This window comes from Streptomyces sp. NPDC002671, from assembly GCF_053592475.1.
On sequence record NZ_JBSFVU010000001.1, the window covers coordinates 284,378 to 342,048 of the forward strand.

A 57,671-nucleotide genomic window follows, 5' to 3' on the forward strand; every position below is an offset into this window, starting at 1 on the left:
GGTCTGCCGCAGTCCGTTCCGGGCTACTCGATCGACCGCATGTGCGCCGGCGCCCTGACCGCCGTGACGACCACCGCCGGTTCGATCGCCTTCGGCGCCTACGACGCCGTCATCGCCGGTGGCGTCGAGCACATGGGCCGCCACCCGATGGGCGAGGGCGTGGACCCGAACCCGCGCTTCGTCAGCGAGAAGCTGGTCGACGAGTCGGCCCTGTTCATGGGCATGACCGCGGAGAACCTGCACGACAGGTACCCGACGATCACCAAGCAGCGCGCGGACGAGTACGCGGTGCGCTCGCAGGAGAAGGCCGCCAAGGCGTACGCCGACGGCAAGATCCAGCAGGACCTGGTGCCGATCTCGGTGCGCCGCACCAACCCCGAGGCCGGCGAGACCGGCTGGGGCCTGGTCACCGCCGACGAGCCGATGCGCCCGGGTACGACCCTGGAGAACCTGCAGGGCCTGAAGACGCCGTTCCGCGTCCACGGCCGCGTCACCGCCGGTAACGCCGCCGGTCTCAACGACGGCGCCACCGCCTCGATCATCGCGAGCGAGGACTTCGCCCGCGAGAACAACCTGCCGGTCAAGATGCGCCTCGTCTCGTACGCCTTCGCGGGCGTCGAGCCCGAGGTCATGGGCTACGGCCCGATCCCGGCCACGGAGAAGGCGCTCGCCCAGGCGGGCCTGTCCATCTCCGACATCGGTCTCTTCGAGATCAACGAGGCCTTCGCCGTCCAGGTCCTGGCCTTCCTGGAGCACTACGGCATCGCCGACGACGACGCGCGCGTCAACCAGTACGGCGGCGCCATCGCCTACGGCCACCCGCTGGCCTCCTCCGGTGTCCGTCTGATGACGCAGCTGGCCCGCCAGTTCGAGGAGCAGCCGCACGTCCGCTACGGCCTGAACACCATGTGCGTCGGCTTCGGCATGGGCGCGACGGTCATCTGGGAGAACCCGCACTTCGAGGGGGACAAGTGAGCACCACCGCTGAGCTTCTGAAGGGTGCGGCCGAGCTGTTCCCCGACGAGGTCGTGACGTCCGCGCACGTACGCCACCTCGACCTGCCGTTCGGCGCCGGGCGCTTCGCGCTCATCACGCTGGACAACGGCTTCGACCACACCAAGCCGACCACCTTCGGCCCCGCCTCGCTCGCGAACCTCAACACCGCGATCGACCAGGTGGAGAAGGAGGCGGCCGAGGGCGCGATCGTCGGCGCCGGCATCACCGGCAAGCCGTTCATCTTCGCGGTCGGCGCCGACCTCAAGGGCGTCGAGCTGCTGAAGAAGCACGAGGACGCGCTTGCCATCGGCAAGGGCGGCCACGAGGTCTTCAAGCGCCTCGCGGGCCTCGCCGTCCCGACCTTCGCCTACTACAACGGCGCGGCCATGGGCGGCGGCGTCGAGGTCGGCCTGCACTGCACCTACCGCACGGTGTCGAAGGCGCTGCCCGCCTTCTCGCTCCCCGAGGTCTTCCTGGGCCTGGTCCCGGGCTGGGGCGGCTGCACGATCCTGCCGAACCTGATCGGCGCGGAGAAGGCCGTCTCGGTGATCATCGAGAACAGCCTCAACCAGAACAAGCAGCTCAAGGGCAAGCAGGTCTTCGAACTCGGCATCGCCGACGCGCTGTTCGAGGGTGCCGACTTCCTGGAGCAGTCGCTGATCTGGACGGCGAACGTCCTCAAGGGCGACATCGAGGTCGAGCGTCCGGAGATCGACCGCGGCGAGGCCTGGGACCAGGCCGTCGCCAAGGGCCGGTTCATCGCCGACTCCAAGGTGCACGGCGCGGCCCCGGCCGCCTACCGCGCCCTCGACATCATCGCCGCCGCCAAGAACGGCGACCTCCAGCAGGGTTACGACGCCGAGGACCAGGCCCTCGCCGACCTGATCATGGGCGGTGAACTGCGCTCCGGCATCTACGCCTTCAACCTGGTGCAGAAGCGCGGCAAGCGCCCGGCCGGTGCGCCGGACAAGAACCTGGCGCGCCCGGTCACCAAGGTCGGCGTGGTCGGCGCGGGCCTGATGGCCTCGCAGCTGGCGCTGCTCTTCCTGCGCCGCCTGGAGGTCCCGGTCGTCCTCACGGACATCGACCAGGCGCGCGTCGACAAGGGTGTGGGCTACGTCCACGCCGAGATCGACAAGCTGCTCGGCAAGGGCCGGATCAACCAGGACAAGGCCAACCGCCTCAAGGCGCTGGTGACGGGTGTCCTGGACAAGGCCGAGGGCTTCGCGGACGCGGACTTCATCATCGAGGCCGTCTTCGAGGAGATCGGCGTCAAGCAGCAGGTGTTCGCGGAGGTCGAGGCGGTCGCCCCGGCGCACGCGATCCTGGCGACCAACACCTCCTCCCTCTCGGTGACGGAGATGGCGTCGAAGCTGAAGCACCCCGAGCGGGTCGTCGGCTTCCACTTCTTCAACCCGGTCGCGATCCTCCCGCTGCTGGAGATCGTCCGCGGCGAGAAGACGGACGACGCCTCGCTGGCCACGGCGTTCGCCGTCGCCAAGAAGCTGAAGAAGACCGCGGTCCTCACCAAGGACGCCCCGGCGTTCGTCGTGAACCGCATCCTGACCCGCTTCATGGGCGAGATCCAGAACGTCATCGACGAGGGCACCCCGGTCGAGGTCGCCGAGAAGTCGATCGAGCCGCTCGGCCTGCCGATGTCCCCGCTCGTCCTGCTGGAGCTGGTCGGTCCCGCGATCGGCCTGCACGTCTCGGAGACCCTCAACCGGGCCTTCCCGGACCGCTTCAAGGTCTCCCCGAACCTCAAGGCGGTCGTGGAGGCGGGCAAGCGCGGCTTCTACGTCTACGACAGCGGCAAGCCGGAGCTGGACCCGGAGGTCGCCGCGCTGCTGAAGCAGGGCGACACCGTCCTCACCGAGGAGCAGGTCCGTGCCCGCGTCCTGGACGCGGTGGCCCAGGAGATCGGCCTGATGCTCGACGAGGGCGTCGTCGCCGAGGCCCAGGACATCGACCTCTGCCTGATCACGGGCGCCGGCTGGCCCTTCCACCTGGGCGGCATCACGCCGTACCTGGACCGCGAGGGCGTCTCGGAGCGCGCGAACGGCAAGAAGTTCCTGGCCCAGGGCGTGGCCAGCGTTCCCGCGTAACACCCGGTGACAGCACGAAGGGCCCCCGCTTCGGCGGGGGCCCTTCCGCGTGCTCAGACGGGCCGCCAGGCCTCCAGTGCCAGCCCCGGTTCATCCTTCCGCCGGGTCAGCAGCAGCTGTCCCGTCGACGCGGACAGCGTTGCCGCCACCACGCGCTCGTCCTCGTCCGTGGCCAGGGACACCCTTGCGTCCACCGGGAGTTGGGGGCCCGACTCGGTCCACCAGGCGCCCGCCTGCTCCTGTTCCGTGGGGTACGCGGCGAAGGCCACCCGGCCGCTGGTGCCGCGCTGGGCCAGCAGGGTGCAGTCGTGGCCGTCCAGTTCGCAGCGGACCGCGGCGGCCGGGCCGGAGCCCGCCGAGGCGAGGAGGGTGACCGGGGCGGTGCCGGGGCGCCAGGTGCACAGGTTGCCCTCGGTGTCGGTGTAGAAGACCGTCGTGCGCTCGGGGGAGGTCGCCAGGGCGTGCAGGGTGCCCGGGCGGACCGGGGTCTCCAGGGCCTCTTGGAGGACCGGCCGGCCGCCGGGCTCCTCCTGGTGCCAGTACACGAGGCCGGCCGGGGTGGCCGCGTACAGGCCGACCGTGCCGGACTCCCCCGTCACCGCGGCCAGACCGTCCTGGACCTCCCGGCCCAACAGGTCCCGCCAGGGCTCCCAGCCGCCCTTCTCCTTCTGGGCGAGCAGGCTCACCCCGCCGCCCTTGTTGCGGACGAAGACATGGGCGCGGCCCTGGGCGTCGACGGCCACGGCGGGCGTGCCCGTGCGGTCGCCCTTCTTGTCCGGGTGGCCGATCGAGGACCAGTCCAGGGCCGCGAGGCGGGGCCGGAAGTGCGTGGAGTGCACCAGCCCCGACTCCCCCTTGCCCGTGGGCCGCCAGGAGACCAGGTGGGCGTAGCCGTCCGCGCCCTGGCCGACCGCGAGCACGGGGTGCAGCTTCTGGTCGCCGCCCACCGTGCGGGGTTCGGTCCAGGCACCGCCGGGGGCACGCTCCGCCCGGCACCGGACGGCGTCACCGGACAGCTGGTAGACACTGAGCCGGCCGTCTCGGCCGCGCAGGAGCCAGTTGCCGTTCACCGGTTCACTCTATGCTGCGCCCGGTGCCCGCCGTGGCCCGGCCCCCGCCCCTCCACCGGAGTTCCAGCCGGTCACAGCCGCTTGGCGCTGCGGAACAGTTCGGCGTAGAAGCCGTCGCCGTCGATGCGGGAGACCCCGCCGTTGTCGCCGATCGTGGGGCCGTTCTGCTCCTTGCGGCTGGAGATGAAGACCTTGTGGCCCTCGCTGTCCGGGCCCAGGTAGATGGCGGAGTGGTCGATGTGGTCGCCGGTGCGGTGGTCCATCTTGAAGAACAGCAGGTCGCCCGGCTGCAGCATGTCGGTGTTCTTCGGGCGGGTGTACCAGGGGGAAGGGCCCTGGAGCTTGATGATGTCGACACCGACCTTGGAGCGGGCCATGCCGTTGGCGGTGCGCGGCAGGCCGTCGCCGGACTCGTTGGTGGCCATCAGCGGGTAGCGGGAGCGGTAACCCCACACCATCCGCAGGAAGCCGGAGCAGTCCAGCGCACGGTAGCGGTCCTTGCGCGGGTACATCGTGACGCCGTTGCGGAAGGTGTACGGGATGCCGAGGTAGTCGTAGAAGTCGTTCTGCTCCAGGCGGTCCACGCCGTCCGGCTTGAACGGGCCGAACACCGCGTCGCCCGCGTACGGCACACCAGTGGAGTCCTTCTTGACCGGGGCGCCCTGCACGTACTGGAAGGCGATCGCGAAGATGTCGTCCTCCTGGCTGCCGTAGTACTGCTTGAACCAGTCCTTGAACCACTGCTGGTTCTCGGCACCCTTGGTCCAGGGCTCCGGCATGAGGCGGACCCAGTCGTCCGAGATGACCTTGGTGCTGGTGTTGGCGGGCTCGCTGAAGGTGCGGGACGGTCCCTTGAGGACGGCGCTGCGGGCGCCGTCGGTGAAGGTGGCGATGACGGCGCCCTTGCCGTCGCGCAGCACCGAGCGCGCCGGGTCGTTCAGCCGCTCCCAGGTCTGCTTGCCGGTCGCCTTGCCCGCGTTCTGCAGGGGGTGATCGGTGACCGACTGGCCGGCCGGGGTCTTCGCCGGCTCGTCCCGCAGTTCGTAGGTGAAGAACGCGCTGCCCGCGAGCAGCGCCACAACCGTCGCCACTTGGACGGCGGGGCGGCCTTTGCGCTTCGGCATGGTGTGGGCTCCAGGAATGCGTCGGGAAGAGGCGGGCTCAGGCGGAGGGCAGGGCGCCCAGCAGGATGCCGGCGGTCAGGACCACGTAGGTGGCGAGGGTCACGGATCCGACGGACAGCAGGGTGGCGCCCTTGGGCTGGCGGACCAGCTGGTAGCCGATCAGGCCGGGGACGATGAAACCGAGCGTCTGGTTGGCGTACAGCAGCGGGAACTCCATCTGCAGCACGATGATCACGGCGGCCTGGATGAGCACGCCGCTGAGCACGACGGCCGCGAACAGCCGCTTGCCGTACAGGATCACGAACTTCTGCATGAGCAGGGTGGCGAGGTACGTCAGCACGGTCACGCCGACCACCAGGGCGGCCCGCTGGAGGTCCTCGATGAGAGTGAGCGCGAGCCAGCCCGGCGTGATCATGCCGCCCGGCGACAGGTTGGTCGTCAGGTAGCACATCAACGAGAACATCAGACCCAGACCGATGCCGATCGCGGCGATCTCGGGGGTGAGGACGGAGGGGATCAACGCTGTTCTCCTGGGCTGTGCCACTGCTGGCTGTCGTCGGCGGAAGGCTGGGGATGGACGCGGGGCTCGAACAGCCCGCGCTGAGCGGGCGGTTCGCCCTGGTGGTGCTGCGGCCAGTCGTCCTGGTGCTGGTACTCGTGCTGCTGCTGCGGCCAGTCGTCGTCCGGCTGCTGCTGCGGCCAGTCGTCGTTCGGGTACGGGTGGGCGGCGTCGCGCTGCACCGGGATCTGCGGGACGTACGGCTGCTGCTCGACGTACGAGGGCTGGACGTACGGCTGCTGGCCGTAGCGCGACTCGTACGCCTCCGAGTAGCCCTGGTAGGGGTCGATGCGGGGTGCGTACAGCTGTACGGTCTCGACGTGCTCGACCACGGCGGGTGCCGTTTCCGCGCGGCCGGCCGGGGCCGTGGCGACGGGCTCGTCGGCGCTCTCGTCCGGCGGGAGTTCGGCGAGGTGCTCCAGCAGGATCTCGCCCTGGCCGTGGATGTTGCCGATCGCGACCATCGAGGAGTCCGCGCCGAGCATGTCCAGCATCTTGTGCATGAACTCCTCGGGGTCGCGCTTGTCGCCGCCGAGGTCGACGGCGCGCGAGCGGAACTCGGCGGGGATGGCGTCGATGGCGGACTTGGCCGGGTGGCCGATGACGAAGACGCGCTCGGGGTCGAGGTCGGGGATGATCTCGCCCATCTGCCCGTTGCGTTCGACACGGTCGGGTCGGCAGTTGATGACCACGTTGAGCGGGCGGTGGATGGCGCCGAGGTCGAGCAGCTGGTTGATGTTCATCAGCGTCGACTCGGGGTCGTTGGCCGCGAAGACGTTGGCGAAGCGCAGCTTCTTGCCCTCGGGCGTCTGGTAGCGCTCGACGGAGAGGACACCGGGGTCCGGCGGGGCGTCGTACATGCCCTGCAGGGCCGTCTCCCGGTCGACGCCGAGGAGTTCGGCGACGGCCAGCGCGATGGCCACGTTCTCCTTGAAGGTGAACCAGCTGAAGCCGCGCAGCTCCTCGTCGCTGACCGTCTCCGGGTCGGCGTAGATGAGCTGGCAGTTCCGGGCGTCCGCCTCCTCCTGGAGGATGTGGAAGCGGTCCTTCTCGGCGGTGACGCAGATGCCGTCCTCCGGCATCGAGCGGCACAGCGAGCGGGCCACGTCGTCCAGGGTGGGGCCCATCTCGGCGAGGTGGTCCTCACGGACGTTGCACAGCACGCCGATCGTGGAGCGGATCAGCTTGGACTGGTTGATCTCCTGCAGGGCCGGCATGACCGCCATGCACTCGATGACGAGCGCGTCCGGCTTGTAGGCGGCGGCGCGCCGCACGATGCCGATCTGCTCGACCACGTTGGCGATGCCGAACTTGCGGTAGACCGGTTCCTCGGTGGCGTCCGGGTGGATGAACCGGGCCGCGGTGCCGGTGGTCTTGGCCACGGTGACCAGGTTGCCGCCGCGCAGGGCGCCCGCGCACAGCCGGGTGATGGACGACTTGCCGCGGATGCCGTTGACCAGGACCCGGGTGGGTATGTGGTCGAGGTTGTCGAAGTGCCGCCGCTGCTCCACGATGCCTGCGCCAAGCAGGATCGCGCAGCACACCAGCAGCACGGTGTAGAGGAAGAGCACGGGTGATCAGTTCCTTGTGTACTGCTCGGGCGAGTACTGCTGCGGGGCGGACGCCTGGGGCGGGGTGCGGCGCGGCTGCTGCCGGCGCTGGTCCTGCAGTTGCTGACGGATGAGTTCCAGGGAGCGCGTGACCGCGCCGACCTCGTCGTGGTGCTGCGGGAACAGCACGGTCTTGCGGTCGCCGCCGGCCAGCGCCTCGGCGTGGTCGGCCAGCGAGCGCAGCGGCCGGCCCACCACGATGTACAGCCAGCCCAGGCAGGCGACGGCCGCGGCGGCGCCGAGCAGACCGGCGAGCACGGTGCGGTTCTGGGCGTCGTACTCGGGGATGGCGAGCCGGTTGGCGGGCTGCCAGCTGACCACGGTCCAGCCGAGGGACGCGGCGGCACCCTTGCCGTTGAACGGGGCGGCGGCGGCGATGCGCACCCCGCCGTCGCGGTAGAGCACGCCGTTGGCGCGCGCCCGCTTGCCGAGCTTCTGGGAGCTCGCCGAGGCCAGGTCCTTCAGGTGGCTGTCGGGCAGCGAGTGGAAGGCGAGGAAGCCGGTGTTGCCGGCGATGATCCCGCCCTGCTTGTCGACGAGGCGGACCACACCCATGCCGGGCCGGGTCAGCAGCGCGTTGAAGAACTCGACGCGGAACTCGGCCACGAGCTGGGCACCGCTGCGGCCGGGGATCTCGGCGTTGCCGATGACGACGGGCTCCTTGCCGCCGCGGCCGAGCAGCCGGACCGGATCGCTGGAGACACGGTGGGACTTGATCACATTGGGATCCTTGCCCACCCGGGTCTGGATCTCGCCGGAGGAGTCGACGACGTAGAGCGAGCGGTAGCGGTGGTTCTCGTCGAGGGTGCGCTTCAGCACCTCGTCCATGGCGCCGTCATCGGACTTGTCGCCGATCAGGGACGCCACCGACTGCAGGTCGACGCTGCCCTCGTTGAGCCCGCGGCGCACCCGGTCGCTGATCGTGTCGGTGCGTTCACGCTGGTCGCTGACGAGCTGCTGCGGGACGACGGCCGTGCCGTCGGCGCGGTTGACCAGCAGCATCAGCGGCGCGGACCAGGCCAGCAGCAGGACGGCGCAGGCGACCAGCAGAGCCCGGGTGCCCACCCGGCGCAGCCCGCCCGGACGCGCCGCGGGGCCCGTCTGCTCGGGGGTCTCGCCGAGCAGCTGTCGCCGCAGCTGTTCCAGGGAGTGGCCGACGCGGTGCGCCTCGCCGTAGCCGGGGACGGTGACGGGCCGGTGGAGGTCGCCCCGGGTGAGCCGGCGGGACTCCAGGAACAGCCGGATCAGCGGGCGCTGCACGGTGCCCAGCAGCACGGCCACGGCGATGCCGCCGACGATGAGGAGTGCGGCGGCGGCGAGCAGGCCGAACGCCGGGGAGCTGGGATGATCGGAGTCCTCGGCCACCTTGACCATGGCCACGACGGACAGGCCGAGCCCGGAGGCGGTGGTGGTCTCGCCGGGGTCCGGGGCGGCGAGCGTGGCGTATCCGGCGACGGAGCGGTCGCTGAGCACGTGCCCGCCGAGCAGGCTGCCGCTGACGCCCTGATAGCCGCCCAGATTGCCGAGTTCCTTGCTGCTGCGCGGATCCTGCTTGGCCTTGCGGGCCGCGATCTCGGCGAAGGCCTTCAGCTGCTTGCGGGAGGCCTTGGCGTCGGCGCGGTCGGTACTGGTGCGCGCCTGCTCGGGCTCGATGATGCCGTCGCTGCTGAGGATCGTGCCGTCGGGGTGGACCACGGCGATGGAGCGGAACTGGCCGAGGCTGATGCCGGGGGCCTTCAGGGTGTTGGAGGCGACCAGCAGCAGCTGCGGCTTGCCCGGCCAGGTCAGCAGCGCGAAGGACAGCAGCCGGGTCTCGCCGTTCTTCAGCTCGACCAGGCGCGGCGTGAGCCCGCCCTCGTCGCCGACGGAGGCGGTGTTCACCTGGGTGAGCGGCACGGTCTCGCCGCGGGCCGCGACCAGCTTGCCGCTGCGGATCTCGACGACCGCGGTGCCCATCCACTTCTGGTAGCTGCTGCCGAGCTTGTCGAGGACCTCGTCACCGGAGACCGGCTGGCCGGCGCTGAACAGCGCGGCGGAGCGGGTGAGGTCGGTGACGGACTCGTCGATGGAGGCGCGCAGCGCGATGGCGCCGTCCTCGGCGAAGTGCTGCTGGGAGGTCAGCACCGCTTTCGGCACACCGGCGTTGTCGACGCGGCCCAGCACCAGTGCCGTGATGCCGGCCAGCGTCAGCAGAAGCACCGACAGCACCGCGATCGGCGGGCGTATGCCTCCGATCAGCGACATGTCGGCTCGTCGGCGGGCTCGGTGCTGCCGCGCCGTGGGCGGTGACGCCAAGGGAGGGTCCTCTCAGGGTGTGCGGCTGGTCAAGTCCACACAGGGATTCACGGGGACGTTCTTCAGATGTTTCAGAAATACACGCGCTCTGTGTGCACCTGTGGCGCAGGTGCACTCGCAGCACTCAGACAGGTAAGCACCTCATAAAGTTGCTTACCTGCCTGTGTGATCTGCATAACATTCACGTTTAGAGGTTCAGGGTAGGGCAAAACGCGCACGTCATCAGGGCAGCGGGGTCAGCGGCTTGAGTCCGTCCTTGGCCGCGCCGCGGTTGAGCAGCGTGCCCTCGGTGCGCTCGAACGCGAGGCGCAGCCGCGCGCGTTGACGGTCCGTGAGGTGGTGGTCGTCGCGGAGCGCGGCCGGCACGTCCAGCAGACGGTAGTCCCGTGCGTCGTCGTCGGTGTACGAGGCCTTGTTGCCGTCCACGGCGTTCACGGCGTCCGGCGGGATCTGGAGCAGAGTCGGCTCGAAGCGCGGCTGGACGTCCCAGTGGCCCTTGCCGTGCTCGGTGAACGTGAACCAGCCGATCACGCCCTCCTCGGTCAGCCCCGTCGGCACCTCGTGCCGGGCGATCTGGTTGCCGAGGCCGTAGCAGATCCAGGTGCCCTCGACCTTCTCCATCGGCTCCACGACGTGCGCGTGGTGGCCGATGACCAGGTTGATGCCGGTCTTCTCGGCGATCTGCCGGGCGAAGGAGAGCTGGTCGACGGTGGGGTTCGGCTGGTGCTCCTTGCCCCAGTGCAGGGAGAGGATGACCACCTCGGCGCCCGCGTCGCGGGCCCGCTTCTCGGCGGCCTGGATCGCGCTCAGGTTCTGCTCGTTGGCGAGCCACGGCTTGTCCTTCGGCAGCGTGTGCGGCTCGTTGAAGCCGAACGCGAAGGATATCTGCGCGACCTTGACGCCCTTGACGTCCAGGATCAGCGGGGTGAGCGCCTCCTTCTGGGTGCGGAAGGAGCCGGTGTGCTTCACCCCGGCGGCGTCCAGCGCGTCCAGGGTGCGCTTCACGCCCTCGTAGCCGTGGTCGAGGCTGTGGTTGGAGGCGGTGGAGCAGGTGTCGTAGCCGAGGTCCTTGATGGTCTTCGCGGTCTGCGGCGGCACCGCGAAGTTCGGGAAGCCCTCGAACGGGCCGTTGGGGGCGCCCATCACGGGCTCCTGGTGACAGATCGCCAGGTCGGCCTTGCTGATGACCGGCTTGATGCCGGCCATCATCGGCCCGAAGTCCAGCCCGTTCACGCCCTGGCCGGTGCGCTTGGCGTCCTTGCGGGCCTGGTCGACGAGCTCGGGATGCATCAGGATGTCTCCGGCCGCCGCGACGGTGAAGGTACGCCCGCCGCCCTGGTCACCTCCGTCGCCGGGAAGAAGGCCGCAGCCGGCGACGGCGGCGACGAGGGAGAGCGGAGGCAGCAGGGTCAGCACTGTGCGGCTACGTCTGGTCACCGGGATATCTTGATACAGCCATGAGAGCCACTCGCTCACGCATCATAACGATCGCAACAATTCTGCTGGTCATCGCGGGCCTAGCCGCCGGGCTGACCGCGCTGCTGCGCGCTGCCCGGAACACGGGCGCGGACGGCGCGGACCACCGGGGCGGCCAGGGCGCCGCGCAGGTCGACCTGGCCCGCGAGGTGTCGGACTACACCAGCCGGTTCGGCCCGGACCACGGCTACCGGCCGCCCGACGAGGCCGACCGCACGGCCGTCGCCGAGGGGATCGGGCTGCTCGTCGACGGCCGCCGCAAACAAGCGGAACAGTTGCTTTCCCAACGCGACTTCACCGTGCGCACCATCGTCGACCGGGTCTCCGGGCACCGCTACACCGAGGTGGCCGACCGCACCGACGACGCCGTGTCGCCGCGCGGCTGGGGCCGGGTCTACATGGATCTGGAGCACCGTCCGCGCTGGTCGGTCCAGGTCCCGCATCCGATCTTCGACGAGGGCACCGAGCTGCTGGGCGTACGGGTCCTGCGCGACTCCCCCGGCGGCGTCCTGGTGATTGCGGGAGCACACCGCAAAGCCGGCGTCGGGAACGCCGCGGACGTGGCGCACCGCCGGGACACCGTGTTCCACGCCATCTGCGCCGAGCTGATCCGCCGCAGAATGCCCGGGATCCAGTTGCACGGCTTCGCCTTCTCCGCCGCCCCCGAGTACGACATGGTCGCCTCCACCGGCGCCGGATCTGCGGGCCTCGCGGACGGCCGCAGGCTGGCCGACGACCTGAGCCGGCACGGCTTCCGCGTGTGCCGGGCCTGGGTGCGCGCCTGCCCCCTGGAGGGCAAGGAGAACATGCAGGGCCGGGCCGCGGACGCCGCGGACGTACCGTTCCTGCACGTCGAGTTCGCCAACGAGGTGCGCCTCGACGGTCCGACCGCCGACCGTGCGGCCAGGGTCATCGGCGGGCTCGTCCACCGCTGGGACACCGCTCCTGTGACACCCTGAGGGCATGGCGGACGAGACAGACAACCCGGACGGCACCCCGGGGGCCGCCCCGCTGCCGCTGCTCGTCGTGGACGGCGCGAACGTCGTCGGCTCCGTGCCCGACGGCTGGTGGCGCGACCGCCGCGGTGCCGCCGAGCGCCTACGGGACCGGCTGGTGCCGTTCGCCCGGTCCGGAACGGCCGGGCTGGCCGGGCCGTTGGAGCTGGTCCTGGTGGTCGAGGGCGCGGCCCGGGGCGTCCCCTCCGTGCCCGGGGTGCGCGTCGAAGAGGCGCCCGGCAACGGCGACGACCGCATCGTGGAGCTCGCGGCGGCGGCCGGCGACCGCCCCTGCCTGGTCGTGACGGCCGACCGCGAGCTGCGCCGCCGGGTCACCGAACTGGGCGCCCACGTCACCGGCCCCCGCGCGGTACTGACCTGATCCAAGCGTGTCCTACTCCCCCGGCACCCGGGCGTACAGCACCGCCCCGTCGACCTCCCCCACCTCCTCGTACCGTGCCGCCAGCAGCCGGCGCAGGCTCGGGACGCGGTCGGGGGCGTACGGCTTGCCCCGGGAGTCGTCCACGACCAGGGCGGGGCTGTGCGCGCTCAGCTCCTGCCGGAACACCGGCCAGCTGCCCGCGACGGCGTACTTCTCGCCGACCTGCGGGCCGTCGCGCCCGCCGCTGTAGTTGGTGAGCAGTCCGGCGGTGAGATAGCGGGTGGCGGGGGTGCGGCCGGACAGCCAGTACGTCTCCGGGTGCATGCCCCACACGAGGACCTCGTCGGCGGGTGTGGTGCGGTGCGCGAGGGCCGCCGCGAGCCGTTCGGCGTGGGCGAGTTCGGGACGCGGGGCGCACAGGCCCCAGGCGAGGAACAGGGCGCAGCAGCAGGCCGAGGTGAGGACGGCGGCCACCAGCCGTTCGCGGGGCAGGACCTGCAGCGCGGCCGTCGCCAACAGGGCGACCGGCGGGGTGAGTTGCAGGTAGTAGTGGCCGAAGAAGTGGAAGCCGACGAGGACGGCGCCGGCCGAGGCGGCCAGCCACAGCCACAGCTCGGCCGCCCCGGTGCGGGCCAGCCGCAGCGCCCGTACGACCGGCGGGATCAGGCCCGCGCAGGCCACGGCGAGGATCGCGGTGTTGGTCAGACCCCGGACGAGGACGTGGAGTTCGGAGCCGGTGAAGGAGACGTAGGCGGCGGAGCCGGTGACCGTCCAGAACAGGAACCCGGCGGGGTCCGTGACCAGGGCCGCGCCCAGCACCGGTACGGCGCAGCCGGCCGCGAGCCGCAGCACCCCGGCGCGCGGGGCGCCCGCGCGGTGCAGCAGCCAGGCCGCCGGCAGCAGGACCGCGGCGCCGGTCTGCTTGGTGAGGAAGGCGCAGGCGACGGCAGCCCCGGCCGCGCCCCAGCGACCGCGGTCCGCGCACCACACGGCCGCGGCCGTGCAGGGCAGTATGAACACCTCGAAGGTGGCGGCCTGGGCGTCCTCGGGGTTGAGCCCGACCGAGACCAGCAGGTACAGCGCTCCGGCGGTGCGGCCCGCGCCGTCGCCCCAGCGGCGCCGGGCGAGGGAGGCCAGCACCGCGGCGGTGAGCAGCTGGGCGAGGACGGCGAGCACCCTGAGCGGGGTGAGCGAGGCGGAGCCGCAGACCGCGAAGGCGGCCTCGTACAGCCAGGGCAGCAGCGGCGGCTTGCGGTCCACGACCGTCTCGTAGAGGTGCCCGCCGTGGGCGAGCAGGCGCGCCTGTACGGCGAGATAGCCCTCGTCAGGGTTCCACAGCGGCCGGACGAAGGAGGGGACCCGCGTGACGCAGGCGAGAGCCGCGAGCGGGGGCAGCAGCCGCCTCCAGTACGCCGTCCGGGCGCGGCGCACGGTCCGTCCGGGGGCGAGCGGGGCGGCGAGCATGGGGAGCACGGTATCCGGCCCCGTAGCCTCCGCCGTGGCGGGACATACGGGGCCGGGGGGACATCCAGGGCCGAGGCGACGAGTGGTGCGCCTACGGGATGTTTCCGGCGGGCGGGCCGGTGGCCTCCTCGCGCACGGCGAGGCGGCTGTGCGTGCGGCTGTAGAGGAAGTAGACGACGCAGCCGATGACCATCCAGATCGCGAACCGGAGCCAGGTCTCGGCGGGCAGGTTGAGCATCAGCCACACGGTGGCGGCGACGGACAGGATCGGGACGAACGGCACCCACGGAGTACGGAAGGCACGGTGCAGGTCCGGGCGGGTGCGGCGGAGGATGACCACGCCGACCGCGACGACGACGAAGGCGAACAGCGTGCCGATGTTCACGAGTTCGGCGAGTTCGCTCAGGCTGGTGAAGCCCGAGATGACGGCGATGACCACGCCGAGCAGGATGGTCGGCCGGTGCGGGGTCCGGAAGCGGGGATGGACGACGGAGAAGAAGCGGGGCAGCAGGCCGTCGCGGCTCATCGCGAAGAAGACCCGGGTCTGGCCGAGCAGCAGGATCATGCAGACCGTGGTCAGGCCGACGACGGCGCCGAAGCTGATCGCGCCCGCGTACCAGGGGTGGCCGTTGGCCTTGAAGGCGTCGGCGAGCGGGGCGTCGACGGAGAGCTTGCTGTAGTGCTGCATGCCGGTGACGACGATGGACACCGCCACGTACAGCGCCGTGCAGATGAACAGGGAGCCGAGAATGCCGCGCGGCATGTCCCGCTGCGGGTTCTTCGTCTCCTCGGCGGCGGTGGCCACGACGTCGAAGCCGATGAAGGCGAAGAAGACCACAGAGGCGGCGGTGAAGATGCCCATCACACCGAAGTTGGACGGCGCCCAGCCGAACATCAGCTGGATGAGCGGCGCTTTGAGGCTGCCCCCGGCCGGCACCGTCTGGGCCTTGGGGATGAACGGCTTGTAGTTGTCGCTGTTGATGAAGAAGGCGCCGGCAATGATCACGATCAGGACGACCGTCACCTTGACGGCGACGACGACTTCCGTGACCCGCGCGGACAGCTTCATACCGAGGACGAGGATGGCGGTGAGCACCAGGACCAGTGCGGCGGCGAGGATGTCGAAGCCGAAGCCGCTGGCCCCGTCCCGGCCGCCCAGGTAGTCGGGCAGGTGCAGGCCCGCGTTGTCCAGCAGCGACCGCATGTACCCGGACCAGCCGACGGCGACCACCGCCGTGCCGAGCGCGAACTCCAGGACCAGGTCCCAGCCGATGATCCAGGCGGGCAGTTCGCCGAGGGAGGCGTACGAGAAGGTGTACGCGGATCCGGCCACCGGGACCGTGGAGGCGAACTCCGCGTAGCACAGCGCCGCGAGGGCGCAGACGACGCCGGCCGCGACGAAGGCCAGCGAGACCGCGGGGCCCGCGTTCTCCTTGGCGACCTTGCCCGTGAGGACGAAGATGCCGGTGCCGATGATGACACCGACGCCGAAGACGGTCAGGTCCAGCGCGGTCAGGGACTTCTTGAGCGCGTGTTCCGGCTCCTCGGTATCGAGGATGGACTGCTCGACCTTCTTCGTACGGAAGAGGGTGCTGCTCACGGGCCTACCTCCCACGCGCTTGTCGTCCTCGACCGGCTCGACATGATCGAGAGGGCTGGGGTCGCGGATGCCCCGGCACAGGCAGGTTCACGCAGACGGGCCGGTTCCGCCACCGCAAGGAGTGGCGCAACCGGCCCGGAAGCAGGCTCTTTCCGTGTCGCGTTCCTAGTCGCGGGCGGGCTCCACCGAGTCCACCTCGACGTCCACCTCGTCGGCCGTACGGTCGAACCGGCCGTCCAGCCTGGCGACCAGCCCGGTGACCTGGCGGGCGATGTCGGTCGCGGTCAGCCCGATCTCGGCCATCACCTCGGCGCGGGAGGCGTGGTCGAGGAAGCGCGGCGGGATGCCGAAGTCGCGCAGCGGCAGGTCGACGCCCGCGTCGCGCAGGGCCTGCGCGATCGCGGAGCCCACACCGCCGACGCGGCTGTTGTCCTCGACGGTGACGACGACCCGGTGCCGCTCCGCCAGCGGGGCCATGGCCTCGTCGACGGGCTTGACCCAGCGCGGGTCGACGACCGTGGTGGAGATGCCCTGCTTGTCGAGCAGGGTGGCGATCTCCAGGCACATCGGGGCGAGGGCGCCCACGGACACCAGCAGCACGTCCGGCCTGCCGGTGCCGGGCTCACGCAGCACGTCCATGCCGCCGACGCGGCCCACGGCCGGTACGGCGGGGCCGACGGCGCCCTTGGAGAAGCGCACCACGGTCGGCGCGTCCGTGACCTCCACGGCCTCGCGCAGCTGCGCCCGCACCTGCTCGGCGTCACGCGGTGCGGCGAGCCGCAGCCCCGGCACGACCTGGAGGATGGACATGTCCCACATGCCGTTGTGGGAGGCGCCGTCGGTGCCGGTGATCCCGGCCCGGTCCAGCACGAAGGTCACCCCGCACTTGTGCAGGGCCACGTCCATGAGGACCTGGTCGAAGGCGCGGTTGAGGAAGGTGGCGTAGACGGCGAAGACGGGGTGCATTCCGCCGTGCGCGAGGCCCGCGGCGGAGACGGCGGCGTGCTGCTCGGCGATGCCGACGTCGTAGATCCGGTCCGGGAAGGTGTCCGCGAACTTCTTCAGGCCGACCGGCTGGAGCATGGCGGCGGTGATCGCCACGATGTCGTCGCGCTCCTTGCCGAGCTCGACCATCTCGTCGCCGAAGACGGAGGTCCAGTCGGCGCCCGAGGCCTTGACCGGCAGGCCGGTGTCGGGGTGGATGGGGCCGATGCCGTGGAAGCGGTCGGCCTCGTCCTGGAGGGCGGGCTGGTAGCCGCGGCCCTTCTCGGTGAGGCAGTGCACGATGACGGGCCCGCCGAAGCGCTTGGCCCGCGCCAGCGCCGACTCCAGTGCCTCGATGTCGTGCCCGTCGATCGGGCCGACGTACTTCAGGCCCAGGTCCTCGAACATGCCCTGCGGGGCGATGAAGTCCTTCAGCCCCTTCTTGGCGCCGTGGAGGGTCTCGTAGAGCGGCTTGCCGACGACCGGGGTGCGGTCGAGGATGTCCTTCGTCCGGGCGAGGAAGCGCTCGTAGCCGTCGGTCGTGCGCAGGGTCGCCAGGTGGTTGGCGAGGCCGCCGATGGTCGGGGCGTAGGAGCGCTCGTTGTCGTTGACCACGATGACGAGCGGGCGGTCCTTGGCCTCGGCGATGTTGTTCAGCGCCTCCCAGGCCATGCCGCCGGTCAGGGCGCCGTCACCGATGACGGCGACGACGTGGCTGTCCCGCTTCTTCAGCTCGTTGGCCTTGGCGATGCCGTCCGCCCAGCCGAGCACCGTGGAGGCGTGGCTGTTCTCGATCACGTCGTGCTCGGACTCGGCCTGCGCGGGGTAGCCGGACAGGCCGCCCCTCATCTTCAGCCTCGAGAAGTCCTGCCGGCCCGTGAGCAGCTTGTGCACATAGGACTGGTGACCCGTGTCCCACAGCACACTGTCCTTCGGCGAGTCGAAGACGCGGTGCAGGGCGATGGTCAGCTCCACCACACCGAGGTTCGGGCCGAGGTGGCCGCCGGTCTTGGAGACCGCCTCGACCAGGAAGGTCCGGATCTCGCCTGCCAGCTGGTCCAGCTCCTCCAGGCTGAGCCGGTCCAGATCGCGCGGTCCCGTGATGCGGGTCAGCAGCGGCACCCGTGCCTCCTTGCAAGTTGAGCTGATCGAGCTGTTGCCGGGCTTGACGAGTCTAATGTTCCGGCTTTGTAGGACACGACAGTGCCCGGCACCTTTCGGGTACCGGGCACTGTCACCCGCCTAGCGGCGCTGGCACCTCAAGGTGCTACGCGCGCCCCGCGGTCTTCTGCGTCTTGCGCGTGATGGAGTCGATGACCACGGTGGTCAGCAGGACCGCGGCGGTGATCATGTACTTCACCGGCTCCGCGATGGACTCCAGCTGCAGACCGTACTGGATGGACACGATCACCAGCACACCCAGCAGGGCGTTCCAGGTGCGGCCCCGGCCGCCGAACAGCGACGTACCACCGATGACGGCCGCCGCGATGGCGTTCATGAGCAGGTCGCCCGTACCGGCGCTCTGGTTGGCCGAGGCGATCTTGGAGGCCAGGAACAGACCGCCGATCGCCGCGAAGCCGCCGGAGATGCCGAACACGGAGATCCGCACCGCCGTGACGTTGATACCCGCACGCCGGGAGGCCTCCACGCTGCCGCCGAGCGCGAAGATCTTGCGGCCGTAGGAGGTGCGCCGCAGGACGAAGTCGGTGGCGACCAGGAACGCGAGGAAGATCACGGTGGCCAGCGGCAGGCCCTTGTACTGGTTGTACATGTAGGCGCCGGCGAAGGAGACCACGGCCAGCAGGACCGTGCGCAGGACCGTGTCGCTGAGCGGCCGGAACGGGATGCCCGCGGCCTCGCGGCGCCGGTTGCCGAGGAAGGAGGAGACGAAGAACACGGCGACCACGGCGATGGCCAGGCCGTAGGCGGCGGCCACGTCCGTGAAGGTGTACGTGGTCAGCTTGCCGATCAGACCGTCCGGGTCGAGGTTGATCGTGCCGTTCTCGCCGAGCACCTTCAGCATGAAGCCGAGCCAGAACAGCAGGCCGGCCAGGGTCACGGCGAAGGCGGGCGCGCCGAGCACCGCGAAGAAGAAGCCGTGCAGCGCGCCGATGGCGGCGCCGGCGGCGATGGCGACGAGCACGGCGACCCACTCGGGCCAGCCCTGGTTGACCGTGAGGACGGCCGCGAGGGCGCTGGCCGCGCCGCTGACCGAGCCGACGGAGAGGTCGATCTCGCCGAGCAGCAGGATGAAGACGATGCCGACGGAGATCATGCCCGTGCCGACCATCGTGACCGTGATGTTGCTGATGTTCTCCGCGGAGAGGAACTCGGAGTTCAGCACCTGGAAGATGATGCAGATGGCGGCGAGGCCGAGGATGACCGGCAGCGAGCCCAGCTCGCCGGCCTTCATCTTGCGCTTGAACTCGGTCCAGTAGCCGAGCAGGCCCTCTTCCTGCACCAGCAGGCGCGGGTCGACCGCGGTGACCGCGGCGGCCGGGGCCTCGGGGTTCTCGACGGCGTGCTCGTCCTTGGCGGACGCGTCAGGCGCGGAGGTCTTGTCGATGCTCACTTGGAAACCTCCCCGGACGTGCGCGCCGCACGGCGGGTCACGGCGTTGTCGGTGGCGCCGGTGATGGCGGAGATGATCTCCTCCTGCGAGGTCGTCTTGACCTCGAAGACGCCGTTGTTGCGGCCGAGGCGCAGGACGGCGACCTTGTCGGCCACCGCCTTCACGTCCGCCATGTTGTGGCTGATGAGGATGACGGCGTGGCCGCGCTCGCGCAGGCGCTCGACGAGGTCGAGGACCTGGGCGGTCTGCTCGACGCCGAGGGCGGCGGTGGGCTCGTCCAGGATGACGAGCTTGGGGTCGCCGAGCATCGAGCGGGCGATGGCCACGGTCTGGCGCTGACCGCCGGAGAGCGAGGCGATCGGGATGCGGACGCTGGGGATGCGGATCGAGAGCGTGGTGAGCAGCTCGCGGGAGCGGCGCTCCATCTCGACCTCGTCGAGGATGCCCCACTTCCTCAGCTCACGGCCGAGGAACAGGTTGCCGACGACATCGATGTTGTCGCAGAGCGCGAGGTCCTGGTAGACCGTCGCGATGCCCAGGGCCTGGGCGTCGTGCGGCCTGCTGATCGACACGGGCTTGCCGTCCCACTCGATGACGCCTTCATCGATGGGGTGCACGCCGGCGATCGTCTTGACCAGCGTGGACTTTCCGGCACCGTTGTCGCCCACCAGGGCGACCACCTCACCGGCGTGGACCTCAAGCTCTACGTCGGTGAGCGCCTGAACGGCACCGAATCGCTTGGAGACCCCGCGCAACGCCAGCACGGGCGTAGCGGACACGTGAACCATCTCCTTCGCCGCCTGACCCGGCGGGAGGTTGTGCAGAAGTTTGGGGGGTAGTTCCGTCCGGCGCCCCGCGTCGAGCTTGCGGGGCTGTCATTGAGCGCGGGGCGCCGGAGGAGCCTGGGGCGGTCCGTCCGGTCCCGTACCGGCATTCAAGGGCGAATGCCCGTACGGGGGAAGGGACTTGGACCGCTTACTTGAGGCCGAGCTTGTCGCAGGCGGACTTGTACTTGCCCGTGCAGATGTCGCCGACGGTGTAGACGCCGTCCTTGATGACGGTGTCCTTGATGTTGTCCTTGGTCAGGGAGGTGACCGGGACGAGGACCGAGGGGACGTCGGTGGCGGAGCCGGAGGAGACCTTGTCCTTGGCGACCGCGTCGAGCGGCTTGCCCTGGGCGAGCGCGACGGCCATCTCGGCGGCGGCCTCGGCCTCGGGGGCGTACGGCTTGTAGACGCTCATGAACTGCTCACCGGAGACGATGCGCTGCACACCCGCCAGCTCGGCGTCCTGGCCGGTGACCGGGACCTTGACGCCGGCGGCGTTCAGGGCGGTGATGATACCACCGGCCATGCCGTCGTTGGCGGAGTAGACGCCCGCGATCTTGTCCTTGCCGACCGCGGAGATCGCCGCCTCCATCTCGGAGTTGGCGTTGTCCGGCGACCACTCCTTGGTGTCGTACTCCTTGGCGATGGTGACCTTGCCGTTGAGGACGGCGTGCGCGCCCTTCTTGAACTGGGCGGCGTTCGGGTCGGTGACCGAGCCGTTGATCATGACGATCTTGGAGGACTTGTTGGCCTTGCTGCCCAGCGCCTGCAGCAGGGCCTGGCCCTGGGTCTCGCCGACCTTCTCGTTGTCGAACGAGGTGTAGGCGCTGATCGGGCCCTCGGCGAGGCGGTCGTAGGCGACGACCTTGATGCCCTGGTCCTTGGCCTTCTGGACGGAGTTCTGGATGGCCTTGGCGTCCACCGCGTCAAGGATCAGGACGTCCACCTTGTTGGTGATCATGGTGTCGACCTGCTGGGCCTGCAGGTTCGCGTCCTGGCGGGCGTTGTTGTACTCGATCTCGGCCTTGCCGTTCGTCAGCTCCTTGATCTTCTTCTCGATCAGCGGGCGGTCGAACTTCTCGTACCGGGCGGTCTTGTTCTCCGGAAGGAGCAGACCGACCTTGATGTTGTCGCCCTTGGCGGGCGCCGAGGAAGAGCTGTCGCTGCCCTTCGACTCCTTGGCGCTGCCACAAGCGGCGAGCGAGACGGCCATGGCACCCGCGGCAACGGCAACGGCGGCACGACGCATACGTGCGTTCACTTGATGAAACCTCCCTGACGAGGCCGCGTCGTTGCGGCCGAGGTGGCTGGAAGTCAACTCGGCCACACGTGCGACGTCAAGAAGTAAATCCTTAACGAGATGGCAACGGTGCCATCCGTTCTCTAAGTGAAGGCAGGAGTGGCGGTCGGCAGAGCGCCGTTGACAGACCCGTCCAAAAGGGTCGAGTCGCCCATCTCGCTCAGGGCGAGGGCGAGCGCCCCGAGCACCTCCGCACGGCCCCCAAGTGCCCCTGGGAGAACGGACAGTTGGCGCGCCGCGCTGGGGATGGCGTAGCGGCCGACGGACTCCCTGATCGGCCCGAGCACCAGCTCACCGGCCTCGGCGAGATCACCGCCGAGGACCACCCGGCTCGGGTTCAGCAGATTGCAGAGATTGGCCACTCCACTGCCGATGTGGCGGCCGACGTCGGCGATCACCCGACGGCAGCCCGGGTCACCGTCCCTGGCCAGCCGTACGACGCCTTCCATCGTCAGGTCGGTGCCATGGCTGGACTGGAGCAGCGGGAGCACATAGCGCGCGGCCGTGAACGTCTCCAGGCAGCCGCGGTTCCCGCAACGGCAGACCGGGCCGGATTCATCCAGGGTAATATGTCCTATTTCGCCCGCGGTGCCACCCGGGCCGCGGTAGATCGTCCCGTTGATCACCAGACCGGCGCCGACACCGCTCGCGACCTTGATGTAAGCAAGGTCACGGACGCCCTTGCCGCTCCCCCAGACCAGCTCGCCGAGGGCACCGAGGTTGGCGTCGTTGTCGACGTACACGGGCACGCCCAGGCGCTCGCGCAGCTCCTCCGCGGGCTTGGTGCCGCCCCAGCCCGGCAGGATCGAGGTGGAGCCGAGGGTCCCCGACTCGACGTCGATCGGACCGGGCACGCCGAGCCCGACCCCCGCGACCTTGGACCGGTCCACCCCGGTCGCCGCGATCAGGCGGTTGACCAGCTCCTCCGCCCGGTCGAAGCCCTGCTTGGAGGAGGCGTCGACGTCCAGCGGCTCGGACTCCTCGGCCAGCACCTGGTGGGCGAGGTTGCCGATCGCGACGCGCAGGTGGGTGTGCCCGAAGTCGACACCGATCACGATCCCGGCGTCGCCGCTCAGGCTGACGCTGCGGGCCCGCCGCCCGCCGGCCGAGGTGGGCGTGACCTCGACGGTTCCGCCGTCCTTCAGCTCCCGCACGATGTTGGAGACCGTCGCGGCTGACAGGCCGGTCGTCCGCGCGATCTCCGCCTGCGTGAGCGAGCCTGCCAGCCGTACGGCCCGCACGACACGTTCCAGGTTGGCTCGGTGCAGCGACGACTGCGACCCCGGAGTCTCCATCGACTCATCCACTCCCGACATCGGTGGGGCGGCTCCAGCGCCGCCCGTGGCCCAGGTCACATCCGCGGAACCGGGCCACTTACAAGTTATGAACTCCAAGCTCGGCTGTACGGGTTACCGCAGTCAAGTCCTTGAGGGAAATCGCTGTCACTTCGATGGTCCGCCCCGGACACCCCACAGACATGACGACGCCACCCTGGAGCAGGGTGGCGTCGAATCGTGATCAAGTTGTGACCGTAAGTCGACTACTTCAGCGCCCCCGCCGTCAGGCCCGCGACCACCTGCCGCTGGAAGACGATGTACGCCGCCAGCACCGGGAGCATGGCCATGACCAGTCCGGCGAAGAGGCCGGACCAGTCGCCCTTGTAACCCTGGCTGACCGCGAGCTGGACCAGGCCCTGGGTGAGGACCTTCTTGTCCGGGTCGGTGTTGAGGACCGTGGGCAGCATGTACTGGTTCCACTGGCCCAGGAAGTTGAAGATCCCCACGCTGATCAGGCCGGGCTTGGCCATCGGGAGCATGATCTGGAAGAACGTACGGGTGTGCGAGGCGCCGTCGACGAACGCCGCCTCCGCCACGGACGTGGGCAGCGTGCGGAAGAACGCCGTCAGGAAGAACACAGTGAACGGCAGCGAGTACGCGATGTAGACCAGGATCAGTCCGTGGAGCGTGTTCAGCAGGCCCATGTTGTTCACGACGTAGAACAGCGGGACCAGCGCCAGCATGATCGGGAAGCTCATGCCGCCGATGAACAGGTAGTAGATGAACCGGTTGCCCGGGAAGTCGAAGCGGGCCAGCACATAGGCCGCCATCGAGCCGAGCACCAGCGTGCCGATGAGCGAACCGCCCACCACCAGGACGGTGTTGAGGAAATAGTCGCTCATGTTGGCGTCGGTCCACGCCCGCGACCAGTTGTCGAAGTGCAGGTGGTGCGGCAGGGCCCAGGGCGAGGTGAAGATGGAGCGGTCGTCCTTGAAGGACGTCATCACCGCCCACAGCAGCGGCATGACCACCATGACCGCCCAGATGATCAGGATGCCGTGGGAGAAGGCGTTGAGGACGGTGCCCTCTTTCTTCGGCTTCTCCGGCCGGGCCGGGAGCACGTCCACCTTGGTGACGGTCGCCCCGGATTCGGCCGGCAGCGGGGCGGGGGTCTCGGTCGTCTTCATGGCTTCAGAACTCCAGCCGCTCGCGACGGCCCAGCCGCATCACGATCGCCGCGAACGCGAGCGTGACCACGAGCAGGGCGACGCCGATGGTGGTGGCGTAGGCGGCCTGGCCGTCCCGGAACGCCTTCTGGTACACGTACAGGACCATCACGCTGGTCGAGTAGTCGGGCCCGCCCGGTCCGGTCGTCATGATCTGTACGACCGCGAACGACTCGGCGCCGAGCGCCATGATGCCCATGTACACCCAGCCGGACTGCACCGTGTCCCACAGCAGCGGCAGGGTGAGACGGAAGAACGTGGTGAACCGGTTCGCGCCGTCCAGCAGGGCCGCCTCGTACAGCTCGGCCGGGATGGAGGCCATGCCGGCCGAGAAGAGCACCACGAAGAAACCGACCGTGGACCACACGAGCACCGCCATCACGCACCACAGCGCGAGGCTCGGGTCACCCAGCCACAGCGGCTGGACGCTGCCGAGGCCGATGCCGCGCAGGAACGAGTTGATCGCGCCGCTGTCGGGGTTGTACGCGTACTGGAACAGAAGCGCGACGATCGCGATCGAGAGGACCTGAGGGAAGAAATACACGATTTTGTAGAAGGAGGAGCCCCGGACCCCAGAGATCACGGGGCCGCCCCTTCTCCGCCGTCCGCCCACATTGATCATGAAAGCGAAGAACAGCGCCAGACCGAGGGACACCAGCGGCAGCACCAGAGCGAGAAGCAGACTGTGCTGCAACGACTTCCAGAAGATGTCGTCATGGAACATCCTCTTGTAGTTGTCGAAGCCGACCATCTTGAATTCGGGGCTCAGGCCGGTCCAGTCCGTGAACGAGTAGTAGATGGACTGGATGAACGGCCACACCACGAAGAGCGCGTACAGTCCCAGGGGCAACGCCAGAAACCCCACGATGAACCGGTACTTGCCGTGCTGCATCGTCACTCCGGTGCGTTAAAGGGTGCTGGTTACTGGTGCTTGTAGTGCTTGATGGAGCTGTCCTTCGCGGCCTCGTCGGCGAAGCCCTGGATCTTCTTGATGGCCTCGGCCGGGGTGAGGCGGCCGGCCATCATCTCGCCGAGTCCGGCCACACCGATCTTCTCCTTCTGCAACTGCACGTACCAGTCCTGGAGCCGCGGATTCACCACGTTGGATCCGGCCTTCTCCAGCGCCGCCACACCGGACTTCAGCCCCGGGGTGAGGGAGATTCCCTCGGTGCCGCCGTTGTACGCGGTCAGCGACTTCACCTTGGCCGTGAAGTTCTTCGAGGACGCCTCGGAGAGCATGATGCGCAGCTGCTCCATTCCGCCCTCGGGGTTCGCGGCCTTGGCCGGCACGATGAACGGCTCACCGCCGGAGGCCCAGATGGTGCCGAACGGCATTTTGTCGGACGCGTCGATGCCGGAGGGCGCCGACACGGCCAGGTTGAAGTCGGCCGGGATGACGTTGGCCGACTCGTTCTCCACCCAGGAGCCGTTCGGGATGAACAGCGCCTTGCCCTGGGCCCAGGCGGTCTGCGACTGGATGTGGTCCAGGCCGGGGGTGCCCTTGAGGACGTAGCCCTTCTTGTACAGCTCGTAGTACGCCTCGAAACAGGCCTTGACGGCCGGGTGCTTCCAGGCGTTCGGCTCCAGGTTGTCGATGGCGTCGAGCACCTCGCGCCCGCCGACCTTGCCGATCATCGGGTACAGCGAGAAGGGCAGGTAGTACGGGTACTTGCCCGCGTACGTCCAGCCCGCCATGCCCTTCTTCTTGGCCTTCTCGCAGACCTTGAGCATCTCGTCCCAGGTCTCCGGGTACTTCTCGTCCAGCGAGTCGAGGGCCTTCTGCGAGTACCAGACGCCGTACACCGTGTAGGCGTAGTACAGGATCCAGACCGGGTTGCCGTCGAACTGGCCCATCTCGACGATGCCGGGGCGCAGCGTGTCGCGGACCTTCTTGCTGGGGTCGTCGTACGACGGGGCGTCCAGCAGCGCGGTGAGGTCCGCCAGCTGGTTCTTGCCGACGAGCACGCCCATGTCCATCTGCTCGGCGCCGGAATTGTCGATGAGGTCCGGCGGGTTGCCCTGGTTGAAGCGGGGCTGGAGGGTGGACTGGATCTTCTGGGTGGCGGAGAACTTCACCTTGGCCTTGGGGAAGTTCTGCTGGTAGATCTTCACCGCGTCCTGGGCGTACTCCTTGCCGAAGCCGCCGTCGAAGAGGACGAATTCCATCTGGGCGGTGTCATTGACGGCGAGCGGGTTCTTGGCGCTCTTCTTGCCCGCCTTCGCCTTCTTCTGTCCGTCGCCGCCGCTGCTCGCACAGGCGGACAGCAGGCCCATTCCGGGGGCCGCGACGAGGCCGAGCGCGGCCGAACGCTTGATCAGATCGCGGCGGCCGATACCCTCGCCACCGTGGTGCTCAGTGGATCCCATGCTCAAGTCCTCGCCTTCTCCAGGACTCAGGCGGTGAACCGGATCCTCCCCGGCACCGCGGTCGGGTAGTGCAGGGTCGTGCAGGGTCGTGCAGGAAACGCCGACAGGTATAGTCCACTTCCCGCCAGCTGAGCAAGATCGAATGCAAGGTTCGCCATGGGTCTTTTCCGAGTTGAGACCTGGGGGAAATATGAGCGTCCGGCGCGGACCCGGTGGGAAGAATTCGCGGCATTAGTCCCTGAATGCCACGCCCAACACCCTTGACATCAACGGCCACTTGACCACCTACTGGTTCCTGCGCACCGAAGTGACAACGTTGTCCACAGTTCGGCGCAGGGAGGGAATCCGTAGATGCAGCGGAAGACGCAGCGGAGAACTCGGCACAGATACGGTCCGGCGGTCGTCCTCACGGCCGCCTTTGTCATGGCCGTCGGATCGCAGGGCGCGGCGGTCGCACTGCCCGGCAAGGCACCGGCCGACGACCGGCAGTTCGCATCCTCGTTCGAGGTGAACGAGCCGGCGCCGGACTGGCTGAGCACCGTCGACACCGCACCCGACGGCACCAAGCGCGCCTCGGGCGTCGACGGCGGCTACAGCACCGGCATTCCCGGCAATGTGACCGACCATGTCACCGACGTCCGGGCGAGCGGCGAGAACACGGGCGCCGGCGAGGTGAAGGAGAACCTCGTCGACGGTGAGCCCAGCACCAAGTGGCTGACCTTCCAGCCCACCGGCTGGGTGGAGTTCGACCTGGACAAGCCGGTCGAACTGGCGACGTACGCGCTCACCTCGGCCAACGACTACGACGGGCGCGACCCGAAGGACTGGACGCTCCAGGGCTCCACCGACGGCCACGACTGGAAGACCATCGACACCCGTGCGGGGGAAAGCTTCAGCGCGCGGTTCCAGACGAAGTCCTACGACCTCGCCCAGCCGGCCGAGTACCAGCACTTCCGGCTGGACGTGACGGAGAACAACGGCGCGACCGACATCCTCCAGATCGCCGACGTGCAGTTCTCCACGGGCGGCACGGGCGGCACGGTGCCGCAGGACATGCTGTCGCTGGTCGACCGGGGCCCGAACGGCTCCCCGACGGCCAAGGCGCGGGCCGGGTACACCGGCAGGCGGGCACTGCGCTACGCCGGCCGGCACACGGCGAGCGGGCGGGCGTACTCGTACAACAAGGTCTTCGACGTGAACGTGAAGGTCGGGGGCGACACCCAGCTGTCGTACCGCATCTTCCCGTCGATGGCCGACGGCGACCGCGACTACGACGCCACCAACGTCTCGGTCGACCTGGCCTTCACCGACGGCACCTATCTGAGCGGCCTGGGCGCCACGGACCAGCACGGGTTCCCGCTGTCGCCGCGCGGCCAGGGCGAGTCGAAGGCGCTGTACGTCAACCAGTGGAACAACGTGGTCTCGCGCATCGGCCCGGTCGCGGCCGGCAAGACCGTCGACCGGATCCTCGTGGGATACGACTCCCCGAGCGGCCCGGCGAAGTTCCGCGGCTGGATAGACGACCTGGCGCTCCGGCCGGTCCCGCCGCAGGAGCCGAAGGCGCACCTGTCCGACTACGCGCTGACCACCCGCGGCACCAACTCCAGCGGCAGTTTCTCCCGCGGCAACAACTTCCCGGCGACGGCGCTCCCCCATGGCTTCAACTTCTGGACGCCGGTGACCAACGCATCGTCGCTGAGCTGGCTGTACGAATACGCACGTGCGAACAACGACGACAATCTGCCCACGATCCAGGCGTTCAGCGCGAGCCACGAGCCGAGCCCGTGGATGGGCGACCGGCAGACCTTCCAGGTGATGCCGTCCGCCGTGACCGGCACCCCGGACACCGGCCGCACGGCGCGGGCGCTGCCCTTCCGGCACGAGAACGAGACCGCGCGGCCGTACTACTACGGGGTGCGGTTCGAGAACGGTCTGAAGGCGGAGCTGGCGCCGACCGACCACGCGGCCGTCCTGCGGTTCACCTATCCGGGCGCGGACGCGAGCGTGCTCTTCGACAACGTCACCGAGCAGGCGGGGCTGACCCTGGACAAGGAGCACGGGACCGTCACCGGCTACTCGGACGTGAAGTCGGGCCTGTCGACGGGCGCGACGCGGCTGTTCGTGTACGGCGAGTTCGACAAGCCCGTGACGGACGGCGCGTCGAGCGGAGTCAAGGGCTATCTGCGCTTCGACGCGGGCGCGGACCACACGGTCACGCTGCGCCTGGCGACCTCCCTCATCAGCGTCGACCAGGCCAAGGACAACCTGAGCCAGGAGATCCCGGCCGGCACCTCCTTCGACACGGTCAAGGAGCAGGCCCGGCGGACCTGGGACAAGCTGTTCGGCCGGGTCGAGGTGGAGGGCGCGACCCCGGACCAGCTGACCACGCTCTACTCCAGCATGTACCGGCTGTACCTGTACCCCAACTCCGGTTTCGAGAAGGTCGGCGGCAAGGACGAGTACGCCTCGCCCTTCTCCCCCATGCCGGGCCCGGACACGCCGACGCACACGGGCGCGAAGATCGTGAACGGCAAGGTGTACGTCAACAACGGTTTCTGGGACACCTATCGGACCACGTGGCCGGCGTACTCGTTCCTGACGCCTTCTCAGGCGGGCGAGATGGTCGACGGGTTCGTGCAGCAGTACAAGGACGGCGGCTGGACCTCCCGCTGGTCCTCCCCCGGGTACGCCGACCTGATGACGGGCACCTCCTCGGACGTCGCGTTCGCCGACGCCTACGTCAAGGGCGTGCGCTTCGACGCCGAGGCGGCGTACGAGGCGGCGCTGAAGAACGCCACGGTCGTACCGCCGACATCGGGCGTGGGCCGCAAGGGCATGAGCACCTCGCCCTTCCTCGGCTACACCAGCACCGACACCGGCGAGGGCCTGTCCTGGGCGCTGGAGGGCTACGTCAACGACTACGGCATCGCGAAGATGGGCGAGGCGCTGTACAGGAAGACGGGCGAGCAGCACTACGAGGACGAGTCCGAGTACCTCCTCAACCGCGCCCGGGACTACGTGAAGCTCTTCGACTCCCGGGCGGGCTTCTTCGTCGGCCGCACCGCCCAGGGCGACTGGCGGGTGGACTCCGGGAAGTACGACCCGCGCGTGTGGGGGTACGACTACACGGAGACCAACGGCTGGGGCTACGCCTTCACGGCCCCGCAGGACAGCCGGGGTCTGGCCAATCTGTACGGCGGCCGGAAGGGCCTCGCGGACAAGCTGGACGAGTACTTCGCGACGCCGGAGACGGCCTCGCCGGACTTCGTCGGCTCCTACGGAGGTGTCATCCACGAGATGACCGAGGCCCGGGACGTCCGGATGGGCATGTACGGCCACTCCAACCAGGTCGCCCACCATGTGATCTACATGTACGACGCGGCTGGCCGGCCCTGGAAGGCACAGCAGTACGTGCGTGAGGCGCTGTCCCGGCTCTACGACGGCAGCGAGATCGGGCAGGGCTACCACGGCGACGAGGACAACGGCGAGCAGTCCGCCTGGTACCTCTTCTCCTCGCTCGGCTTCTACCCGCTGGTGATGGGCAGCGGCGAGTACGCCATCGGCTCCCCGCTGTTCAAGCAGGTCACCGTGCACCTGGAGAACGGCCGGGACCTCGTGGTCAAGGCGCCGAAGAACAGCGCGAAGAACGTGTACGTGCAGGGCGTGACGTTCGACGGCAAGCCCTGGACGTCGACTTCGCTGCCGCACTCGCTGCTGTCCCAGGGCGGGGAGCTGGAGTTCTCCATGGGCCCCGAGCCCTCGGCCTGGGGCACGGCCCGGAACGCGGCCCCGGTCTCCATCACCCAGGACGACAAGGTGCCGAACCCGCGCGCGGACGTCCTGACGGGTGACGGCGCCCTGTTCGACAACACCTCGGCCACCGCCGCGACGGTCTCCTCGGTGGACCTGCCGGTCAAGGACGCCACCAAGGCCGTCCAGTACACGCTGACCTCGTCGGCGGACCGCACGAAGGCGCCGACCGGGTGGACCCTGCAGGGCTCCGCGGACGGCAAGAGCTGGCAGACGCTGGACCACCGCACGGGCGAGACCTTCACGTGGGACCGGCAGACCCGGGCGTTCACGATCGCCACGCCGGGTTCCTACGCCAGGTACCGGCTGGTGCTGGACGGCGAGGCGACGCTCGCGGAGGTGGAGCTGCTGGCCTGACGCGGGCACAGGGACAGGGGGGCGGGCCCGTCGGGGTCCGCCCCGGCGTACGCCCGCGCAGGCGCACGCCGGGGTCACCTGGTCGGGCCAGCCCAAGTCGCCGGACATCGTTGTCGGGAGTCACGCTGGAGCCATGTACAGACCAAGAGAAAACAGTGCCGCATCCGGGCGGCAGCACAGGCCACTCGGTTCAAAGGCCGGAAGATGTGATGTCTGTCGCTCGGGCCAGCCGTAGTCACCCGGAGGCGTCGGTGTTAGAAATATCGCATGTCGGACCTTTTCGGCCGATTCAGGAGCATGTGGCGCTCCATGGTCGGCAGGAGCCCGCGCAGCGTCGCCGGGCAGGTCTTCATCCTGCAGGTGGCCCTGGTGGTGGCACTCGTGGTCTCCGCCGTCTTCGCCGTTTTCCTGCAGTCGGAGCGTGACACCACCGCGGAGGCCAAGCGCCGGTCCATCGCCGTCGCACAGACCTTCGCGCACTCCCCTGGCATCGTGCAGGCGCTGCAGAGCCCCGACCCGTCCAAGGTGCTCCAGCCGCTCACCGAGGCGGGACGCAGGGCCGCGGGCGTCGACTTCATCGTGGTCATGGACACCAAGGGCATCCGGTACACCCACCCCATCCCGAGCAAGATCGGCCATCGCTTCGTGGGCAAGATCGGACCGTCGCTGGCCGGGCACGTCTACACCGAGTCCGTCCACGGCCCGCTCGGCCACGAGGTTCAGGCGACCGTTCCCATCGACGACGCCCACGGCAAGGTGATCGCTCTCGTCTCCGCCGGGCTGAAGGTCAAGAACGTGACCAGCCAGGTGGACCGGCAGCTGCCGATCATCCTGACCGCCGGAGCCGCGGCCCTCGTACTTTCGACCGGCGGGACGGCTCTGATGAGCAGGCGGCTGAGGCGGCAGACCCACAGCCTGGCCCCGGACGAGATGACCCGCATGTACGAGCACCACGACACGGTGCTGCACTCGGTGCGGGAAGGCGTGCTCATCGTCGGTGACGACGGGCGGCTGCTGCTCGCCAACGACGAGGCCAGGCGGCTGCTGGAGCTGTCTCCCGAGGCCGAGGGACGGCCCGTGCGGGAGTTGTCGGGGCTCGCCCCCGAGACGGTGGAGCTGCTCGTCTCCGGGCGTGAGGCCACCGATGAGGTGCACCTGGCCGGAGGACGGCTGCTGGCGGTCAACCAGCGGCCGACGGACAGTGCGGGCGGTCCTCGGGGAACCGTGATGACGCTGCGCGACTCCACCGAACTGCAGGCCGTGTCCGGCCGCGCGGAGGCGGCGCGGGAGCGGCTGGATCTGCTGTACGACGCGGGACTGGGCATCGGCACCACGCTCGACGTGGTCCGCACGGCCGACGAGCTGGCGATGCTCGCTGTCCCGCGCTTCGCCGACTTCGTCACCGTGGACGTGGCCGACGCCGTACTGCACGGCGAGGAGCCGGCCGCCACGGCGACGGACATGCGGCGAATCGCCGTGCGGGGCATCCGGAACGACCATCCGCTCTACGAGAAGGGCCGGCTCTTCGACTGGCTGCCCTCCACCCCGCAGGCACGCGGCTACGGCGCCGGGCGCTCCGAGCTGGTGACCGACCTGTCGACCGCTACCGGCTGGCATGCACAGGACCCGGATCGCGCGCGCCGGATCATGGACTACGGCATCCACGCGCTCATCGCCGTCCCGATCCAGGCCCGCGGTGTCGTGCTGGGCATGGTCAACTTCTGGCGTTCCAAGCAGCGCCCCTTCGACGAGGAGGAGCTGTCGCTGGCGGAGGAGCTGGTGGCCCGGGCCGCGGTCAGCATCGACAACGCCCGCCGGTACACCCGCGAGCACGCCCTGGCGGTCACGCTCCAGCGCAGCCTGCTGCCGCGGGCGCTGCCCGAGCAGAGCGCCCTGGAGGTCGGCTACCGCTATCTGCCCGCCCAGTCGGGCGTGAGCGGGGACTGGTTCGACGTGATCCCGCTGCCGGGGAGCCGGGTGGCGCTGGTCGTCGGCGACGTGGTCGGGCACGGCCTGCACGCCGCCGCGACGATGGGCCGGCTGCGGACCGCGGTGCACAACTTCGCCACGCTCGACCTGCCGCCCGACGAGCTGCTCGGCCATCTGGACGACCTGGTCGGCCGCATCGACCAGGACGAGAACCGCGCGGACGAGGCGGGGATCGTGGGCGCCACCTGCCTGTACGCGATCTACGACCCGGTGACGCGGCGCTGCGCCATGGCGCGGGCCGGGCATCTGGCGCCCGCGCTGGTCCACCCCGGCGGCAGTGTCACCTTCGCCGACGTGCCGGCCGGGCCGCCGCTGGGCCTCGGCGGCATGCCGTTCCAGACGGCCGAGCTGGAGCTGGCCGAGGGGACCCAGCTCGTCCTGTACACCGACGGCCTCATCGAGGACCGCACACGTGACCTGGACGTGGGCATGGAGCTGCTGCGGCAGGCGCTCGCCGGCCACCCCGACCGCTCGCCGGAGGAGAGCTGCCAGGCGGTGCTGGCCGAGCTGCTGCCGGAGCGGGCCAAGGACGACGTCGCCCTGCTCATCGCGCGCGCCCGGGCGCTGCCTGCCGAGAACGTCGCCGACTGGGACGTGCCGAGCGACCCGGCCGCCGTGTCCGGGATGCGCGCCGCCGTGTCCGACAAGCTCGAGGAGTGGGGCCTGGCCGAGCTGGGCTTCGGCATGGAACTCGTCCTGAGCGAGCTGATCACCAACGCCATCCGCTACGCCTCGGAGCCGATCCATGTGCGGCTGATCCGTGACCGCACGCTGATCTGCGAGGTGGCCGACGGCAGCAGCACCTCACCGCATCTGCGGTACGCGGCGACGACCGACGAGGGTGGCCGGGGCCTGTTCCTGGTCTCGCAGATGTCCGAGCGCTGGGGCACCCGGTACACGCCCCAGGGCAAGGTGATCTGGGCCGAGGTGGCGATACCGCAGTTCCCGGACTTCCCGGACCTGCCCGCGGACTGAGGGGATCGGGGCCGTACGGCGAAGGGCCGCACCCCCGTCGCCGGGGATGCGGCCCTGTACCGCCGTGCCGTACCGCTTACTTGCGGATCAGGTTGCGGAGCACGTACTGCATGATGCCGCCGTTGCGGTAGTAGTCCGCCTCACCGGGGGTGTCGATGCGGACGACCGCGTCGAACTCGACACCGGTGTCGGTGGTGACCTTGACCGTGCGCGGCGTGGTGCCGTTGTTCAGCTCGGTGACACCGGCGAAGGAGAAGGTCTCCTCACCGGTCAGGCCGAGGGACTCGGCGGAGGCGCCCTCCGGGAACTGCAGCGGCAGGACGCCCATGCCGATGAGGTTCGAGCGGTGGATGCGCTCGTACGACTCGGCGATGACGGCCTTCACGCCGAGCAGCGCGGTGCCCTTGGCCGCCCAGTCGCGGGACGAGCCGGAGCCGTACTCCTTGCCGGCCAGGACGACCAGCGGGATGCCCTGCTCGATGTAGTTGCGGGAGGCGTCGTAGATGAACGACACCGGCGCCCCTCCTTCACCTTCGGCGGACCGGGTGAAGTCGCGGGTGTAGCCGCCCTCGGTGCCCGGCGCGATCTGGTTGCGCAGGCGGATGTTGGCGAACGTACCGCGGATCATGACCTCGTGGTTGCCACGGCGGGAGCCGTAGGAGTTGAAGTCACGACGCTCGACACCGTGCTCGGTCAGGTACTTGCCCGCCGGGGTGTCGGCCTTGATCGCACCGGCCGGGGAGATGTGGTCGGTGGTGACCGAGTCGCCCAGCTTGGCGAGCACGCGGGCACCGGCGATGTCGGAGACCGGGGCCGGCTCCATGCCCATGCCCTCGAAGTACGGGGGCTTGCGGACGTAGGTCGACTCGGCGTCCCACTCGAAGGTGTTGCCGGTCGGGACCGGGAGGGACTGCCACTGGGCGTCGCCCGCGAAGACGTCCTGGTAGGACTTGTTGAACATGTCCTCGCCGATGGCGTTGGCCACGACGTCGTTGACCTCGGCCTCGGTCGGCCAGATGTCGGTCAGGTAGACCGGGTTGCCGTCCTGGTCGGTGCCGAGGGCGTCCTTGGTGATGTCCACCTTCATGGAGCCCGCGATGGCGTACGCGACGACCAGCGGCGGGGAGGCGAGGTAGTTCATCTTGACGTCGGGGTTGATCCGGCCCTCGAAGTTCCGGTTGCCGGAGAGGACCGAGGTGACCGCGAGGTCGTGGTCGTTGACGGCCTTGGAGACCTCCTCCGGCAGCGGGCCGGAGTTGCCGATGCAGGTGGTGCAGCCGTAGCCGACGAGGTTGAAGCCGACCTTGTCGAGGTACGGGGTGAGGCCCGCCTTGTCGAAGTAGTCGGTGACGACCTTCGAGCCCGGGGCGAGGGTGGTCTTGACCCACGGCTTGCGGGTCAGGCCCTTCTCCACGGCCTTCTTCGCGACGAGCGCGGCGGCGACCATGACGTACGGGTTCGACGTGTTGGTGCAGGAGGTGATGGCCGCGACCGTCACCGCACCGTGGTCGATGGTGTAGGTCGTGCCGTCGGGGGCGGTCACCTGGACCGGGTTGGACGGGACACCGTTCGGGTGCACGGCCGGGGCGTCGGAGGCCGGGAAGGACTCGATGCCCGCCTCGTCGGCGTCGGCCACGTAGTTGCGCACGTCCAGCGCGAACTGCTGGGCGGCGTTGGCGAGGATGATGCGGTCCTGCGGACGCTTCGGACCGGCGATGGAGGGGACGACCGTCGACAGGTCGAGCTCCAGCTTCTCGGAGAAGTCCGGCTCGGCCTTCGGGTCCAGCCAGAGGCCCTGCTCCTTGGCGTACGCCTCGACGAGCGCGACCTGCTGCTCGGAACGGCCGGTCAGGCGCAGGTAGTTCAGGGTCTCGCCGTCGATCGGGAAGATCGCGGCGGTGGAGCCGAACTCGGGCGACATGTTGCCGATGGTGGCGCGGTTCGCGAGGGAGGTGGCGGCCACGCCCTCGCCGTAGAACTCGACGAACTTGCCGACGACGCCGTGCTTGCGCAGCATCTCGGTGATGGTGAGCACGAGGTCCGTGGCGGTCGTGCCCGGCTTCAGCTCACCGGTGAGCTTGAAGCCGACGACGCGCGGGATGAGCATGGAGACCGGCTGGCCGAGCATGGCGGCCTCGGCCTCGATGCCGCCGACGCCCCAGCCGAGGACGCCGAGGCCGTTGACCATGGTGGTGTGCGAGTCGGTGCCGACCAGGGTGTCCGGGTAGGCCTGGCCGCCTCGGACCATGACGGTGCGGGCCAGGTGCTCGATGTTCACCTGGTGGACGATGCCGGTGCCCGGCGGGACGACCTTGAACTCGTCGAAGGCGGTCTGGCCCCAGCGCAGGAACTGGTAGCGCTCCTTGTTGCGGCCGTACTCCAGCTCGACGTTCTGCTTGAAGGCGTCGTTGGTGCCGAACTTGTCGGCGATGACGGAGTGGTCGATGACCAGCTCGGCCGGCGCCAGCGGGTTGATCTTCGCCGGGTCACCGCCCAGCTCCTTCACGGCCTCACGCATGGTCGCGAGGTCCACGACGCAGGGGACGCCGGTGAAGTCCTGCATGATCACGCGGGCCGGCGTGAACTGGATCTCCTGCGACGGCTGGGCCTGGGAGTCCCAGTTGCCGAGGGCGCGGATGTGGTCGGCGGTGATGTTCGCGCCGTCCTCCGTGCGGAGCAGGTTCTCCAGCAGGACCTTGAGGCTGTACGGCAGGCGAGCAGAGCCCTCCACCTTGTCCAGCCGGAAGATCTCGTACGACTCGTCGCCCACCTGCAGCGTGCTGCGGGCGTCGAAGCTGTTCGCCGACACGACAGTCTCCTTCATTGATGTGCGCGTTCCACCGCATCCTGCCGCCACGCCGGTCTGGCCGGTCCGCTGAGGTAAGGCTAAGTTAGGTAACCCTTACCGAGTGGCGGCTGCGGTGCGCCTCGGCAGATATCTCGATGTCGAGATAACTCTAGTACATGGGCGCCGACTGGTCATGCCCGACCGGGCCCAGCCCTGCCGTTTTTCGGTGGCGTGGGCCACAGGGTGCCAGGCGAAGATCACCACATGACTCTCGACACCGCACTGATCGGCCGCTGGGACAGCTCACCCTTCGACTACGGCGTGATGGAGGCGTCGGAACTGGAGTTCCTGGAGGACGGGCGGGGCCGCGGCACGATAGCCAACGCCCTGGGTGAAGACGTCACGGAGTTCGAGTGGCACTGCCCGGAGTCCGGACTGCTGGAGGTTCGTGACGAGTACGGCACCGTGGAGCGGGTTCGCTACGTCATGGCCCCCGCCGTACCGACGTTCACACCGGACGCCGTACCGGCGGTCCGCTTCGAGCCGCACCTGTTCTTCGCCCAGGAGTACGCGAGGGTATGCGTGAATAACGGATGAATCACCCAAATCATGGCACATAATCGGTATTTCCGCTGGTCATTGACGTCCCGTCACCCGAATGGACCCCCCAACAGGCGCCATCTCATATCTGAGATAACCTCAACCACATGGCAGACGACTACCTCGTACGCATCGGCAAGCTCATCCGTGACGCCCGGCAACACCGTGGCTGGACACAGGCGCAGCTCGCGGAGGCGCTCGGCACCAGTCAGAGCGCGGTCAACCGCATCGAGCGCGGGAACCAGAACATCAGCCTTGAGATGATCGCGCGAATCGGTGAGGCTCTGGACAGCGAGATCGTCTCGCTCGGGTACGCGGGCCCGATGCATCTGCGGGTCGTCGGCGGCCGTCAGCTGTCCGGCGCCATCGACGTGAAGACCAGCAAGAACGCGTGCGTGGCCCTGCTGTGCGCCTCGCTGCTGAACAAGGGGCGCACGGTGCTGCGCCGAGTGGCGCGGATCGAGGAGGTGTACCGCCTGCTGGAGGTGCTCAACTCCATCGGCGTCCGCACCCGCTGGATCAACGACGGCGTCGACCTGGAACTGGTGCCGCCGGCCGAGCTGGAGATGGCGGCCATCGACGCCGAGGCGGCCGTCCGCACCCGCTCCATCATCATGTTCCTGGGCCCGCTGCTGCACCGCATGGACGCCTTCAAGCTGCCGTACGCCGGCGGCTGCGACCTCGGCACCCGGACCATCGAGCCGCATATGATCGCGCTGCGCCGGTTCGGTCTGGACATCGCGGCCACCGAGGGCCAGTACCACGCGCAGGTCGACCGCACGGTCCGCCCCGACCGCCCGATCGTGCTGACCGAGCGCGGCGACACGGTGACCGAGAACGCGCTGCTGGCTGCCGCCCGGCACGACGGCGTGACGGTCATCCGCAACGCCTCCTCCAACTACATGGTCCAGGACCTCTGCTTCTTCCTGGAGGCACTCGGCGTGCTGGTCGAGGGCATCGGCACCACCACGCTCACCGTGCACGGCGTGCCGAACATCGACGTCGACGTCGACTACTCCCCCTCCGAGGACCCGGTCGAGGCGATGAGCCTGCTGGCCGCCGCCGTGGTGACCTCCTCGGAGCTGACGGTGCGCAGGGTGCCGATCGAGTTCCTGGAGATCGAGCTGGCCGTCCTGGAGGAGATGGGCCTCGACCACGACCGCAGCCCCGAGTACTTCGCGGACAACGGCCGTACCCGCCTGGTGGACCTCACGGTCCGGCCCTCCAAGCTGGAGGCCCCGATCGACAAGATCCACCCCATGCCCTTCCCGGGCCTGAACATCGACAACGTCCCGTTCTTCGCTGCCATCGCGGCGGTCGCCTCGGGCAAGACGCTGATCCACGACTGGGTCTACGACAACCGCGCGATCTACCTCACGGACCTCAACCGCCTCGGCGGCCGACTCCAGTTGCTCGACCCGCACCGCGTCCTGGTCGAGGGCCCCACCCGCTGGCGCGCCGCCGAGATGATGTGCCCGCCGGCCCTGCGCCCCGCCGTGGTCGTCCTGCTGGCGATGATGGCGGCCGAGGGCACCTCGGTGCTGCGCAACGTGTATGTCATCAACCGGGGTTACGAGGACCTCGCCGAGCGTCTGAATTCGGTCGGCGCACAGATCGAGATCTTCCGGGACATCTAGGGCCTGTCCGGCGGATCTTGTCGCAGACGCGGGGCCTGGCACGCCCATCTGCGGCGTTGTCGTCGGTTGCCGACGCTCCGCGTCGCCGCCCTCCTCCGCCTTGCAGCTGGACGCACCAGGCCCCGCTCACCGGCGTCCATGAGGTGCCGTCGATCCCTTGCGACCTGATCCGCCGGACAGGCCCTAGTCTCCCGACCACCGTTCGGGTGATCCGCGACGGGGCCCGTATTCCTGGACCAAACCCAGGAATACGGGCCCCGTCGAGCATTCTCCGCCCGCCTCGGCGATCGATCAGAAGTGGCACCTTGACGACTGCCTGCCCAAACTGAAGCTGCCGGTTCGTGATCTGGAAAAATCCACGTTTCTCCGGGAGATCGCATGACGGAGCAGTCCTCCGAGGTCCATATATCCGGGCCTGCCGAACCTGCTGTCACCTTGAGTGACACCGGCCCGGACAGGACGGAGACCGAACGCAAGCTCGCGGAGGCACTGGCCGACGTCGTAGGCGCGGAGCGTGTTCCGGTCGAGAGCCACTTCTTCACCGACCTCGGTGCCAACTCCCTGGTCATGGCCCAGTTCTGCGCGCGGATACGGAAGAGAGCGGATCTGCCGTCCCCTTCGATGAGGGACATCTACCGGCACCCCACCATCCGGAGCCTGGCGGCGGCTCTCGGGGAGGCCGTTCCCGCTCCTGCCGATCCCGCGATCGCCAAGTCGACGCCGGTGACCGTCACGCCGGCGGCTCCGAGGACGCACGGGAACCGGCTGAGCCATGTGCTCTGCGGAACCTTCCAGTTGCTGGTCTTCCTCGGATACTCCCTTGTCTCCGGATTCGTCACCGCCGCGGGATACGAGTGGATCGCCTCCGGTTCCGGCGTAGGCGACATCTATCTGCGGTCGGTGCTGTTCGGAGGCATCGGGTTCATCGGGCTGTGCGCCTTCCCGGTCATCGCGAAGTGGCTGCTCGTCGGCCGCTGGAAACCGGGTGAGTTCCCCGTCTGGGGCCCGGCGTATCTGCGCTTCTGGCTCGTCAAGGTGCTGCTCCACGCGAATCCGATGATCCTGCTCGCCGGGACCCCGCTGTACGTGCTGTATCTGCGGGCCCTCGGCGCGCGGATCGGCAAGGGGGTCACGATCCTGTCCCACTCCGTGCCGGTCTGCACCGACCTGCTGACGATCGGCGCCGGTTCGGTGATCCGCAAGGACTCGTTCTTCCTCTGCTACCGGGCCTACGCGGGGCGCATCCAGACCGGCCGGGTCACCCTCGGCCGCGAGGTGTTCGTCGGCGAGAAGACCGTCCTGGACATCGACACCTCGATGGGCGACGCCGCCCAACTCGGCCATGCCTCCGCCCTCCACCGCGGCCAGGCGGTACCGGACGGTGAGCACTGGCACGGATCGCCGGCCGAGACCACGCGGACCGACTACCTACGGGTCGCGCCGGCCAGGTGCGGCACCGCGCGCCGGGCCTGGTTCGGCTTCGGCACCCTGCTGCAGCTGTTCTTCCTCTACATACCGCTGGCCGTCGGCGGGGTGTACATGCTGTTCACCGAGGTACCGGCGATCGGCAGGCGGCTCGATCCGCAGATGGCCGCACTGACGCGGTCGGCGTTGATCACCGACGCGCTGGAACTCTCGCTCGTGCTGTTCTTCGGCTTCGTCGTCCTGGGCCTCGTCGTCCTGTGCACGGTTCCGCGCCTGCTGAGGCTGGCCGTCAAGCCGGACCGGGTCTATCCGCTCTACGGCTTCCACTACGCGCTCCACCGGGCGACGGCTCGCATGACGAACATCAGGTTCTTCGCCTGGCTGTTCGGTGACAGCTCCTACATCGTCCACTATCTCCAGGCGCTCGGATACGACTTGTCACGGGTCGAGCAGACCGGATCGAACTTCGGCACCGAGGTGCAGCACGAAACCCCGTTCCTGGTCTCCGTCGGCAGCGGGACGATGGTTGCCGACGGACTCTCCGTCCTCAACGCCGACTATTCCAGTACGTCCTTCCGGCTCTCCCCTGCCTCGATCGGGCCGAGCAACTTCCTCGGCAACAACATCGCCTATCCCGCGGGCGGCCGAACAGGGGCCAACTGCCTGCTCGCGACGAAGGTGATGGTCCCCCTGGACGGCGAGGTCCGGGAAAACGTGGGGCTTCTCGGTTCGCCGTGCTTCGAGATACCCCGGTCGGTGGAGCGTGACGCACGGTTCGACGGCCTCAGGACCGGTGACTCACTCCGCCGCAGTCTCGCCGCGAAGAACCGCTACAACCTTCGCTCGATGGCCCTCATGCTGTTCGTCCGGTGGCTGCACACCTTCGCGCTCACGCTGTTCGGGCTCGTGTCCGTGGACATGTACGGAACGCTCGGACACGTCGTGATCGCCGGATACCTGGCCATCACGCTCGCGTTCAGCACCCTCTACTTCGTCCTGCTGGAGCGGTGCATCGCCTCGTTCCGCGCGCTGCGGCCCCGGTTGTGCTCCATATACGACCCCTACTTCTGGTGGCACGAGCGCCTGTGGAAGGTGCCGGACCACTACCTCGACATCTTCAACGGAACACCCTTCAAGACCCTGGTCTGGCGGCTGCTGGGCGTGCGCATCGGCAGCCGGGTGTTCGACGACGGCTGCTACCTGACCGAGCGGACGCTCGCCACCATCGGCGACGAGTGCACCCTCAACGTCGGCAGCAAGATCCAGTGCCACTCTCAGGAGGACGGCACCTTCAAGTCCGACACCATCACGCTCGGCGCCGGCTGCACGCTGGGCGTCGGCGCCCATGTGCACTACGGCGTGACCATGGGCGAGGGCTCGGTACTGGCACCCGACTCCTTCCTCATGAAGGGCGAGGAAGTCCCCCCGCACGCACGGTGGGGCGGCAATCCCGCCATGGAGCTGCCGGAGACCGTCAGCCGGCCCCAGGGCACCGGACAGGCAGCGTCAACAGCCAACGCCACTGCGGCGACCGTGAGTTGAGGAAGGCCTTGCGATGGGAACGCGCGTGGAATCGGACCAGTCGGCCGGGGAGTTCTGGAGCCGTGTGCTGACCGCGGGTGGTGTCACCGCCGTGCCCCGGTGGGTCCGGGAACAGCTTCCCGGCACGGCCGAGCAGGACGCGGCGGTCCCGGACGACCTGGCGGACGCCGTACGTTCCCTGGTGCGGCGCTCGGGCATGCCGATCAGCGTGCTGCTGCTGGCGGCGCACGCCAAGGTGCTGGCCGCCCTGTCCGGCGAGCAGGAGGTGGTGACGGGGTACACCGCCGGAGTGCGCGGCGAGCCGCTGCCCTGCCGCCTGACCGTTCCCCCGGGGTCCTGGCGCGCCCTGGTGGCGACCGCCGAGCGCGCCGAGGCGGAGCTGCTGGCCCACCGGGAGTTCCCGGTGGCGGAGCTGCGGCGGGAGCTGGGGGTGACGGAGCCGTCGCACGAGGTCGTGTTCGGCCCCATGGGACACGACGCGGCCCACCTCGACGACGGCGTGCTGCACGTGCGCTGGTCCGACCGGAGCGGACGGCTGATGCTGCGCCTGCGGTACCGCACGGACGTGCTGGACGCCACCGCGGCGGCGCGGATCGGCGGCTACCACCTGACGGCGCTGCGGCTGATGACGGCTGACTACGACACCGACGCCGACCACACGCGGCAGAGCCTGCTCTCGCCCGACGAGGTACGCGAGCAGCTGGAAGGCCTGGCCGGCCCCCGCCGTCCGCTGCCGGACGCGCGGGCGCACGAACTGTTCGAGCGGCGGGTACGGGCGCATCCGCAGGCGGTGGCGGCCGTACACGGCGGGCGGGAGTGGACGTACGAAGAGCTCAACCGGCGCGCGAACAGGCTGGCGCGGGCACTGCTGGCGCGCGGGTTGGGCCCGGAGGACGTGGTCGCCGTCGTGACCGAGCGCAACCTCGACTGGCTGGCGGCGACGCTGGCGGTGTTCAAGGCCGGCGGCGCGTACCTGCCGATCGAGCCGCATTTCCCGGCCGGCCGTGTCGCGGCAACGTTGTCGCGCGCGGGGTGCCGGCTGGTGCTGACCGAAGCCGGCAGCACCCACAGCCTCGACGGGGCGCTGGCCGGCCTGCCCGGAACCGAGAAGCTGCTGGTGGACGCGGCGTACGCGGAGCCGCACGCCGACGACGACCTCGGCGTGCGGGTCGACGCCGGGCGGCTCGCCTACATCTACTTCACGTCCGGCTCCACCGGCGAGCCGAAGGGGGCGATGTGCGAGCACGCGGGCCTGCTCAACCATCTCCACGCCAAGATCGACGACTTGGGGATCGGCGAAGGATCCGTGGTCGCGCAGACCGCCCCGCAGTGCTTCGACATCTCCCTGTGGCAGCTGGTGTCCGCGCTCCTCGTCGGCGGACGGACCCTGCTGGTCGAGCAGGACGTGATCACGGACGTGGAGCGCTTCGTCGACACGCTGGAGCGCGGCCGGGTCGGTGTGGCGCAGGTCGTGCCCTCCTATCTGGAGGTCGTGGTCTCGTACCTGGAGCAGCACCCCCGCTCCTTGCCGGACCTGCGGTGCGTGTCGGTGACCGGTGAGGCGTTGAAGCGGGAGCTGGTGCAGCGCTGGTTCGCGGTCCAGCCGGGGATCCGGCTGCTCAACGCCTATGGGCTGACGGAGACTTCGGACGACACCAACCACGAGATCCTGGACGGCGTACCCGAGCGGGTGCTGCTGGGGCGTGCGGTCAACAACGTGCGCGTCTACGTCGTGGACGAGCAGCTGTCCCTGGTGCCGCTGGGCGCCCCGGGGCTGATCGCGTTCTCCGGGGTCTGCGTGGGCCGGGGGTACGTCAACGATCCCGAGCGGACCCGTGAGGCGTACCGGGCGGACCCGTACCGGCCCGGTGAACGGCTCTACCTGGGCGGTGACTGGGGGCGCTGGCACCCCGGCGGCAAGCTGGAGTTCCTCGGCCGCCGGGACAACCAGGTCAAGATCCGGGGCTTCCGGATCGAGATCGGCGAGATCGAGAACTCCCTGCTGCGGGTGGACGGCGTACGGGACGGCGCGGTGGTCGTCACCGAGCGGGCCGGCGGGAGCAGGCATCTGATCGCCTTCTACACCGGCACACGTCAGCAGCCGGAGGCGCTGCGCGCGGCACTCGGCGCGGCGCTGCCCGCCTACATGGTCCCGTCGGCCTTCCACTGGCAGGACAGCCTTCCGCTGACCGCCAACGGCAAGACCGACCGAAAGGCCCTGACCGAGCTGGCCGAACGGACAGCGGTGACCGAACGGACGGCGCCGACGGCCGAACGGGACGAGGCCGGCGCGGGCGATCCCGGCCCGCTCACCCCGACCGAGCGGCGGCTGGCGGCGGCCTGGGCCGAGCTGCTGGGGGTGCCCGAGCCGCAGATCGGCCGCACGGACCACTTCTTCGAGCGCGGGGGCACCTCCCTGACAGCGGTCAGGCTCACCATCGCGCTCGACCGCGCGGTGTCCCTGAAGGACATCACCCGGCACCCGGTCCTCGCCGACCTGGCCGCGCTCATCGACGGTACGGCCCGGCAGCGCCCGGGGCTGCTCCAGCCCCTGTCGGCAGGGAGCGGTGCGCCGGAGTGCGCCCTGGTGTGCTTCCCCTACGCGGGCGGCAACGCGGTCAACTACCAGCCGATGGCGAGCGCGTTGGCGGGCAGCGGCCTGGGGGTCCTCGCGGTGGAGCTGCCCGGTCACAACCTGGCCGCACCTCCGGAGCCGTTCGCGTCGATCGAGCAGGTGGCCGAGCAGGTCGCCGCCGAGATCGTGGCGCGCGGCCTGCCCCGGGTCATGCTGTGGGGCCACTCGTCGGGCGCCGCGCCGGCCGTCGAGACGGCCCGGAAGCTCCAGGAGCGGGGCGTGTCGGTGACACGGGTGTTCCTCGGCGCGCACCTGCTCGGCACCGCCGGCGAACGGCAGCACGCCATCGGTGAACTGGCGAGCCGGAGCGACGCCGAGATCGCGGCGCGGCTGACCGCGGACGGCGGCTACCCGGAGCTCACGGAACTGAACGCGCGCCACGCCCAGCAGGTCGGGGCCGCCTACCGGCACGACTGTGTGTCCGCACACGCCTATTTCCGCGCCGCCCTGGAAGGCCCGTCGCCGGTGAAGCTGTCCGCTCCGGTCACGGCGGTCGCCGCCGCGGACGACCCGTACACGGACGGCTACGCCCGCCGCCACCGGGACTGGCTGCTCCTGGCCGAACACGTCGATCTGTACGAACTGGCCGGCGGCGGCCACTACTTCCCGCGCACCCGCCCCGCGGAGGCGGCGCGGGCCGTCCTGAGCACCGTCGCACCCCTTCCCTCCTCCTGAGCCCCGTCGAACCTCCAGGCGGTCGACCGAAAGGAATCCGAGATGCCGTCCTCATCCCTGGCACCACCGCTCCAAGTCGAGCTGCGGCCGGACCGGCCCGCAGTGCTGCGCGTCGACGTCCCCGACGACGCCCCGAGCTGGGCGACCGAGCACCGCGAGGCGCTGCGTGCGCAGGTCACCGAGCACGGGGCGCTGCTCGTCCGCGGCCTCGGGCCGCGGGACCCGCACCAGGCCGGGGCCGTCCTCGAACGGCTGGCCGGTGGGCTCATGACGGAGCGGGAGGCGTTCGCGCCTCGCCAGAGCCACGGTCCGGGGCTGTACTCCTCGACGCCCTGGCCGGACAACCAGCCGATGTGCATGCACCACGAGCTGAGTTACCCGCTGGAGGTGCCCGGCCTGATGCTGTTCGCGTGTCTGACCGCGCCCGAGCAGGGCGGGGCGACGGCGGTGGCCGATTCCGAAGAGGTCCTGCGTGCGCTGCCCGCCGGGCTGACCGAGCGGTTCGAGCGTGAGGGCTGGATGCTGGCCCGTACGTACAACGACGAGATCGGGGCGAGTCTGGCCGAGTCGTTCGGCACCGACGACCGCGCCGCGATCGAGCGCTACTGCCGGGCCCACTCCATCGACTTCACCTGGCGGGCCGACGGGTCGCTGCACACCGAGCAGCGCCGCAGCGCCGTCGTCCGCCACCCGGTCACGGGCAGGCGCTGCTGGTTCAACCAGATCGCCTTCCTCAACGAGTGGACGCTCGCCCCGGACGTGCGCGAGTACCTGGTGGACGAGTACGGCGCGGACGGGCTGCCGTTCAACACCCTCTACGGAGACGGCAGTCCGATCGACGAGGACGTCGTCCAGCTGCTCAACAGCACCTACGAGGCGCACACCCGGCGCGAACCCTGGCAGGCCGGTGATCTGCTGATCGTGGACAACATCCGTACCGCGCACAGCAGGGAGCCCTTCACCGGAGAGCGGCAGGTGCTGGTCGGCATGGGCGAGCCCCGGCGGCTGGCCGACAGCTGCCCGACCCCGGAGGCGAGTGAGCGATGACCGAGGTGCTGCCGACCACCGCCCGATCGACCGCCGCCCGATCGACCGCCGCCCAGCCGGCCGAGCCCGGCCGGGCTTCCGTACCGACGTTCGCGGTGATCTCCGGTGAGCAGGTGCAGCGTGCGCTGAGCGGGCGCGAGAAACAGCTCGTGGAGCTGGTCGAGGCCGCCTACCGGCTGCACGGCGCCGGGGATTCGGTCAACCCGCCGTCGTACTTCCTGCGCTTCCCCGACCGGCCCACCGCGCGGATCATCGCGCTGCCGGCCTCCCTCGGCGGGCCGGTCCGCGTGGACGGCCTGAAGTGGATCTCCAGCTTCCCGGAGAACGTGGGCGCCGGGCTGCCGCGCGCCTCCGCGGTGCTCATCCTCAACGACGCGGACACGGGCTACCCGTTCGCCTGTCTGGAAAGCTCGATCATCAGCGCCACCCGGACGGCGGCCTCCGCGGCGCTGGCGGCCGACTGGCTCAGCCGCGGCCGGACCCGCCCCCGCCGCGTCGGATTCTTCGGCACGGGCCTGATCGCCCGGTACATCCACACCTTCCTGGCCGGCACGGGCTGGGCCTTCGACGAGGTCGGCGTGCACGACGTGTCCGCGGACAGCGCCGACGGCTTCCGCGGCTACCTGCGGCAGGCCGGCAGCACCGGGCGGATCACCGTGCACGACAGCGCCGGGGACCTCGTCCGCGAGAGCGACCTCGTGGTCTTCGCCACCGTCGCCGGCCGGCCGCACGTCACCGACCCGGCGTGGTTCAGCCACAACCCCCTGGTCCTGCACGTGTCCCTGCGTGACCTCGCCCCCGAGATCCTGCTCGAGTCGGCCAACTTCGTCGACGACGTCGAGCACTGCCTGAAGGCCGACACCTCGCCTCATCTGGCCGAACAGCGCACCGGCCGACGCGACTTCCTGAACGGCACCCTCAACGACGTGATGCTCGGCCGGGCCACGCCGCCCGCCGACCGGCCGGTGATCTTCTCGCCGTTCGGACTGGGCGTCCTCGACCTCGCCGTCGGCCGTTACGTCTACGACGAGGTGTCCCGGGCGGGGAACCTCCGCCTCATCGACGACTTCTTCCATGACCTGCGCCGGTACGGCTGAGGCCACCGCACTCGGCCCGACACCAGGAGGCCCGCCGTGCCCGTCATATCCGCTCCCCACGCCTTCAACGAAGGCCACCTCTTCGTGGACCTGGAGTCGATCTGCGGATACCCCCTCTACCTGAAGTGCGAGGGCTTCAACTTCGCCGGCTCCATCAAGCTGAAGGCCGCGAACGAGATGGTGGAGAGCGCCGAGCGGGACGGAGTCCTCAAGCCGGATTCCGTCCTCGTCGAGTCCTCGTCCGGGAATCTTGGTGTCGCGCTCAGCATGATCGCCGCGAGCAAGGGTTACCGGTTCCTGTGTGTGACGGACTCCCGGTGCAACCTGTCGACCAGACTGCTGATGGAGGCGCTCGGCAGCGAGGTGCACGTCATAGCCGACCTGGACTCCAACGGCGGCTTCCTGGGCACGCGCATCGAGTACGTCCGTACGCTGTGCGAGTCCGACGAGCGGTACGTCTGGCTCAGCCAGTACACCAACGCGGGCAACTGGTGGGCGCACTACCGCACGACGGCCCCGGAGATCGCCGAACAGTTCCCGGAACTGGACGTCCTCTTCGTCGGGGCGGGCACCACCGGCACCCTGATGGGCTGCGCACGCTACTTCCGGCAGTGGCACCGGCCGGTGCGGATCGTCGCCGTGGACAGCGTGGGCTCGGTGGCGTTCGGCGGCGAGCCGGGCCGCCGGATGATCCCGGGCCTCGGGATGAGCATGCGCCCGCCGCTGCTCGACGAGTCCTACGTCGACGAGGTGCTCCGTGTGGAGGAGACGGACACCATCCGTATGTGTCACCGCATGGCCAGACACGGCTTCCTGTTCGGCGGCTCCACCGGAACGGTGGTCAGCGGCGCGACGGACTGGCTGGCCCGGCACGACACACGCGGCCTCACCGCGGTGGCCATCGCACCGGACCTCGGCGAGCGCTACCTCGACACCGTCTACCAGACCAACTGGCTGCAGGACCTGTACGGCGACCAGGTGCTCGACACCGCCCAGGTGCGCCCCTTGCCGCAGGAGGCCAAGTCCGCGTCACGACGAGCGGCGGGGCGTCGGCGCAGGACGTAGCGGAACGCGGAAGGAGAGGGGGCCGCCCGCCCGAATGGGGCGGGCGGGCGGCCGGGGTGGGGCGGGTCAGCCGCTGAGGACGGCCTCCGCGGCGGCCACGCCGCAGACTCGGGCCGCGCCGTGGGTGGCGATGTGCAGGGCACCGCGCGGCGGGGCCTGCGGTACGCCCATCTCGATCACGATCGTGTCGGGGCGGGCGGCGAGCAGGGTGTCGAGGGCGGCGCCCATCCAGTCGTGGCGGTGTTCGTCGCGGACCACGGCGACGATCCGGCGGCCGTCCGCCGCCGCCAGGGCCGTGGCGCCCGCGGCGGCGCCGGTGAAGGAGCCGGCCGCGCTGCCGGGCAGCAGCCGTTCCAGCTCGGCGGCCACGCCCCACGGGGTCTCGTCGCCGACGGCGATATTGGGCGCCGGGTTGAACCGGGCGACGTACACCGGTCCGTCGACCGGCTTCGCGGCTCCGGCGCGGGTGACCCGCAGGGCGCGGCGGGCCGCGGCCAGGCCGAGCTCCGGCTCGGGGGTCAGCCGGTCGGTGCCGGGGCGGGCCGCGGCGGTCCAGGCGGCGAGGCCGCGCACGCTGGCCGCCGCGTCGGCCAGCCGTTCCTCGGGCAGTTCGCCGGTGCGTACGGCGGCCACGAGCGCGTCCCGGAGCCGTACGACCGTGGCCTCGTCGCACAGCCCGCCGCCCACGCAGATGGCGTCGGCGCCGGCCGCGATCGCGAGGACCACGCCGTGCTCCAGGCCGTAGGTGCCGGAGATGGCGCGCATCTCCATGCCGTCGGTGACGATCAGGCCCTGGTAGCCGAGTTCGCCGCGCAGCAGGTCGGTGAGGATGCGGCGGGAGAGCGTGCCGGGGCGGTCCGGGTCGAGGGCGGGGACGAGGATGTGCGCGCTCATGACCGCCCGGGTGCCGGCCTCGATGGCGGCGCGGAACGGGGCCAGTTCGCGGGCGTGCAGGGTGTCCGCGTCGGCGTCGATCCGCGGGAGGGCGTGGTGGGAGTCGACGCCTGTGTCGCCGTGGCCCGGGAAGTGCTTGGTGCAGGCGGCCACGCCGGTGGACTGCAGGCCCTCGACCCAGGCGGCGGTGTGCCGGGCCACCAGGCCGGTGTCCGCGCCGAAGGAGCGCACCCCGATGACGGGGTTGTCGGGGTTGGCGTTGACGTCGGCGGAGGGCGCCCAGTCGAAGTTGACGCCGCAGGCCGCCAGGCGCCGGCCCAGCTCGCGGGCCACGCCCCGGGTGAGATCGGGGTCGTCGACGGCGCCGAGGGCATGGTTGCCGGGGAAGGAGGAGCCGGTACGCACCTCCAGGCGGGTGACGTCGCCGCTCTCCTCGTCGATGGCTACCAGCAGGTCGTCGCGTTCGGCGCGCAACTGGGCGGTGAGCGTGGCGACTTGGTCCTCGGTGACGACGTTCCGGCCGAACAGGGCGACAGAGACGAGCCCTTCGCCGAGGCGGCGGCGCACCCAGTCGGGCGCGGTGGTGCCGTCGAACCCCGGCTGCAGCACCGCGAGGGCGTCGCGGGTGAGGGTGTCGCCCGCGGCGGAGCCGCTGTCGGATGCAGTGGTGGCGGGTGTTGTCGGTGCTGTCACGAAGATGTCATCCCTTCACGGCGCCGTCGGTCAGGCCGCTGACCGCCTTGCGTTGCAGGAAGATGAAGAGGATCAGGATGGGCAGCGCGAACAGGGACGAGGCGGCCATGGTGGCGCCCCAGTCGTCGCCGAAGGCGGTCTGGAACTGGGAGAGCCACAGCGGCAGGGTCTGCTTCTCGATGTCCTTGTTGAGGATCAGGACGAGCGGGAACTCGTTCCAGGCGGTGATGAAGCCGAACAGCGAGGTGGCCATCAGACCGGGTGCCAGCAGCGGGAAGATCACCTTGATGAAGGCCTGGGTGCGGGTGCACCCGTCGACCATCGCGGACTCCTCCAGCTCCTTCGGCACGGCGGCGACGTAGCCGCGCAGCGTCAGGATGGTCAGCGGCAGCACCATCATCGTGTAGAAGACGGTGAGCGGGACCAGGCTGTCGAGCATGTCGTTGTCACGGACCAGCATGTAGATGGCGATGATCATGACTTCCCAGGGCGCCATCTGGGCCAGCATGAAGGTCACGATGAAGCCGCGCCGGCCCTTGAACCGCAGCCGGGCCAGGGCGAAGGCGGCGAACAGGGCGATGACGAGGGAGAGCAGCACCGAACAGGCCGTGACGGTGACCGAGTTGGCGACCAGGGTCCAGAAGTGGTCGGCGTCGACGGCCTTCTTGAAGTGGCTGAGCGTGACGTCGGTCGGGAACCAGACCGGGTTCTCGGAGATGATGTCGCCGGTGGGCTTGAAGGCCGTGGCGAACATCCAGTAGACGGGGAACGCGAAGCCGACGAAGAGGGCGACGGCGGTCGCGTTGGGCCAGATACGGCCGAAGAGTGAGCGCTTCACAGCTCGTCCTCCTCTTGCTTGAGCACCATGCGCAGGTAGTACGAGGTGATGATGAGCAGGACCAGGATGGTCAGGAAGGAGATCGCCGCGCCGACTCCGAAGTGCTGGTTGCCGACGCCCTCGACGAAGGCGTAGATCGGCAGGGTCTCGGTGAGGTGGTCGGGGCCGCCCTCGTTCAGCGCGAAGATCTGCGGGAACGCCTTGAAGACCCAGATGACTTCGAGGAAGGTCGTGGCGTACAGGAAGGGCCGCAGGAAAGGCAGGGTCACCGAGGTGAAGCTCTTCCAGGCATTGGCGCCGTCCAGCGAGGCGGCCTCGTACAGCTCCCTGGGGATCGTGGTGGTGGCCGCGTACAGGTTGATCGCCACGAAGGGGATCGACTGCCACACGATCAGCAGGGTGATCACCGAGAAGGTGGAGAACTGGGTGGCGAGCCAGTTGTGGTCGGCCATGGAGTGCCAGCCGAGCTTGTCCAGGACCCAGTTGACGACGCCGAAGCGCTGGGCGAACAGCCACTGGTAGACGGTGGTGGCCGCGATGACGGGCATGGCCCAGGCGAGCACGAGGCCCAGCATGAGCAGCAGCCGCATCTTCTTGCCGAGGCGGGCGAGCAGCAGGCCGGTCAGGGTGCCGAGCAGCATGATCAGGACGACGTTGGCGGCGGTGAAGAACACCGAGCGCTCGACGACCTTCCAGAAGTCCGAACCGGTCAGGACTTCCTTGTAGTTGTCGACGCCGTTCCACTCGGTGAGGTGCTGGATGAGCTGGCGCGGGTTGAGGTTCTGGAACGACAGCATGCCGTTCTTCACCAGCGGCCAGCCGAGCAGGACCAGGGTGGCCAGCAGCGCGGGCAGCAGGAGCAGGTAGGGAGCAGCGGCGGTACGGCGGCCGGCCGACGAGGTCCCGGACACGGCGTCCTCACCTCTCCCCGGCGCCGGTACCCGGGCCTTGCGGACAGCGGGCTCCCCGGCCGTGTCCGTGCCTTCGGTCTGCACTGACATGAGTTGCCATCTCTTCCGTGGCCGCAGAGGCCGTACGTTCGGCACGTCTGAGCCGGGGGCGTCCGCCGACGCCCCCGGCGCGGGTCATCAGTTCTGCTGGGCCAGACGCTTGTTGATCTCGCCCTCCACCTGCTTGGCGGCGTCCGCGGGGGACTTACCGTTCAGCACCGCGGTCATGTAGGACTTGATCGGGTTCGGGGTGTTCTCCACCGCGGCCCACTCGGGGATCAGCGGGGTGGTGCCGCCGACGGAGGCGCCGGGGGCCGCGGCCTCGGCGACGGCGTTGCCCTTGAGGTTGGTCTCCAGGGACTGCTTGTTCGGGATGACACCGTTGAGCTTGGCCAGTTCGCCCTCGAACTGGTCGGACAGCGCGAGCTTCAGGAACTCCTTGGCGAGAGCCTGCTTCTTGCTGCCCTGGGCGACGGCGAAGTTGGAGCCGCCGAGGAAGACGCCCTCGGGCTTGTCGGCGGTGGCGCCCGGGACGGTGAAGTAGCCGAGGTCCTTCTCGATCGCCTTGTTGGCGGTGACCGCGGTGCCGGCCTCCCAGCCCATGCCGATGAACGCGCCGGTCTTTCCCTTGGCGAAGACGTCGGCCTGCTGCGGGGTGGCCTCGTCCTTGTCCTTGGGGGCCTTGGAGTAGGAGGCGTACTTCTTGTAGATCTCCATGGCGGCGGCGACCTTGGGGTCACCGAGGTTGGAGACGTACTTGTCGCCGTCCTTCTTCACCAGGTCGGCGCCCTGGCCGATGGTCAGGCCGTCGAAGAAGTACCAGTTCTGGCCCGGCATGTAGAGCGGCTCGGCGTCGGTCTTCTTGCCGATGGTGTCGAGGTCCTTGAAGAACTCGTCGCGGGTCTTCGGGGTGTCCTTGATGCCGGCCTTGGCCCAGATCTTCTTGTTGTAGATGACGACGCGGTTGGCGAAGTACCACGGGGCGGCGTACTGCTTGCCGTCGTACACGGAGGACTGGGAGACGGACGGCGTCCAGTCGGTGCCGATCTCCTGCTTGAGGTCGCCCAGTTCGGCGAGACCGCCGGTGGCCGCGTAGGCCGGGGTCTGGGTGTTGCCGACCTCGAGGACGTCCGGCGGGTTGGACTCCGAGAGGGCAGTGGTGATCTTCTGCTGGATCCCGTCCCACTTCTGGATCTCGAACTTCAGTTTCGCGCCGGTCTTCTTCTCGAAGGCGGCCTGGACGTCCTTGGTCCACTGCGGCGGCGCCGAGCCGTCCATCGTCCAGACCGTCAGCGTCTGGCCCTTGAAGCTGTCCGGACCCGCGTTCTTGCCGCTGTCGTTGCCCTTGTCGTCCCCACACGCCGAGACGGAGACCATCATGCCTGCGATCACGATCGCGGCTGCGAGCTTGCGCTTCACGCCACCCTCCTCAGGGATGCCACTAACCCCCCACGCCCTCGGCGATGACCTGCGCACGACGCTGTTGCACGTAGGGCTCGGGACCTGGCCACTAATGGTGTAGACCAGTACGGTGGAGCTTGGCCTAGACCTTTTGGAGTGTCAAGAGTGGTTCGGAAAGCCGGTCCCGGCCGTTACGAGAAAGTCACTATGACCACCGACGTCAGCAGCGCGCGCGTGCCGAAGTACTACCGGATCAAGCAACAGCTCCTCGCCATGACCGAGGCGCTGCAGCCCGGTTCGGTGATGCCGGCGGAGCGGCTGCTGGCCGTCCGGTTCAGTACCTCCCGGACCACCGTCCGGCAGGCACTCCAGGAGCTTGTCGGCGAAGGCCGCCTGGACCGGATCCAGGGCAAGGGCACCTTCGTCGCCCAGCCCAAGCTGTACCGCACCCTCCAGCTCACCTCGCACACCGAGGACATGCGGGCCCAGGGCCTCACGCCCGCCTCGCAGGTGCTGGACATCGGGGACATCCCGGCCGACCAGCGGCTGTCGGACCTGCTCGGCATCGGCATCGGCGAGCGCGTGCTGCGCATCGAGCGGCTGCGCCTGGCCGGCGGCGACCCCATGGCGATCGAGACGACCCACCTGTCCGCGCGCCGCTTCCCCGACCTGCGCCGCTCGCTGGCGACGTACCCCTCGCTGTACACGGCGCTCGCCGAGGTGTACGGCGTCCAGCTCGCCGAGGCCGACGAGACCATCGAGACCTCGCTGTCGACCCCGCGCGAAGCCCAGCTCCTCGCCACCGACGTGGGGCTGCCGATGCTGCTGCTGTCCCGGCACTCGCGGGACGCCGAGGGCGCGCCGGTGGAGTGGGTGCGCTCGGTCTACCGGGGCTCGCGCTACAAGTTCGTGGCCGCGCTGCACCGCCCGGTGCCGCGCCCCAAGCGGTGAACGCGCCGAGGGCCCGGCGGAGAAACGCTCCGCCGGGCCCTCGGACGAGCCGGTCTCAGCCGCGCCGGAACCAGGGGGTGTCCGGGCGCGAGTCGCGGACCAGGGTGTCGGGGTGGCCCGCGCCGTCGGCGATGGAGATGGTGCGGTACTGGCCGCCGTCGTGCAGGACCCAGCACCAGGTCTTGCCGCCCGTACGGTACTTGCCGAGCACGAACTGGAAGGCGTCCACCTTGGTGACGCCCGCCAGTGACGTCCACTTGCTCAGGTCGCGGTCACCGCGGTCGAGGGTGTCGGTGTGCATCGGCTGCTCGGCGACGGAGACGAGCCGGTAGCGCTGGCCCTGCGGGGTGGTGTGGAAGAGCCAGTACTGCGACTTGCCGCCGACGTGCAGCATGTCGGGCACCGGCAGCACCGCGTCGACATGCGTGACCTGGGTGTCTCCGCCGAAGGAGTTCCAGCGGCCGAGCGGCTGGTCGTTGCCGACACGGCGGGTGGTGTGGCGGGCGTCCAGGCCGATGTTGATGCGCCGGTAGACCTGGGTGCCCTTCACGGTGTGGAAGAGCCAGTAGCTGCTCTCGCCGTTGACGTTCTGCTCGTCGGGGACGGGCCAGATCGCGTCGACCCGCTCCACGCCCGCCAGCGCGTCCCAGGAGGAGAGGTCTTCGCCGGCTGCGCCGAAGACGATCCCGGTCTGCGTGTCCGAGCCGGTGGTCAGCTGATCCACCGCGGCAGCGCCGGTTCCGACGACCCGGATCGTCCGGCCGGAGAAGGTCCAGTACCGGCCCTCCACGTCCGGCCAGGGCACGACCTCGTCGACGGGGCCGGGCTGCGCGGAGGTGTCCGGCTGCGGCTTCGGCGGTGTGGTCTGCTCCGTGGTCTGCTGCGACGGCCCCTCCAGGCGGCCCTGGGACAGACCGCGCAGGGTACCGATGGAGGGCATGAAGGCGTACACCGAGCCCTCGGTGGTCACGAAGGTCTTGAACTGGAGCTTGGTGGTCTTGAGGTCGCCGTTGACCTTGCTCTCGAAGCTGACCTCGCCGTTGGTGATCTCCGGGAGCTGCCCGCTGATCATCGCGTCGGGGCCGGGCATGCGCTCCTTCTCCTGGTCCTCCGGCAGGTGCGGGAACTTGGGGTCGTTGACCCAGTCGGTCTGGATGAACTCGAACTGCCGGGCCAGGTCGGCCTGGTAGCAGACGAACACCAGACCGCGCTCGTCGTCGGGGCCGCCGCCCTCGTCGTTGGTGGGGTCGAACGGGGCGCCGTACGGAATGCCGCGGCGGATGATGCGGCGGACGTCCATGAACTTCTCGTCCACGTGTACGCCCTTGTCGTACAGTCCGTCGCGCGGGGCGGTCTTGCGCAGATGGGACCAGAGCGGGGTGATGATGCCGTCCTCGTCGTCCACGAAGCTGAGGTCGTTGTCCGCCTTGGTGCCCGACGGGGGCTTGGTGGGGTACTTGGCGACCGAGGCACCGCAGCGCCAGCGGCCCACCATGCGGGCGGCGAGCCACTCGCTCTTGGTCGTCCCGTCCACCACCTTGGCGTCCCGCAGCTTCTGCAGCTCGGCCTCGACCTGCACCCACCAGCCGGGGACGTCCTGGCCGAGACGCCGTACGACCTGGAAGGAGCCGTACTTCATCCACGCGGGGGCACCGTCGGGCATCGCGGTTTCCTGGTCGGCGCCCAGGACGAACTCGCCGGCCGGGATCATCCGGGCGCCCTCGGCCTCCGCCGGGTCGTCGAAACCCTTCACGTACGGTTCGCTGACGCCGTCCTTGAAGCCGAAGTGCTCCTTGCCCCTGCGCGTTCCGGGCAGCGTGGCGCCGGGCTGAATGTGGACGCCCACGATTCCGGCGCGGGAGGCAGCCTGCGTCTGGCGGTTGACCTCGGTGTCGTGCTGGCCCTTGTCATCGGCGGCGATGGTGAGCACCGCGTGGATGACGGGCCTGTGGTCGGCGCCGAAGATCCAGTTCTTCGGGTCGTTGCGGCCCTTGTCGCCGAGGGCGTCGGCGCGGACGGCGGACCCCTGGACGAAGCACTCGACGGTGCTGTTGGTGGGCACCTCGTCGAAGATCTGCTCCTTGCCCGTGAGGTGCTGCATGCCGGGGTAGGTGAGGCTCAGGCCCACCCAGGTGGCCTTGAGGGCCTGCGGGTCGTCACCGCCGGAGGTGGTGCGTGCGTCGTGGAACTTCTGGTTGAACTCGGCGACGTCCTTGTTCCTGGCGATGTTCGGGACCAGCTCCGCCAGCCAGTTCCGGGCGGCGGTCATGTCGCCGAACTGGAGGAAGAGCAGGGTCATGTGGTCCTTTTTGAACCCGGCGAGGATGTCGCCCTGGATCTCGGTGTTGTCGCGCAGGGGCAGCGGCGTGGTCATGGAACTCCCTTGTTCGGGTGGGGACATGGGCACACGCCGGATCGCCCGGACGGCGCCTGGGAGGCGCCGTCCGGGCGTCCGGCGGCAGGGGACTTCGAAGGGCCGGAAGGGGTACGGCGCCGTCAGGTACCGGGCTTCAACTGCACCCACTTGGCGATGCTGGGCACACCGCGGTTGTCGAGCAGGAACAGCAGGTAGTAGCCGGGCGGCGCCTCGTTGGCGGACGCCGGAGTCTGGAGCACCAGCTTGTTGCCGGCACGGCTGGTGATGTTCAGCTCGATGCGCCGCTGGCTGGTGTCCACCGAGTGGGTGGAGGTGATGGGCGCCATCAGCACGGCCCGCGTCACCCGGGTCGGCGTGTCGGTGCTGACCCGGAGGCTGCCGCCGTATGCCACGGTCGGGTTCGTCACGTCCGTCAGCGTCGGCCGGGTACCGCCCTGGTTGAGATACGGCGGCGAGTAGATCTCGATGCTGCCGTTCATCCCGGACTTGATGTCACGGTTGTTGGCGATCTCCTGGAGCTCGTCGCCGGTGACCATGATGCGGCCGTCGGGCAGGATCACCGCGTTGGAGTGGTAGCCGCGCGGCAGCCGCTGCTCCGGACCCAGCCGCCAGGTGCCGTCGGCACCGCGGATCTCGGTCTTGCGCCACTTGTCCTCGGCGTTGGGGTTGTACTGGCCGAAGCCGTAGTCGCGGATGTCGTAGCCGCCGTTGACGGTGAACAGCCGCCCGTCGGGGAAGATCAGCGTGTCGTCCTGGGTGCGGCCGAAGGCGCGTGAGGAGTCCGTGGTCCAGCTGCCGCCCGAGAACTTGTACGTCTTCGGGTCGTTGCGGTCGCCGCCGAGGATCAGCGTGGAGTCGGGGCCGTTGCCCGGGGTGAGGCTGGGCAGGGCCACCGCGGAGCCGTAGTTGCGCATGCCGCCGCCCGGCCGGTTGCGCAGCGGCTGGCTGGTCTCGTTCTGCGGGTCGAAGACGAACTGCTCGTCGAAGTTGCGCCCGAAGCCGTAGATCTTGCCGTCCCGCAGCGAGAACAGGTGCGGGTAGTCGGCGCTGTACTCGGCCTTGATCGGCCACTTGTCGAGCGACTGACCCTCGGGCTTGGTCCCGGGGTCGACCGACACCGCCGTGCCCTTGGCCGGGAAGCGCTCGATGGACTGGGAGAGCTTGCCCCAGCCGATGTCGCCGTGGCCGGAGGTGATGAACTGCCGGCCGTCGGCACCGGTGACGACCGACGGGTACCAGCGGCCCTCGGCCATGTCCTGCTGGCGGTACCACTTCTTCGCCCAGGGGTCGAAGACGAGGGCGAGGTGGGCGCCGGTGCCGTGGTTGCCGCCGAGGTTGCCGCCGAAGATCCCGACCATCCCGTTGGGCAGATAGGCGTGCCCGGCGCAGAAGATGGGCGCGGGGCGCGGCTCGTCCAGGCCGTCGTCCATGTTCACGACCGGTGGCGGTACGGCCTCGAAGGCGTCGGGTCCGGAGCCCTTGCTGGGGTCCCAGAGGTAGGCGCGGCCGGCGTTGTCGCGGCCGATGACCTCGGTCGGCGCCGTCTCCTTGTTCGGGCTCGTCTCGACGGCCTCGAAGGAGAACAGCAGCACCTTGCCGGTGGGCAGCAGAGCCACGTGGTCGCCGTAGTCGGGGCTGTCGAAGTAGTCGGCGAACTTGCCGAACTGGGACGGGTCGAAGGACGCGTTGTGTTCCG

At 69.6% G+C, this 57,671-nt stretch carries 37 protein-coding genes (2 of these 37 running past the window's edge); 14 read left to right on the top strand and 23 right to left on the bottom strand.

Features of this window, described 5'->3' with window-relative positions; all coding sequences use genetic code 11:
- Positions 1 to 975, top strand: the 3' portion of a protein-coding gene (locus ACWD35_RS01270; protein ID WP_263213749.1) for a thiolase family protein. Its footprint begins 243 nt before the window's first position; 975 of the gene's 1,218 nt are visible here — the last part of the coding sequence; its start codon lies beyond the left edge, outside the window; its stop codon occupies positions 973 to 975.
- Positions 972 to 3,101, top strand: a complete 2,130-nt coding sequence (locus tag ACWD35_RS01275) for a 3-hydroxyacyl-CoA dehydrogenase NAD-binding domain-containing protein (RefSeq protein ID WP_451349040.1) — start codon at positions 972 to 974, stop codon at positions 3,099 to 3,101. The genes ACWD35_RS01270 and ACWD35_RS01275 overlap by 4 nt, the downstream gene beginning before the upstream one ends.
- A gap of 53 nt (positions 3,102 to 3,154) precedes the next feature.
- On the opposite strand, the gene ACWD35_RS01280 is transcribed toward ACWD35_RS01275, so the two are convergent.
- The 6 genes from ACWD35_RS01280 to ACWD35_RS01305 all read right to left on the bottom strand — a co-directional run bounded on the left by ACWD35_RS01280 (position 3,155) and on the right by ACWD35_RS01305 (position 11,196).
- A complete protein-coding gene (locus ACWD35_RS01280) occupies positions 3,155 to 4,171 on the bottom strand; it encodes a hypothetical protein (protein WP_451349041.1) in 1,017 nt (338 codons plus the stop codon).
- A 71-nt stretch (positions 4,172 to 4,242) separates the two neighbouring features.
- The gene (locus tag ACWD35_RS01285) at positions 4,243 to 5,295 is read right to left on the bottom strand and encodes an NlpC/P60 family protein (protein WP_451349042.1); all 1,053 of its coding nucleotides are present in this window, start codon (positions 5,293 to 5,295) and stop codon (positions 4,243 to 4,245) included.
- 37 nt (positions 5,296 to 5,332) lie between these two features.
- Positions 5,333 to 5,815: a poly-gamma-glutamate biosynthesis protein PgsC/CapC gene (locus ACWD35_RS01290; protein WP_451349043.1), complete on the bottom strand. Its 483-nt coding sequence runs from the start codon at positions 5,813 to 5,815 to the stop codon at positions 5,333 to 5,335.
- A complete protein-coding gene (pgsB, locus tag ACWD35_RS01295; RefSeq protein ID WP_451349044.1) occupies positions 5,812 to 7,425 on the bottom strand; it encodes a poly-gamma-glutamate synthase PgsB in 1,614 nt (537 codons plus the stop codon). The genes ACWD35_RS01290 and pgsB overlap by 4 nt, the downstream gene beginning before the upstream one ends.
- Before the next feature lie 6 nt (positions 7,426 to 7,431).
- On the bottom strand, positions 7,432 to 9,708 hold the full coding sequence (locus ACWD35_RS01300; protein ID WP_451349045.1) for a HAMP domain-containing protein: 2,277 nt from the start codon (positions 9,706 to 9,708) through the stop codon (positions 7,432 to 7,434).
- A 273-nt stretch (positions 9,709 to 9,981) separates the two neighbouring features.
- Positions 9,982 to 11,196, bottom strand: coding sequence for a CapA family protein (locus tag ACWD35_RS01305; RefSeq protein WP_451349046.1), 1,215 nt, complete (start codon positions 11,194 to 11,196; stop codon positions 9,982 to 9,984).
- Positions 11,197 to 11,216: 20 nt separating this feature from the next.
- On the opposite strand from ACWD35_RS01305, the gene ACWD35_RS01310 reads away from it, so the two are divergent.
- Positions 11,217 to 12,194, top strand: coding sequence for a hypothetical protein (locus tag ACWD35_RS01310; RefSeq protein WP_451349047.1), 978 nt, complete (start codon positions 11,217 to 11,219; stop codon positions 12,192 to 12,194).
- A gap of 4 nt (positions 12,195 to 12,198) precedes the next feature.
- Positions 12,199 to 12,612 carry an NTP pyrophosphohydrolase gene (locus ACWD35_RS01315; protein WP_451349048.1) on the top strand — a complete coding sequence of 138 codons (414 nt, stop codon included), beginning with the start codon at positions 12,199 to 12,201 and terminating at the stop codon, positions 12,610 to 12,612.
- A gap of 12 nt (positions 12,613 to 12,624) precedes the next feature.
- Here ACWD35_RS01315 and ACWD35_RS01320 read toward each other — a convergent pair whose 3' ends face one another.
- From ACWD35_RS01320 to ngcE, 10 genes are all read right to left on the bottom strand, one after another.
- A complete protein-coding gene (locus ACWD35_RS01320) occupies positions 12,625 to 14,076 on the bottom strand; it encodes an ArnT family glycosyltransferase (protein WP_451349049.1) in 1,452 nt (483 codons plus the stop codon).
- A 91-nt stretch (positions 14,077 to 14,167) separates the two neighbouring features.
- Positions 14,168 to 15,676: an amino acid permease gene (locus ACWD35_RS01325; RefSeq protein WP_451349050.1), complete on the bottom strand. Its 1,509-nt coding sequence runs from the start codon at positions 15,674 to 15,676 to the stop codon at positions 14,168 to 14,170.
- Positions 15,677 to 15,841: 165 nt separating this feature from the next.
- A complete protein-coding gene (gene dxs / locus ACWD35_RS01330) occupies positions 15,842 to 17,782 on the bottom strand; it encodes a 1-deoxy-D-xylulose-5-phosphate synthase (protein ID WP_451349051.1) in 1,941 nt (646 codons plus the stop codon).
- Between the two features lie 145 nt (positions 17,783 to 17,927).
- On the bottom strand, positions 17,928 to 19,232 hold the full coding sequence (locus tag ACWD35_RS01335) for a sugar ABC transporter permease (RefSeq protein WP_451349052.1): 1,305 nt from the start codon (positions 19,230 to 19,232) through the stop codon (positions 17,928 to 17,930).
- Positions 19,229 to 20,020, bottom strand: coding sequence for an ATP-binding cassette domain-containing protein (locus tag ACWD35_RS01340; protein ID WP_451349053.1), 792 nt, complete (start codon positions 20,018 to 20,020; stop codon positions 19,229 to 19,231). The genes ACWD35_RS01335 and ACWD35_RS01340 overlap by 4 nt, the downstream gene beginning before the upstream one ends.
- Before the next feature lie 187 nt (positions 20,021 to 20,207).
- Positions 20,208 to 21,308 carry a sugar ABC transporter substrate-binding protein gene (locus ACWD35_RS01345; RefSeq protein WP_451349314.1) on the bottom strand — a complete coding sequence of 367 codons (1,101 nt, stop codon included), beginning with the start codon at positions 21,306 to 21,308 and terminating at the stop codon, positions 20,208 to 20,210.
- Between the two features lie 134 nt (positions 21,309 to 21,442).
- Positions 21,443 to 22,654, bottom strand: coding sequence for an ROK family transcriptional regulator (locus tag ACWD35_RS01350; protein WP_451349054.1), 1,212 nt, complete (start codon positions 22,652 to 22,654; stop codon positions 21,443 to 21,445).
- Between the two features lie 245 nt (positions 22,655 to 22,899).
- A complete protein-coding gene (locus ACWD35_RS01355; RefSeq protein WP_451349055.1) occupies positions 22,900 to 23,823 on the bottom strand; it encodes a carbohydrate ABC transporter permease in 924 nt (307 codons plus the stop codon).
- A gap of 4 nt (positions 23,824 to 23,827) precedes the next feature.
- Positions 23,828 to 24,754, bottom strand: a complete 927-nt coding sequence (locus tag ACWD35_RS01360) for a carbohydrate ABC transporter permease (RefSeq protein WP_451349315.1) — start codon at positions 24,752 to 24,754, stop codon at positions 23,828 to 23,830.
- Between the two features lie 29 nt (positions 24,755 to 24,783).
- Positions 24,784 to 26,229 carry an N-acetylglucosamine/diacetylchitobiose ABC transporter substrate-binding protein gene (gene ngcE / locus ACWD35_RS01365; protein ID WP_451349056.1) on the bottom strand — a complete coding sequence of 482 codons (1,446 nt, stop codon included), beginning with the start codon at positions 26,227 to 26,229 and terminating at the stop codon, positions 24,784 to 24,786.
- Positions 26,230 to 26,652: 423 nt separating this feature from the next.
- On the opposite strand from ngcE, the gene ACWD35_RS01370 reads away from it, so the two are divergent.
- The gene (locus ACWD35_RS01370; RefSeq protein ID WP_451349316.1) at positions 26,653 to 30,396 is read left to right on the top strand and encodes a GH92 family glycosyl hydrolase; all 3,744 of its coding nucleotides are present in this window, start codon (positions 26,653 to 26,655) and stop codon (positions 30,394 to 30,396) included.
- A 309-nt stretch (positions 30,397 to 30,705) separates the two neighbouring features.
- Positions 30,706 to 33,360 (top strand): SpoIIE family protein phosphatase, encoded by a 2,655-nt coding sequence (locus ACWD35_RS01375; RefSeq protein ID WP_451349057.1) that lies wholly within the window; start codon positions 30,706 to 30,708, stop codon positions 33,358 to 33,360.
- 76 nt (positions 33,361 to 33,436) lie between these two features.
- Here ACWD35_RS01375 and acnA read toward each other — a convergent pair whose 3' ends face one another.
- Positions 33,437 to 36,169, bottom strand: a complete 2,733-nt coding sequence (gene acnA / locus ACWD35_RS01380) for an aconitate hydratase AcnA (RefSeq protein ID WP_451349058.1) — start codon at positions 36,167 to 36,169, stop codon at positions 33,437 to 33,439.
- 243 nt (positions 36,170 to 36,412) lie between these two features.
- On the opposite strand from acnA, the gene ACWD35_RS01385 reads away from it, so the two are divergent.
- The 7 genes from ACWD35_RS01385 to sbnA all read left to right on the top strand — a co-directional run bounded on the left by ACWD35_RS01385 (position 36,413) and on the right by sbnA (position 47,871).
- Entirely contained in the window at positions 36,413 to 36,745 is a 333-nt protein-coding gene (locus tag ACWD35_RS01385; RefSeq protein WP_451349059.1) for a hypothetical protein, read from the top strand.
- A 110-nt stretch (positions 36,746 to 36,855) separates the two neighbouring features.
- On the top strand, positions 36,856 to 38,385 hold the full coding sequence (locus ACWD35_RS01390; RefSeq protein ID WP_451349060.1) for a helix-turn-helix domain-containing protein: 1,530 nt from the start codon (positions 36,856 to 36,858) through the stop codon (positions 38,383 to 38,385).
- Positions 38,386 to 38,763: 378 nt separating this feature from the next.
- Positions 38,764 to 41,352, top strand: coding sequence for a Pls/PosA family non-ribosomal peptide synthetase (locus tag ACWD35_RS01395; RefSeq protein ID WP_451349061.1), 2,589 nt, complete (start codon positions 38,764 to 38,766; stop codon positions 41,350 to 41,352).
- Between the two features lie 13 nt (positions 41,353 to 41,365).
- Positions 41,366 to 44,662: a non-ribosomal peptide synthetase gene (locus ACWD35_RS01400; RefSeq protein WP_451349062.1), complete on the top strand. Its 3,297-nt coding sequence runs from the start codon at positions 41,366 to 41,368 to the stop codon at positions 44,660 to 44,662.
- A 42-nt stretch (positions 44,663 to 44,704) separates the two neighbouring features.
- Positions 44,705 to 45,709 carry a TauD/TfdA family dioxygenase gene (locus tag ACWD35_RS01405; RefSeq protein WP_451349063.1) on the top strand — a complete coding sequence of 335 codons (1,005 nt, stop codon included), beginning with the start codon at positions 44,705 to 44,707 and terminating at the stop codon, positions 45,707 to 45,709.
- Positions 45,706 to 46,806 (top strand): 2,3-diaminopropionate biosynthesis protein SbnB, encoded by a 1,101-nt coding sequence (sbnB, locus tag ACWD35_RS01410; protein ID WP_451349064.1) that lies wholly within the window; start codon positions 45,706 to 45,708, stop codon positions 46,804 to 46,806. The genes ACWD35_RS01405 and sbnB overlap by 4 nt, the downstream gene beginning before the upstream one ends.
- 36 nt (positions 46,807 to 46,842) lie before the next feature.
- Positions 46,843 to 47,871 (top strand): 2,3-diaminopropionate biosynthesis protein SbnA, encoded by a 1,029-nt coding sequence (sbnA, locus tag ACWD35_RS01415; RefSeq protein ID WP_451349065.1) that lies wholly within the window; start codon positions 46,843 to 46,845, stop codon positions 47,869 to 47,871.
- Between the two features lie 66 nt (positions 47,872 to 47,937).
- Here sbnA and ACWD35_RS01420 read toward each other — a convergent pair whose 3' ends face one another.
- The 4 genes from ACWD35_RS01420 to ACWD35_RS01435 all read right to left on the bottom strand — a co-directional run bounded on the left by ACWD35_RS01420 (position 47,938) and on the right by ACWD35_RS01435 (position 52,665).
- Complete coding sequence (locus tag ACWD35_RS01420; protein ID WP_451349066.1) at positions 47,938 to 49,458, bottom strand: glycoside hydrolase family 3 protein; 1,521 nt, start codon at positions 49,456 to 49,458, stop codon at positions 47,938 to 47,940.
- Positions 49,459 to 49,465: 7 nt separating this feature from the next.
- Positions 49,466 to 50,296 (bottom strand): carbohydrate ABC transporter permease, encoded by an 831-nt coding sequence (locus ACWD35_RS01425; protein ID WP_451349067.1) that lies wholly within the window; start codon positions 50,294 to 50,296, stop codon positions 49,466 to 49,468.
- Positions 50,293 to 51,297, bottom strand: coding sequence for a carbohydrate ABC transporter permease (locus ACWD35_RS01430; RefSeq protein WP_451349068.1), 1,005 nt, complete (start codon positions 51,295 to 51,297; stop codon positions 50,293 to 50,295). The genes ACWD35_RS01425 and ACWD35_RS01430 overlap by 4 nt, the downstream gene beginning before the upstream one ends.
- An 87-nt stretch (positions 51,298 to 51,384) precedes the next feature.
- Positions 51,385 to 52,665 (bottom strand): extracellular solute-binding protein, encoded by a 1,281-nt coding sequence (locus ACWD35_RS01435; protein ID WP_451349069.1) that lies wholly within the window; start codon positions 52,663 to 52,665, stop codon positions 51,385 to 51,387.
- 189 nt (positions 52,666 to 52,854) lie between these two features.
- Between ACWD35_RS01435 and ACWD35_RS01440 the strand changes: the two genes are divergently transcribed.
- Positions 52,855 to 53,598: a GntR family transcriptional regulator gene (locus ACWD35_RS01440; protein ID WP_451349070.1), complete on the top strand. Its 744-nt coding sequence runs from the start codon at positions 52,855 to 52,857 to the stop codon at positions 53,596 to 53,598.
- A 55-nt stretch (positions 53,599 to 53,653) separates the two neighbouring features.
- On the opposite strand, the gene ACWD35_RS01445 is transcribed toward ACWD35_RS01440, so the two are convergent.
- Together ACWD35_RS01445 and ACWD35_RS01450 are read right to left on the bottom strand one after the other, a co-directional pair.
- Entirely contained in the window at positions 53,654 to 55,972 is a 2,319-nt protein-coding gene (locus tag ACWD35_RS01445) for a Dyp-type peroxidase (protein WP_451349071.1), read from the bottom strand.
- 122 nt (positions 55,973 to 56,094) lie between these two features.
- Positions 56,095 to 57,671 carry the 3' portion of a galactose oxidase-like domain-containing protein gene (locus ACWD35_RS01450; RefSeq protein ID WP_451349072.1) on the bottom strand. The gene runs 319 nt beyond the window's last position, so the window shows 1,577 of its 1,896 coding nt (coding positions 320–1,896); the start codon falls outside the window, past its right edge — the gene reads right to left on this strand; its stop codon occupies positions 56,095 to 56,097.

What these genes read in the sequence shown, in the direction of transcription:
- ACWD35_RS01310 (WP_451349047.1), top strand. Translation starts at nt 11,217, where the DNA reads ATGAGAGCCACTCGCTCACGCATCATAACGATCGCAACAATTCTGCTG.
- ACWD35_RS01345 (WP_451349314.1), bottom strand. Translation starts at nt 21,308, where the DNA reads ATGCGTCGTGCCGCCGTTGCCGTTGCCGCGGGTGCCATGGCCGTCTCG.
- ACWD35_RS01370 (WP_451349316.1), top strand. Translation starts at nt 26,653, where the DNA reads ATGGCCGTCGGATCGCAGGGCGCGGCGGTCGCACTGCCCGGCAAGGCA.
- ACWD35_RS01360 (WP_451349315.1), bottom strand. Translation starts at nt 24,754, where the DNA reads ATGCAGCACGGCAAGTACCGGTTCATCGTGGGGTTTCTGGCGTTGCCC.
- ACWD35_RS01320 (WP_451349049.1), bottom strand. Translation starts at nt 14,076, where the DNA reads ATGCTCGCCGCCCCGCTCGCCCCCGGACGGACCGTGCGCCGCGCCCGG.
- ACWD35_RS01400 (WP_451349062.1), top strand. Translation starts at nt 41,366, where the DNA reads ATGGGAACGCGCGTGGAATCGGACCAGTCGGCCGGGGAGTTCTGGAGC.
- ACWD35_RS01300 (WP_451349045.1), bottom strand. Translation starts at nt 9,708, where the DNA reads ATGTCGCTGATCGGAGGCATACGCCCGCCGATCGCGGTGCTGTCGGTG.
- ACWD35_RS01440 (WP_451349070.1), top strand. Translation starts at nt 52,855, where the DNA reads ATGACCACCGACGTCAGCAGCGCGCGCGTGCCGAAGTACTACCGGATC.
- ACWD35_RS01350 (WP_451349054.1), bottom strand. Translation starts at nt 22,654, where the DNA reads ATGGAGACTCCGGGGTCGCAGTCGTCGCTGCACCGAGCCAACCTGGAA.
- ACWD35_RS01445 (WP_451349071.1), bottom strand. Translation starts at nt 55,972, where the DNA reads ATGACCACGCCGCTGCCCCTGCGCGACAACACCGAGATCCAGGGCGAC.
- ACWD35_RS01430 (WP_451349068.1), bottom strand. Translation starts at nt 51,297, where the DNA reads ATGTCAGTGCAGACCGAAGGCACGGACACGGCCGGGGAGCCCGCTGTC.
- ACWD35_RS01405 (WP_451349063.1), top strand. Translation starts at nt 44,705, where the DNA reads ATGCCGTCCTCATCCCTGGCACCACCGCTCCAAGTCGAGCTGCGGCCG.
- ACWD35_RS01285 (WP_451349042.1), bottom strand. Translation starts at nt 5,295, where the DNA reads ATGCCGAAGCGCAAAGGCCGCCCCGCCGTCCAAGTGGCGACGGTTGTG.
- ACWD35_RS01395 (WP_451349061.1), top strand. Translation starts at nt 38,764, where the DNA reads ATGACGGAGCAGTCCTCCGAGGTCCATATATCCGGGCCTGCCGAACCT.
- sbnB (WP_451349064.1), top strand. Translation starts at nt 45,706, where the DNA reads ATGACCGAGGTGCTGCCGACCACCGCCCGATCGACCGCCGCCCGATCG.
- ACWD35_RS01340 (WP_451349053.1), bottom strand. Translation starts at nt 20,020, where the DNA reads ATGGTTCACGTGTCCGCTACGCCCGTGCTGGCGTTGCGCGGGGTCTCC.
- ACWD35_RS01390 (WP_451349060.1), top strand. Translation starts at nt 36,856, where the DNA reads ATGGCAGACGACTACCTCGTACGCATCGGCAAGCTCATCCGTGACGCC.
- ACWD35_RS01355 (WP_451349055.1), bottom strand. Translation starts at nt 23,823, where the DNA reads ATGAAGACGACCGAGACCCCCGCCCCGCTGCCGGCCGAATCCGGGGCG.
- ngcE (WP_451349056.1), bottom strand. Translation starts at nt 26,229, where the DNA reads ATGGGATCCACTGAGCACCACGGTGGCGAGGGTATCGGCCGCCGCGAT.
- ACWD35_RS01385 (WP_451349059.1), top strand. Translation starts at nt 36,413, where the DNA reads ATGACTCTCGACACCGCACTGATCGGCCGCTGGGACAGCTCACCCTTC.
- ACWD35_RS01375 (WP_451349057.1), top strand. Translation starts at nt 30,706, where the DNA reads ATGGTCGGCAGGAGCCCGCGCAGCGTCGCCGGGCAGGTCTTCATCCTG.
- ACWD35_RS01315 (WP_451349048.1), top strand. Translation starts at nt 12,199, where the DNA reads ATGGCGGACGAGACAGACAACCCGGACGGCACCCCGGGGGCCGCCCCG.